This is a genomic window from Lentzea sp. NEAU-D7, from assembly GCF_026242055.1.
Lineage (GTDB): Bacteria > Actinomycetota > Actinomycetes > Mycobacteriales > Pseudonocardiaceae > Lentzea.
This window is the reverse complement of the sequence record NZ_JAPJDL010000010.1, coordinates 223,659-276,972: the sequence shown is the minus strand read 5'-3', so window position 1 is coordinate 276,972 and position 53,314 is coordinate 223,659. Positions and strand designations below refer to the sequence as shown.

The following is a 53,314-nucleotide window of genomic DNA, read 5'->3' as shown; positions in this document are numbered from 1 at the left end:
GTCCGGCATGCCCAGCGACAGCCCCGCCTCGCGCTGGCCGGGATCGACCGCGGAGACGCCCGCCCGGAAGATCACCGCGTAGGACGCCGCGTGCGACAGGGCGAGCGGCACCACGAGCTTCCAGAACAGCGGCAGGTTCACGCCGAACGACGGCAGCACGAACAGCATCACGTACACGAGCAGCAGCACCGGAACCGTGCGCATGACCTCGGCGTAGGCGCGGGTGAACCGGTTGGGCCGCAACGCGAGCAGCAACCCACCCGCCATCGCCAGCACCCCCGTCGCGCACGCCGCCACCACGGTCGACCACAGGCCCCCGAGCAGATAACGCCACACGGGCCAGGTCAGGTACGGCCTCCACCGAACCGGCTCCAGCTGCCCGCCGGCCGCGAACTGCCGCAACCCCAGCGCGACGAGCCCGAGGAGCACCAGCCCCGACACCACGGAGACCCAGAAGACCCGGCGGCGGAACCGGGGGCCGGGAGCGTCGAACATCAGGGCAGCCGCCGTTCCAGCGCACGTGCCCCGAACCCGATTCCGGCCGCCATCACCAGATAACAGAGTCCGACGCCGGTGAACACCAGCAACGGCTGCGCGAACTCCAGGTTGATCCGTTGCGCCGCACGGGTCATGTCCACTACTCCGACCACACCAGCGAGAGCCGTGGCCATCGTCAACGCGATCGCGATGTTCGCCAGCGGCTGCACGACGTTCTTCAGGGCCTGCGGCAGGATCACGTGCCGCAACGACTGCCGGACCGACAGCCCCAGCGCCCGCGCGGCCTCCCCCTGCCCGGACGCCACCGCGTTCACGCCCGACCGCAGCGCCTCCGCCACGAAGGCCGCCTCGTAGAGCGCGATCGCCGTGAAGGCCGTCCAGAACAGCGGCATCTTCACGCCTGCCTCCGGCAGCCCGAACACGAACAGCACCAGCCAGGCGAGCAGCGGGACGTTCCGCCACACCTCCACGTAGACCGCGCCCGCCGCGCGCAACAGCGGTACCGGCACGATCCTCATGACGGCCACCAGCAGCCCGGCGAGCAGGGCGCCGCCGAACGACAGCAGCGTCAGGGCGACGGTGTTCAGGAAGCCTTCGAGGACCAGGCTCATGAGGCGATCGCGGGTGGCGCCGGCGCGTCGCCGGTGACCACGGTGCCGATCGTCTGCTTCCAGACCTCCTGCCACAGCCCCGACTTGCCGAGCTCGCGCAGCCAGTCGTTCACGAACGCCGTGAACTCGGCGTCCCCGTGCCTGATGCCGATGCCGTACGGGTCCTCGGTGAACGGCTCGCCGACGAGCTGCAGCTCGCTGTCCTTGGACGCGTCGGCGACCAGGATCGCCTGGTCCTGCACGTAGGCCTCGCCGCGGCCCTGCTTCAACGCCGTCAGGCACTCGGGGTCGGAGCCGAACTCGACGATCTTCGCCGTGGGCGCCGCGTCCTGGACGGCCTTCACTCCGGGCGTGTTCGCACCGACGATGACGGTCCTGCCGGCCAGGTCAGCGGGTGCGGAGATGCCGGACGTGCCCTTGCGCACCGCGATCGACTGGCCCGACTGGTAGTACGGCCCGGCGAACGACACGCGCTCCTTGCGCGCGGGCGTGATCGTGTAGGTCTGGATGATCACGTCGACCGTGCCGTTGGCCAGCAGCGGTTCGCGCGTCTCCGACGTCGCGGAGAGCAGCTCCGCCGAGGGCTTGCCGAGGATGTGGTGGGCCAGCAGCTTGCCCAGGTAGGCGTCGAAGCCGGTGAGCTCGCCGCTGATCGGGTCGAGCTGGGACAGCAGCGGGGCGTCCTGGGAGCCGCCGATCAGCAGCTCGCCGCGCTTCCTGATGCGGTCGACGGCCGAGCCGGGCGTCACCTGACCTGCGTAGACGGGCGCTTTGGCGAGCAGGGCGTCGATCTTGCCGCCGCCTGGGACCGCCTCCGAACCGCCGGAGCACCCGGCCACGAAGAGCAACAGAGCGGCTACGAACAGTCTCCCCATGCGGCGAAACTACTGAGCGCGATGAATCGGGCACAAGATACGACAAAGCCGCTTGTCCGATAGTGGACAGGCGGCTTGTCTAGATCAGATGTGCTGATCAGTCAGACTCAGACGGCGCGAACGCCCTGGGCCTGCGGGCCCTTCTGGCCCTGACCGATCTCGAACTCGACCCGCTGGTTCTCCTCGAGAGCCTTGTAGCCGTTCATCTGGATCTCGGAGTAGTGGACGAACACGTCGGCGCCACCGTTGTCAGGGGAGATGAAGCCGAAGCCCTTCTCCGCGTTGAACCACTTGACGGTGCCCTGTACTGCCATCTTGCTACTTCTCCTCTAACAGGTGCCGGATCGCGCTCGCGACCACCGGGTCAAGTCACGGCGGCGTCTTCTCCGGAACCTGGAGAACCCGCTCACTCGCAACCTCGTTCCGCGAGCGGGGTGATCCACGAACACGAAACGTACGACCGCAGACAGTCAACCACGGCTCCCCGCCCTCAGTCGAGCCATCGATTTCGCTGCTATCGTGAGATGCCAAATGAGTTCGCGGAGGTGCTCGTGTCGGAGCAGACGGCGATGTCGATCAAGGTCACCGTCGCACCCCAGATCTCCGGCGGACTCGCCGCACTGGCCGAAAAACTCCTCCGCGCCGAGGCCACCCGGAAGGACCGGGGCAAGGGCCGCAAGACCTCCAACAAGCTGGTCGGCGAGATCCACGGCACTGTGCTCCAGATCGGCACCGTGAAGAACATGAACATGCCCGACGGCCGGTAACCTGGAGGGTCGTTGACCCAGGGGGCCGTGGCTTGACCGGCAGCGAACGACTGCTCTTCTTCTTCATCGGTTTGGTGACCACATTCGTGTTCATCCGCATCAGCGTGCGCATGATCAGGGCGAAGGTCCGCTGGTGGCCGGGGAACATCGTGCACGGCGACACGCACGTGCATCACGTCGTGTTCGGCACCGTGCTGCTGCTCCTGTCCAGCGTGGCGGGCCTCGTCATCCCCGACGACCTGCACGGCGCCCGGCTGGCGGCGGCGGCCGGTCTCGGGGTGGGCGCGGCGCTGGTGCTGGACGAGTTCGCGCTGATTCTGCACCTCAGAGACGTGTACTGGACGAAGGCGGGCCGGCTGTCCGTGGACGCGGTGTTCCTCGCCGTCGGTCTCACCGGGACGTTCCTGCTCGGCGCGCGGCCGTTCGGCTACGACGAGGTGCTGCAGCTCAACCCGGAGACGACGCCGGCGTCCACGTTCACGCTCCGGCTGATCATCATCTCCGTGAACCTGTGCTTCGCGATCGTGGCGCTGCTCAAGGGCAAGATCTGGACCGGCCTGCTCGGCCTGCTCGTGCCGGTGGTGCCCGCCGTGGGCGCCGTGCGGCTCGCACGGCCCGGCTCACCGTGGGCGCGCTGGCGCTACCTGGAGGGCTCGCGCAAGCTGACCCGCGCGTACCGCCGGGAGGCCAGGATCCGGCAACCGATCATCAAGGCGAAGATCGCCGTGCAGGAGTTCATCTCGGGGCGTCACGACCTGCCTGATCAAGACAGGCCGTGACGGGGCTCTAACCTCCGAGGATGTCCTGCTGGGCGCAGGTCTGGGCGAGCGCGCCGGCGCACAGCTCCGCCGGCTTGACGATGCCCTCCGTGACCAGCGTCCGGACGGTGTCCTTCTTGATCAGCGTGGCGCCGAGCAGCACCGACTTGATGTCGCGCCGCGCGACGGGGTCCCGCAGGTTGCCGGTGGCGAGGTCGTCGGCACCCTCCAGGTCTCCGCGGGCGATGGCGATCGCCAGCCTGGCGGCCGCCTCGGCCTCGTCACGCACCGGCTTGTAGACGGTGATGCACTGGTCGCCCGCGAGCACGGCCCGAAGACCGTCCACAGTGGCGTCCTGGCCGGTGACCGGGACCCTCAGGTTCTTCTTCTTGAGCACGGCGATGACCGCGCCGGCCAGGCCGTCGTTGGCCGCGACCACGCCGTCGACCTTGCCGCCGTTCTCGTTCAGGATCTGCTCGAACAGCTGCCCGCCGAGGTCGTTGTTCCAGTCGGCGACCGGTTGCGACTTCACGAGCTTGAGCGCGCCGCTGTCGTACTTCGAGGACAGCCGCGACTTCTGACCCTGGGCGAAGAGCGTCGCGTTGTGGTCGGTCGGAGCACCCTGGATCTCGATGATCTGGGCACCCGGCTTGTCGCCGAGGCAGCTCAGCAAGCCGTCGCCCTGCAACTGGCCGACGTTCACGCTGTCGAAACCGACGTGGTACTCCGCCTGGCCGCCGAGCGTCACGCGGTCGTAGTCGATGACCGGGATGCCCGCCGCCTTCGCCTTCTTCTGCACCGCGAGGCCGCCCGCCGCCGACAAGGGCGTGATCATCATGACCTTCACCTTGCGGCGGATCATCTCGTCGGCGATCTGCGCGAACTTCGCCTCGTCGCCCTCGGCGTTCTCCATGAACGGCTCGATGTCCGCATAGTTGAACGCCTGAGTGAGCAGAGGGCGATCCTGCTCTTCCCAACGCGTGGATGTCGTTCGGTCGGGAAGGATTACCCCGACGATTGGTTTGGGACCACGCGTAGGCAGCGTCGGAGACCCCTGACCTGCGTCACCACAGGCTGAGAGGAGAAAGAGCAGGCACGCCGACGATGCCATTACCCGTCTTCGCATAATCGCGAAGTCCATCCCTTGAATCTTGTTAAGTCAAGATTTCTTCTCATAACATCACGCTCCGCTTCCGATCGGCTACAGTTCGATTCCGTACGAAAGGCGCTGATGCGCGGCGAATTTTCGTGTCAGTGTGTCCAACTTGGGCGGCAATCGGGGGCCGCACCATGTTGTTGGATCCAGCCCTGACCGGGTGTGAGGAGACAGCTAGGTGAGAACGCGCAGAACCGTGATGGCGGTGGCGGCAACGGTGTCGCTGATCGCCGCGGGCACTTCGGCGGCGGGGGCCGCTCCGGCCACCACAGGGCCGACCACGGAGTACACCGTCCTTCTGGAAGAACCCGGTAACCGCGACTTCGCGATCGACGCCGTGGAAGCGGCGGGCGGCGAGGTCGTGCGGAGCAACGACGCCGTCGGCCTGCTGACGGTCAAGGCGCCCGCGAACGGCTTCGCGGAGAAGGTTTCCGCTTCGAGCGCGATCGTCGGTGCCGCTCGGACCAAGCCGATCGGGCACGCGCCCGCGGCGAAGGCCGAGAAGGTCAAGCGGGACAACGTCGAGAAGGAGAACAAGACCGAGAAGCCGAACAAGGCGCCCGCGCAGTCGGGCTCGACGGCCGGCATGGACCCGCTCGACGGGGACCTGTGGGGCCTGAACCTCGTTCGCTCCAACATCGCGCGGGCCAAGCAGGCCGGCGACAAGCGCGTGTACGTCGGTGTTCTCGACACCGGTGTGGACGGTTCCCACCCGGACATCGCGCCGAACTTCAACAACGAGCTCTCGCGCAACTTCACCGTCGACATCCCGAACGACTCCGACGGTGGCCTGTTCGACGGCCCGTGTGAGTTCCGCGGTTGCGTCGACCCGGCGAACTGGGACGACGGCGGCCACGGCACGCACGTCGCCGGCACCATCGGCGCCGCTGCCAACGGCTTCGGCATCTCCGGTGTCGCACCGGGCGTGTCGCTCGTCAACATCCGCGGCGGCCAGGACGCGGGCTCGTTCTTCCTGCAGCCCGTCGTCGACGCCATCACCTACGGCGCCGACATCGGCCTGGACGTCATCAACATGTCGTTCTACGTCGACCCCTGGTACATGAACTGCGCCAACGACCCCACGGCCTCGGCCGAGGAGCAGCTGGAGCAGCGCACGATCATCGCGACCGTGCAGCGCGCGCTGAACTACGCGCACCGCAAGGGCGTCACGCTGATCGGTGCCGGTGGCAACAACCACGAGGACCTCGGCAAGCCGCGCCAGGACACCGTGAGCCCGAACTACCCGCCGGGCCACAACCGCACGCGTCCGGTCGACAACGCGACGTGCCTCAACCTCCCGACCGAGGGCAACCACGTCATCTCGGTGTCGTCGCTCGGCCCGTCGACGAACAAGGCCGACTACTCGAACTACGGCGTCGAGCAGACCGCGGTCTCGGCCCCCGGTGGCTACTTCCGCGACTACTTCGGCACGCCGTGGTACCGCACCAACGAGAACATGATCCTGTCGACCTACCCGCGCAACGTCGCTCTCGCCGAGGGCAACATCGACGAGGCCGGCAACATCACCGACATCGGTCTGGGCGCGGGCGTGAAGAAGGCCGTGCAGGGCGACAAGGTGGGCTACTACCAGTACCTGCAGGGCACCTCGATGGCCGCCCCGCACGCCGCTGGTGTCGCCGCGCTGATCGTCAGCCAGTACGGCAAGAAGGACAAGAAGAACGCCGGCCTGACCCTCGACCCCGACAAGGTCGAGAAGGTGCTCTACAAGACCGCGACGCAGCGCGCCTGCCCGAACCCGCGCACCGTGTCGTACGTCAACGTGGGCCGCACGCCGGAGTTCGACGCCACCTGTGAGGGTGACGCGAAGTTCAACGGCTTCTACGGTCACGGCATCGTGGACGCGTACGGCGCGGTCACCCGTGGTGGCCAGTTCCTGTAAGTCCTTGTAACGCGACAAAAGGCCCCTGGTGTCTTGCCGGGGGCCTTTTGCGTGCGACGAAAGTGGACTCTCCGCCCAACCTTCGTCTGAACGTTGCGGACCGCCTTGACCGTGCCGTAGCGGCATGGTTTCAACTGGGTCCTGTCAGCAACCGGGGAGGAGGACGTCGTGGCGTGGAGCACCAGTCAGCTGGCCGATCTCGCCGGCACGACGTTGCGCACGATCCGGCACTACCACGACGTGGGCCTGCTCGCCGAGCCGGAACGCCGCGCCAACGGCTACAAGAGCTACGGCGTGCCCCATCTCGTGCGGGTGCTGAGGATCAAGCGCCTCACCGATCTCGGGTTGTCGCTGACGCAGATCGCGGAGCTCGGCGACGGGGACGAACATCCCGGTGAGGCGCTGCGCGCCCTCGACGCCGAGCTGGGCACGACGATCGAGCGCCTGCAACGGATCAGGGCCGAGCTGGCACTGGTCCTGAGCCAGGAGACGCCGACCGACCTGCCGCCGGACGTCGCGGCGATGATCGAGAACGCGGACCTGTCTCCGCAGGACCGCGCGTTCACCGTCGTGCTGGCCCAGCTGCTCTCGCCGGAGACGCTGGCCAAGTACGCCGGGACGCTCGATGGCTACTCGCGGCATCCGGCGGTGGTCGCGTTCGACACCCTGCCGGAGGACGCGGACGAGGAGACCCGGCAGCGGGTGGCGGACGCCATGCGCGAGATGCCGTACATGGCTCAGATCCGCGCCGCGTTCCCGGATCCGGCCGGTCTGTGGAGCGACGCCCCGCGAGGCGTGGAGCACGCGCGGCGGACGGTCGTGAAGGTCCTGGTCGAGCTCTACAACAAGGCGCAGCTGGACGTTCTCGTCCGCATGGGCGCCTGATTCTCATTGGTCTGACGTGCCGAGGGGGCACGTCGTCGGGGAGGTATTTGCTAATGCGAAAAACGATGTCGCTGGCCGCGGTGGTGACCGCGGCGGCAGCGCTGGTGATCACACCGGGGGTGTCGTCGGCGGCGCCGGTCACGGAGATCAAGTGGGCGGCGTGCCCGTCCGACGTGGCCATGCCCGGTCTCGAGTGCGGGACCCTGCAGGTGCCGCTCGACTACCGCAAGCCGCAGGGCCGCAAGACCGAGGTGATGATCTCGCGGCTGGCCAGCAAGAACCCGGAGAAGCGCAAGGGGATCCTGCTGACCAACCCCGGCGGGCCGAGCGAGGGCCTGACTTTCCCGTTCTTGTTGAAGACGCTGGGACTGCCGCAGAGCGTGCAGGACGCATACGACGTCATCGGCATGGACCCGCGTGGCATCGGTTACAGCTCACCGTCCACGTGCGACATGACCGAGGAGCAGATGGCGGACGGCAGCGTGCCGCCGTACGCCAACAACTCCGCCGACGTGCGCCAGCGCGCCGACGAGGTGAAGAAGATCGCCGAGCAGTGCCTCAGGTCGTCCACGGCCGACGAACTGCCGTACAACACGACCCAGAACATCGCGCGTGACCTGGACACGGTCCGTGCGGCGCTGGGCGAGAAGAAGGCGTCGTTCCTCGGGTACTCCTACGGTTCGTACCTGGGTTCGGTGTACGCCACGCTGTTCCCGAAGACGTCCGACCGCGTCGTGATCGACAGCAACCTGCCGAAGACCGGCTGGGACGTCGAGGGCGGCAGGCTGATGGGCCGCGGCGTCGAGGACACGTTCCCCGACTTCGCGAAGTGGGCCGCGGCGCACCCGGAGTACGGCCTGGGCACGACGCCGCAGCAGGTGCGCGCCAAGTTCTTCGACCTCGCCGCACGCCTCGACCAGAAGCCCTCGGTGGAGGGCTACGACGGCAAGCTGTTCCGGTTCGGCACCTTCACGGCGCTCTACGCCACCGGTGACGCGGCCTTCTCGCAGCTCGCGGCCTCCTGGAAGGCCTTCGACACCGGCCAGCCGCAGCCGCCGCAGGAGTACCCGGAGGTCCCGCGCGTCCAGGCCCTCCTGGCGGGACGCCTGCACGTGATCTGCGGTGACTCCGCCTGGCCGTCGTCGGTCGGCACGTACGAGCGCAACGTGGCGATCGACCGCGTCCGCCACCCGATGTTCGGCGCGGCCGCCGCGAACATCCAGCCGTGCGCGTTCTGGCCGAAGCCGGTGGAGAAGCAGGTCCTGCCGTCCGACCGGGGCCCGCGCAACGTGCTGCTGGTGCAGAACGAACGCGACCCCGCGACACCGCTGGCCGGTGCCCTGTCGACGCGTCGCGCGTTCGGTGACAGGGCCGCGATCCTGACCGTCGACCAGGGCGGCCACGGCACGTACGTGGTCGGCAAGAACAAGTGCGCCAACGACAAGGTCACCGAGTACCTGCTCGGCGGCCAGCGTCCGAACGACACGAAGTGCGCGGCTGAGACCAGCTGACGACCGGCAGGGGCCGGCTCGCGTCCCGCGGGCCGGCCCTTCGCAAATTCGTAAACACTCTTGCCGATGAAGGTCCGGACCCCTTACCGTTGCCGCACCGCCGCCCGGGACACCCCGGGAGGAACGCGTGAAGATCTCAGGCCGCATCGCGGCCGCGGTTCTCACCTGCGTCGCGCTCGCCACCGCGACGACGGGAACCGCTCAGGCAGCCGACCTGAACGACCCGCGCATGAAGGACATCGCGATGCAGATCGTGTCCAGCGCGGAGAACTCGTCCACGAACTGGCGCGCCCAGTTCGGCTACATCGAGGACATCGACGACGGCCGCGGCTACACCGCCGGCATCATCGGCTTCTGCAGCGGCACGGGAGACATGCTCGACCTCGTCGAGCTGTACAAGCAGCGCAAACCCGGCAACGTGCTGGAGAAGTACCTCCCCGCGCTGCGCAGGGTGAACGGCACCGACTCGCACGCCGGACTGGATCCCAACTACACCAAGGACTGGAAGACAGCGGCCAAGGACTCCGTCTTCAAGGCTGCGCAGGAGTCCGAGCGCGACCGCGTGTACTTCAACCCGGCCCTGCGCCAGGCCAAGGCCGACGGCGTGCGCGCCCTGGGCCAGTTCGCCTACTACGACGCGATCGTCATGCACGGCGACGGCTGGGGCAGCCTGGACTTCTCCGGCATCCGCAAACGCGCGCTGGCCAAGGCGAAGCCCCCGTCGCAGGGCGGCAACGAGACCACGTGGCTCAACGCCTTCATGGACGCCCGCGTGTGGACCATGAAGCAGGAGCCCGCGCACGAGGACACGACCCGCGTGGACACCGCGCAGCGCGTGTGGCTCAAGGCGGGCAACCTCGACCTGAACACACCGCTGAGGTGGAAGGTCTACGGCCAGAGCTTCGAGATCAAGTAGGCCGGAACGGCGTCTGCGAGTACCGCAGCGGTACTCGCAGACCCCACCCCGGCTAGAGCTGGGTCCAGTCCAGCACCGGCGCCGCGAAGTCGCGGATCGAGGCCAGCAGCCCGAGCCGCGCGGCCTTCACCTTCTCGTCCTCGGCCATCACGAGCACCTCGTCGAAGAACGTGTTGATCGGCCCGGTCAGCCCTTCCGCTGCGGCGAAGAACGCCGCAAGCCCCACGACGTCCCGCGGCACGCCGTCGAACGCCTTGTGCAGCGCCACCTCGGCGGGTTCCGACAGCACCGAGGCGTCGTAGGAGCCCTCGACGGTGGCGGGCACGATCCGCCGCACCCGCTGCAGGGCCGCGGCCAGCGCGTCGAACGACTCGTCGCCCGCCAGCGACTCCAGCTGGGCCAGCGTCTCGTCGGCCAGCACCGGCGAGTCGGCCAGCGGGAGCACCGCCTGCACGAAGCGGTGCTCGTGGCCTGCGTCGAGCAGCGCCTGCTCGTACCGGCGCACCGCGAACTCGCGCGCGGTCTCCAGAGCCTCCGCGGAGACCTCAAGACCTTCGGACGCGAGGGAGAGCGCCACCGGCAGCGTGATCGCCCGCAGGTCCGGGAACGCCCGCAGCACGGTCACCGCGCCGAGAGCCGCGCGGCGCAGGCCGAACGGGTCGGACGAACCGGTCGGCTGCGCGCCGATGCCGAACAGGCCCGCCAGCAGGTCGAAGCGGTCCGCCAGCGACAGCAGCGCACCCGGCACCGACGACGGCAGCGCGTCGCCCGCCGAGCGCGGGAGCTCCATCTCCCACAGCGCCTGGGCGACCTCGGGCGTCTCCCCCGCCCGCACCGCGTACTCACGCGCCATCACACCGGCCAGCGACGACAGCTCGATCACCATCTGCGAGCCGAGGTCGAACTTGGCCAGCGCGCCCGCGCGGTCCAGCGTCTCGCGGTCGACGTCCACGACGCCGGCGAACCGACCGGCCAGCGCGGCGATCCGCGAGGCGCGGTCGGCCATCGAGCCGAGCTTGTCCGCGAACGTCAGCTTCGCGAGACCGGACTTCATCTCGTCCAGCGGCGTCTTGAGGTCCGCGCGCCAGAAGAACGCCGCGTCCTCGTACCGCGCGCGCAGCACGGCCTCGTTGCCCGCCCGCACCAGGTCCGCGTCCACGGCACCGTTCGCCACGGCCACGAAGTGCGGCAGCAGGGTGCCGTCGGCCGACCGCACCGGCAGGTAGCGCTGGTGCTTGCGCATCACGGTGGTGAGGATCTGCCCGGGCAGCTCCAGGTACCGCTCCTCGAACGAACCGAGGATCGGCGTCGGCCACTCGACGAGGTTCGTCACCTCGTCCAGCAGGCCGTCGACCTCGACGACACCGCCGACCGACGCCGCCAGCTCCTGCGCCGCGGCGACGATCGAGGCGGCCCGCGCCGACGAGTCGGCCTCGATGCCGTGCGACCGCAGGAACTCCAGGTAACCGTCCGCCGTGGACACCTCGACGACCGGAGTGCCGGCCGTCCGGTGCACGCGCGTCGACGTGCCCGAGACCAGCGACGACACCGCGACCGGCACCGGGGTCTCGCCCAGCAGCGCGAGCAGCCAGCGGATCGGCCTGGTGAACGACAGCTTCGGGTCGTTCCACTTCATGTTCTTCTCGGCACGCAGGTCCGACACGACCTCGGCCAGCAGCCCGCTCAGCACCTCGACGGCGCCGCGGCCGGCATCGGACTTGGTCAGCGCCACGAACTCGACGCCGTTCTCGACCACGCGCCCCAGCGCCGCCACGTCGACGCCCTGGCCGCGTGCGAAGCCCTGCACGGCCTTGGTCGGGTTGCCCTCGCCGTCGAAGGCGGCGGAGACACGGGGACCGCGCACGGTGCGTTCCGCGTCCGGCTCGCGCGGCGACACCGCGGGCACCAGCACGACGATCCGGCGCGGCGTGCCGTGCACGGTCACCTCGCCGCAGGACAGCCGCGTCGCCGCCAGCTTCGAGGTCACCGCGGCGCGCACCGCGTCGACGGTCCTGCTCACCTCGTGCGGCGGCAGTTCCTCGGTGCCGATCTCGAACAGCAGCGTCGCCGGCGCGACGACGTCCGCGAAGGACGACGGCTTCTCGGCGACGGCCGGGAGCTCCGCCACGCCGAGCGGGTGCCCGAGCTCGGCCCGGCGCTCGGCCCACAGGGCGGCGACCTCGCGCGCCAGTCCGCGCATCCGGCCGAACGCGCGGGCGCGCTCGGTCGTGGAGATCGAGCCGCGCGCGTCGAGCACGTTGAAGATGTGCGAGCACTTCAGCACGAAGCTGTGCGCCGGAACGGGCAGGCGGGCGTCGAGCATGCGCCGGGCCTCGGCCGCGAACTCCTCGAAGAGGCGCTTGTTCGCCTCCACGTCCGCGTCGTCGAGGTAGTACCGCGACATCTCGTACTCGGCCTGGCCGAACGCCTCGCCGTAGGAGATGCCGGGCGCGTAGGCGATCTTCTTGAAGTGGTCGACGCCCTGCAGCGCCATCATGATCCGCTCGATGCCGTAGGTGATCTCCACCGACACCGGGTCCAGCGTCATGCCGCCGGCCTGCTGGAAGTACGTGAACTGGGTGATCTCCAGGCCGTCGAGCCAGACCTCCCAGCCGAGGCCCCAGGCGCCCAGGGCGGGCGAGGCCCAGTTGTCCTCGACGAACCGGACGTCGTGCCCGCGCACGTCGATGCCCAGCGCCTCCAGCGAACCGAGGTAGAGCTCCTGCGGGTCGCCCGGGTCGGGCTTGAGGATCACCTGGAACTGGGTGTGCGTCTGCAGCCGGTTCGGGTTCTCGCCGTAGCGGGCGTCGTCGGGCCGCACGGACGGCTCCACGTAGGCGACGCGCCACGGCTCGGGACCCAGCACCCGCAGCACGGTGGCCGGGTTCAGCGTTCCCGCCCCGACCTCGGTGTTGAACGGCTGCACCACGATGCAGCCTCGGTCGGTCCAGTACTTGGTCAGCGCGAGCAGCGCGTCCTGCATCGTCAACACGGCGACGAGTCTACGAACCCGCCAAAACCGCTGGTCAGGGGGCCTTGATCGGGTGGTCTCCGCCACTGTGCCACCCTGTGCACAACCGAGTGGCGGCCCCGCACGTCTACTTGGTGTACCCGAATGCGCTGAGAGGAGTGGGTGTGGACAACCGGCCGCCGCGGCCGGGAGACCCGAACGGGAATCCCAGGCGACCTTCCGCCACCCCGCGTCCCCAGACGGGTCAGCCCCGCCGCCCGCAGGTGCCGCCGCGCGCCGCCGAGCCGCCGCGCAGGCAGCCCGGAGGAGGCGAACCCCCACGTCGGGAGCCTCCGAAGCGCGTCGAGCCGCCCCGCCGGGAGCCTCCGAAGCGCGTCGAACCGCCCCGCCGCGAGTCAGCGGGCCGCGCCGAACCGCCCCGCCGCGCGACCCCGAGCCGGGAGCCCGCGCGCGCCTCGTCGTCCGCCCCGCGCCCGCGTTCGATCGCCGACCGCCCCACGGTCCGCACCACGCCCGCGAAGGCGAAGGCCGACGCACCCGCTCCCCGGCCGAGGCCCAGGCCCGCACCGGTCCGCGTGCCGAGCAGGACCGAGCGCGGCGCGTCCACCGGCGCCAAGATCTTCATCAGCATGGTGTCCGCGACGATCCTGCTGGTCACCGGCATCGCGTGGCAGAACCTGACCGCGCTGACGGACGGTCTGACCAAGCAGGACCTGAACCTGGCCGACGCGGGCGAGAAGCCCGCCGACGGCGCGATCGACATCCTGCTGGTCGGCATGGACAGCCGCACCGACTCCAAGGGCAACCCGCTGCCGCAGAACATCCTCAACGAACTGCAGGCGGGCGGCACCGACGACGGCGGCTTCAACACCGACACGCTGATCCTGCTGCACATCCCGAACGACAGCGGCAAGGCCTACGCCGTGTCGTTCCCGCGCGACTCCTACGTGAAGATCGCGGGCGGCTTCGGTCGACACAAGATCAACTCCGCCTACGGCTTCGCCAAGAACCAGGCCGCCGAGAAGCTCAAGAACAGCGGCAAGCCCGCGCCCGAGGTCGAGATGGAGTCGCGCAAGGCGGGCGCGAAGAACCTCATCGAGACCGTCCAGACCCTGACCGGCACGACCATCGACCACTACGCCGAGGTCAACCTGGTCGGCTTCTACGACATCACCAAGGCCGTCGGCGGCATCGACGTCTGCCTCAACAACAAGGTGCGCGACAGCTTCTCCGGCGCGAACTTCCCCGCGGGCCCGCAGACCATCGAGGGCAAGAACGCGCTCGCGTTCGTCCGCCAGCGCCACGGCCTGCCGCTGGGCGACCTCGACCGCGTCGTGCGCCAGCAGGTCTTCATGGCGGGTCTCGCCAAGAAGATGCTGTCCGCGGGCGTGCTCACCGACAGCACCAAGCGCAACGACATGATCAAGGCCGTCAGCGGCGCGATCGTGCTCGACGAAGGCTGGGACATCACCAAGTTCGCCCTGCAGATGAAGGACATGACGGGCGGCAACATGACGTTCCAGACGATCCCGACGGGCAACCCCGACCTGCAGACCCCGGAGGACGGCTCCGCGGTCGAGGTGATCGAGTCCGAGGTGCGGGCGTTCGTCAAGAGCCTCGGCAAGGCGCCGGCGTCGTCGAACCCGGCGGACCCGAAGTTCGACAAGGCCTCGGTGACCGTGGACGTCCGCAACGCCTCCGGTCAGCCCGGCCTCGCGGGCGAGGTGCTCCAGTCGCTCGTCGCGAAGGGCTTCACGGGCGGCCAGACGGGCAACGCCGAGGCCATGGCCAAGTCGGTCGTCCGCTACGGCAAGAACGGCGAGGCGGGCGCGGACGCCGTGCAGGAGGCCCTCGGCGGGCTGAAGGTCGAGCAGGACGTCAACGTGCCGGCCGGCGCCGTCCGCGTCTTCCTCGGATCGGACTACTCGGGTCCCGGCGCGCGGGGTTTCGCCGGTTCCGGAGTACTCGCCCTGGACGGTGCGCGCCAGCAACCGGCTGACCCAGCCGCCCCTCAACCCATCTCCGCGGACGGCGTGCGCTGCGTGAACTGATACTCAGAGTAGAGATGTATAGCCCGTTCGGGGGATTCTCCCAGCAAGTTGCGTAAGCGGCGAAGCACTGGCGCCTTCCATCACCGTGAGACCCGCTCACGGGGTGGAGGACCAGGGTGCAAACTGCGAACGGCCAAATCGACACAGTCGCGTACCAGCGCGTGCTCGGTGATGAGATCCGCAGCCTTCGCAAGCAGCGCGGATGGACCCGCAAGGAGCTGAACAAGCGGCTGCAGACCGAGATCTCGCTGCAGACGCTGGCGACCTACGAGCTCGGCACCCGGCAGTGCTCCGTCGTGCGTCTCGTGGAGATTTGTCACGCCCTCGACGTCCCGGCGCACGAGGTCCTCGCCCGCGTGCACGAACGCTTCTTCGGCGACACCCCCGCCGGACATCTGACGTTGAGCCTCACCGCCATCGCCTCGACCGACAACCCGCGGGTGCTGCCACTCAAACGGTGGGCGGCCGGACGGCTGCACGCGCTGCCGCCAGGTGCCTCACCCGACGTTCATCTGGACCTGCCCGCGCTCGAGAACATGGCGCAGCTGTGCCAGCTCCCGACCGTCGAACTCATCCGCATCCTGCGAGCCCTGAGCCGCTAGTTGTACCGAACCTCGTTCACACCAACGCTGGCGGCCGTCCGAAAGGGCCGCACAGCTTCGCCGGTAGCATCGCCGGGGTGAACGATTCCCCCGCCCGCCTCCCCCTGCGCACCGCAGCCGCCGTGAAGCTGGGCAACCTGAGCTCCACGCTGTCCCAGAAGATGGGTCTCGGCGCCGGCGGCATGATCGGCGGCCGGGTTGCGCTGAAGCTCGACCCGCAGGCGCTCAACCGCCTCACCCAGGGCCGCAGGGTCGCCGTCGTGACGGGCACCAACGGCAAGACCACCAGCACGATGATGCTGGCGCGGGCCGTGGGCGCGCTCGGCGAGGTCGCCACGAACCACAGCGGCGCGAACATGCCCGACGGCCACGTCACGGCGCTCTCGAAGCAGCCGGACGCGCCGTACGCCGTGCTGGAGTGCGACGAGGCCTACTTCCCGGCCGTCGCGGGCGCAAGCAACCCGTCCGTCGCGGTCATCCTGAACCTCTCGCGCGACCAGCTCGACCGGGTCGGCGAGGTCCGCACCATCGAGCGGTCGCTGCGCGACGCCGTCAACAAGCTGCAGAACTGCACGATCGTCGCCAACTGCGACGACGTGATGGTGACGAGCGCGGCCTGGAACGCGCCGAAGGTCGTCTGGGTCGCCACCGGCACCGGCTGGCACCACGACTCGGCGAGCTGCCCGCGCTGCGGCAACCCGATCCGCTGGCAGGGCGAGCACTGGCACTGCACGGGCTGCGACCTCGCGCGCCCGCACCCGAACTGGATCACCGCCGACGAGGCGATGATCACGCCGGAGCACCAGAAGCTCGAGCTGCGCCTCACGCTGCCGGGCAAGTTCAACCAGGCCAACGCCGTCATGGCGTCCGCCGCCGCCCACGCGATGGGCGTCCCCGCCGACGAGGCCGTGCGCCGTCTGCGCGGCGTCTCCAACGTGAGCGGCCGCTACCGCACGATCCAGCGGGGTGGCCGCAGCGCGCGCCTGTTGCTCAGCAAGAACCCGGCGGGCTGGAGCGAGACCCTCACGGTCGTCAAGGAGGCCAACCACCCGGCCGTCCTGGTGATCAACGCCCAGGAGGCCGACGGCCGCGACCTGAGCTGGCTGTGGGACGTCCCGTTCGAGCGCCTCCAGGGCCGCACGGTGATCGCGTCCGGCGAACGGGCGACCGATCTCGCCGTCCGCCTGACCTACGCCGAGGTCCAGCACACGATCGTGCCCGACCCGCTGAAGGCCATCGACCAGATGCCGCAGGGGGCGGTCGAGGTCATCGCCAACTACACCGCGTTCCGCGACTTGAATGCCAGGGCTGCCGCTGATGAGTGAGTCGACAATCCAGATCGCGCTCGTGCTGCCGGATCTCCTCGGCACGTACGGCGACTTCGGCAACGCCGTGGTCCTCGAGAAGCGCATGACGTGGCGCGGTATCAAAGCCGAGATCGTGCCGATCAACTACGGCCAGCCGGTGCCGGACTCGTGCGACATCTACGTCGTCGGCGGAGGTGAGGACACCGCGCAGACCCTGGCGGTCAAGCACCTGCGCGAGCACCCCGGCCTGCAGCGCGCCGTCACCAAGAACGCCGTGGTGCTGGGCGTCTGCGCCGGCATCCAGATCTTCGGCGAGAGCTTCACCCGCGCCGACAACGTCACGCACCCCGGCATGGGCCTGATCGACTCGACCTCGCACGCCGGCGGCAGCCGCGCGATCGGCGAGGTCATCGCCGAGCCCGCGGGCGGCCTCTTCGAGGGCGTGCTGACCGGGTTCGAGAACCACCAGGGCCGCACCGTGCTCGGCCCGGCCGCCCGTCCGCTGGCGCACGTCAAGGTCGGCACCGGCAACGACGGCAGCGTCGAGGGCGCCGTCCAGGGGCGGATCCTCTGCACCTACCTGCACGGCCCGGTGCTGCCGCGCAACCCGCAGATCGCGGACCTGCTGATCGAGTGGGCGACGGGCGTGAAGCCCGCGCCGCTGGACCTGCCCGCCGTCAGCGCTATGCGGGCTGAGCGGGTGAAGGCAGCGAGCTGACCGGCACCAGCCGGTCCGCGACACCCGGCCAGATCACGGCCATCACGTAGTCGGTGGCGAGCGCGGGCCCCACAGAGGGCCTGCGCTCCATCCACACCGCGAGGCGTTCCGTCGCGCCGACGACGATCTCGGCGAACGCCTCCGCCTCCAGCGGGTCGATCTCCGGCGTGAACGACGCCAGCACGGCCCCGATCATGTCCGTCTGCTGCTGCCGGATGCCTTCGACCTCTTCCTGCGCCGACGGCACGGCCACGGCCGCCTCCTGCCGCAGCAACGCCCACGACCTGCGGTGCTCGTCGATGAACTCGAAGAACGCCAGCAGCCCGAGCCTCAGGAACTCCTCCGGGCTCGCGGCACCCGCGATCGCGGCAGCCGTCTTCTCCCGCAGCTCTGTGCGCGCACGGTGGATGCAGCCGATGAGCAGGCCTTCCTTCGAGCCGAAGTACTCGTAGAGCATCGGCTTCGAGACGCCCACGCGTTCGGCGATCTCGTCCATGGAGGTGGCCAGATAACCCTGTTCGGCGAAGATCTCCTCAGCGACGGCGAGCATCTGGGCCATGCGCTGGGCCTTGGGCATGCGGCGCCGTGGAGCAGTCACAATTGGAGTCTACCGCTCGTAACTTACTCGGGGTAACCTACTGCGAAGTAGCTACCGCGAGCGGAGGGACTTCCCCATGCACCGAGAGACGAAAGTGCTCGTCATCGGCACCGGCTTCTCCGGCCTCGGCATGGCCATCGAGCTGAAGCGCCGCGGTGAGCACGACTTCGTGGTGCTGGAGAAGGCGGCCGACCTCGGCGGCACCTGGCGGGACAACTCCTACCCGGGCTGCGCGTGTGACGTGCCGTCGCACATGTACTCGTTCTCGTTCGAGATGAACCCGAAGTGGTCGCGGATGTTCGCGCGGCAGGGCGAGATCTTCGACTACCTGCAGCGCGTCGCCGAGAAGTACCGGCTGCGGCCGCACATCCGGTTCAACACCAAGGTCTCCGGCGCGCAGTGGGACGACGAGGCCAAGCGCTGGAACGTCACGACCGAACAGGGCGACACCTACACGGCACAGGCACTGGTCGCGGGCGTCGGCGCGCTGCACATCCCGAACGTCCCGGAGCTGCCGGGCATCGAGAACTTCAGCGGCAAGGCGTTCCACTCGGCGCAGTGGGACCACGACCACGACCTGACGGGCAAGCGCGTCGCCGTCATCGGCACGGGCGCGTCCGCGATCCAGTTCGTGCCGAAGATCGCCGGCCAGGTCGCGTCGATGAAGATCTTCCAGCGCACGCCGCCGTGGATCATGCCGAAGGCCGACCGCGAGATCAACGGCTGGGAGCAGAAGCTCTTCCGCGCCTTGCCCTTCACGCAACGGGCCTACCGCAACTTCGTGTACTGGACCCGCGAGTCGTCGGCGCTGGGCTTCGCGGTCAACCCGAAGATCATGCAGTTCGCGCAGGGCATCGCGTTGCGGCACATGAAGAAGCAGGTGCCGGACCCGGCGTTGCGCAGGAAGCTGAAGCCCGACTACACCATGGGCTGCAAGCGCGTGCTGATCTCCAACGACTTCTACCCCGCGCTGGGCAACCCGAACGTCGACCTGGTGACGGACAAGGTCTCCGAGGTCCGGGAGAAGTCCATCGTGGACAGTGCGGGCGTCGAGCACGAGGTCGACGTCATCATCTACGGCACCGGGTTCCACGTCGTCGACTCGTTCGACTACCTGGACATCCAGGGCAAGGGCGGCGTCGACCTCGCGAAGCAGTGGCGCCAGGAGGGCATCGAGACCTACTACGGCATCACGGTCTCGGGCTTCCCCAACCTGTTCTTCCTGCTGGGCCCCAACACCGGACTCGGGCACAACTCGGTCGTGTTCATGATCGAGTCCCAGATCCGGTACATCTCGCAGTGCCTCCAGCTCCTCGACAAACACCGCGCAGCGGAGCTGGACGTGCGGGTGGAGGCCCAGCAGGAGTTCAACGCGGAGCTCCAGAAGAAGCTCACCAAGGGCGTGTGGACCCAGGGCGGCTGCAAGAGCTGGTACCTCGACGCGCAGGGCGTGAACCGCACCGTGTGGCCGGGGTTCACCTGGCGGTACTGGATGCGGACCAAGCGCGTGCGCGCCGAGGACTACGTGCTCACTGCCAAATGATTCACGGCTGCACGATGACCTTCAGGGCGGTCCGCTCGTCCATCGCCTGGTAGCCCAGCGCGACGTCGTCGAGCGGGACCGTCCGGTCGAAGACGGGCCCGGGGTCGATCCGCCCGGCGAGCACGTCGGCCAGCAGCTCCGGCAGGTACGCCCGCACGGGGGCGACACCGCCGCCGATGGCGATGTTGCGGCCGAACAGCTTGCCCAGCGGCAGCCCCGGCATCTCGTGCGGCACGCCGACGTAGCCGATCCGGCCGCCGTCGCGGACGATGCCCATCGCGGTCTCCCACGACTGCTCGGTGCCGACGCACTCCAGCACCGCGGAGGCGCCGAGCCCGCCGGTCATCTCCTTGATCCGCTCGATCGCGGCCTCACCGCGTTCGGCGACCTGGTCGGTGGCGCCGAAGAGCCTCGCGATCTTGGCCCGGTCCTCGTGGCGGCCCATGGCGATGATCCGCTCGGCGCCGAGCCGCTTGGCCGCGAGCACGCCGCACAGCCCGACAGCGCCGTCGCCGACGACCGCGACCGTGCTGCCGGGGCCGACACCCGCGCCCACGGCGGCGTGGTGTCCGGTGCCCATGACGTCGCTCAGGCTCAGGAACGCGGGCAGCAGCGACGCCGGCGCGTCCGCGGGGACCCGGACCAGCGTGCCGTCGGCCTGCGGCACGCGCACGGCCTCGCCCTGGCCGCCGTCGCTGCCCTTGCTGCCCCAGAAGCCGCCGCTGCGGCAGGACGTCTGCAGGCCGGCCTGGCAGTACGCGCACGTGCCGTCGCTCCACACGAACGGCGCGATGACGCGGTCGCCGACGTTGACGGTGCGGACCTCGCTGCCGACCTCCTCGACGATGCCGAGGAACTCGTGCCCGATCCGCTGCCCGTCCGCGCGCTTGGCCACGCCCCGGTACGCCCACAGGTCGCTACCGCAGATGCACGCGAGCTCGACCCGGACGACGACGTCGGTGGCCTCCTGGACGGCCGCGTCCGGCACCTCCTCGACTCGGATGTCTCGGGTGCCGTAGATCGTCGTAGCCCGCACCGGGCGCCTCCTCTGCCTCGTTGCCCAACCGTTGCATCGTGCTCCTGTCCCGGTGTTCCCGCCGAATCGGGACGCTGTGGAATTGCTTACTCGTGCCTAGTATCGGTCGGTGATCACTGCCGAAGGCCTCGTACGGGCGCGCGGAATCCGTTACGCGACAGCCGACCGCTTCGCCGCGCCGTCCCCCGTCGCCTGGGACGGGGTGGTCGACGACTCGCGGCGCGGCCCCGCCTGCCCGCAGCCCCCGTCGGCGCTCGCGTCGGTGGTCGGCAGCTCGGTGGAGGGTCTCGCGTTCGACGAGCACTGCCAGGTGCTCTCGGTGACCGCTCCGGCCGGGGCGTCCGGGCTGCCGGTGATGGTCTGGTTCCACGGCGGGGCGTACGTGACCGGCAGCGGCGAGTCCACGAAGTACGAGGCCGGGCTGCTGGCCTCGGAAGGCGTCGTGGTGGTCAACGTCAGCTACCGCCTCGGCGTCTTCGGCTACCTGCGCGACAACCTCGGCCTGCTCGACCAGCTCGTGGCGCTGCGGTGGGTGCGGGACAACGTCGCGGTGTTCGGCGGCGACCCCGCGAACGTCACGGTCTTCGGGCAGTCCGCGGGCGGCGACTCGGTGTACGCGCTGATGCTCACCGACACGGAGGGCCTGTTCCACCGCGCGATCATGCAGAGCGCGCCGATGGGCACCCGCAGTCCCGAACGCGCCGAGATGACGGCGGCCTTGCGTGCGGAGATCTCCGTCGACGCCACCACCTCGGTGGAGGACGTGCTGGCGGCGCAGGTCGCGGCCGTCGCCGCCGTCGGTCCCCGGTTCGTGCCGTCGGGCGGCATGCCGTTCGCACCGGAGGTCGGCGCCGATCTCACCGCGGCCGCGTCGCGCGTGGAACTGCTCGTCGGGCACACGGCCGACGACGGCAGCCCGTACGTGCCGGACTCGCGGTACTGGGAGGCCGTGACCGAGCTGATCTTCGCCGGTGGTGCGCGTGAGCTGGTGCGGGACTGGACGGCGGCGGGCGGCCGGGTCGCCACCTACCTGTTCGGGTGGGCCCCGGACGGTGCCCCGCTGGGCTCGTGCCACTGCATGGAACTGCCGTTCCTGTTCGACCCGGAGGGCTGGCTCGGTGCGGGCATGCTCGCCGGGCAGGAACCGGATCCCGTGCTGGCCAAGACGCTGCGGGGCGTCTGGACGGCGTTCGCGCGAAACGGGCTGGACGCGTTGCCGTCCCGGTCACTTGAATTCGGCGGATGACCGACCGCGAACGTTTGCGCACCACCTTCGGCGAGGACGCGGCCCGGTACCACCGGGCACGTCCCACCTATCCCCCGGAGCTGTTCGAACGCCTGTCCGGCCCGCGCATCCTGGAGATAGGTCCCGGAACGGGCCAGGCGACGCTGCCGCTGACGGCGCTGGGCGAGGTGACGGCGGTCGAGCTGAGCCCTGATCTGGCGGCCGTCGCCCGTGCCCACGCCCCCACCGCCCGCGTGGTCGTGGCGGACTTCGACGTGTGGCCGCTGCCGGATCCGTTCGACCTGGTGGTGTCGGCGACGGCGTTCCACTGGCTCGACCCCGCCACCCGGATGGCCCGCTGTGCCGCCGCTCTGCGTCCTGGCGGCTCGCTGGCCGTGATCTCGACGCACCACGTCGCGGGCGGGACCGAGCAGTTCTTCGCGGACGTGCAGGAGTGCTACGAGCGCTGGGACCCCACGACACCGCCGGGCCTGCGGCAGTCGCCCGCCTCGGCGATCCCCCGCGAGTTCGACGACAGCGCGTTCTTCGGCGAGCCCGAGTTCCACCGGTACGAGTGGGAGCAGGCCTACGACACCGAGGCGTACGCGGACCTGCTCCTCACCTACTCGAACCACATCGTGCTGCCGGACCGCGACGCGTTGCTCGCGGACATCCGCCGGCTGATCGACACGCGCTACGACGGCCGGATCGTGAAGCGCTACCTGACCCAGCTCGCGCTCGCGGTCAGGGTTTCCGGACCCGGCCGGCCATGAGCACCGCCGCGCCACCGCCCCCCACGAGCACGAGCCCGGCCAGGCCGAGCGGCAGGACGTCGAAGCCGGTGAACGCCAGGTCCTCCGCGGTCTCGCGAGCCGGAGCCGCCTGAGGTGCCGGCGGGGCTCCGCCCTGCTGGACCGCCGGTGGAGCCTCGGTCGTGGTCGCCGGGGTCGTGACCGGGGTGGTGGTCACCGGAGGCGTTTCCGCTGGTGCGCAGCCCGTGTGGGCAGGGTTGCCGCGGCCCACGCCGTGGTTCGAGTCGCACTCGTAGCCGGAGTTGGCGTCCGAGCCGCCCGGCTGCTGACCCGGCGGGTTCTTGTTGTCGGCCTTGCCGACGCAGCCGGCGCACGGTTTGCCGTTCGCCTCGCCCGTGCCGTTCCCGTTCTGCGACGGCGAGCCGTCCCGGGTCGAGTCGTACGGGCCGGACACGTTCGCGCCGTTGCCGCTGAAGTCCGCGTTCGACGGCGGTTGCGGCACGGAGGTGTCCTGCACCGACTGTCCCGGCGGGACGTTCGGGTTGTTCGTGATCCCGCTGCCCTTGCCGTTGCCGGGGTCGGCGAGCGCCAGACCCGGCGCCAGCGCCAGCGCGGCGGCCACCGCGAGGGCGGGGAGTAGACGCGTTGCCTTCATGCCCGAGATATCAGACGGCCTGTGACCCGCGTTACACCAGGTCACAGGCCGTCCTCATCGGACTACGCACCGGTGGTGCCGTCACCGGCGGGCGGGTTGGGGGGCGGTCCCTTCCTTCGAGACGCGGTAGATCACCGTGTCGTGCGACGGGACCGAGGCCGAGATCGCGCCGGACGTGGTGCTCACCGACTTGGTCCACAGGTCCTTCAGCACCGCCGGACCGGTCATGCCGATCTCCTCCAGCGACGTCGAGACGGTCTGCGTGGCCGCGGACTTGTTGAACAGCGCCACGGCCTTGTCGCCGTTGGCCAGCGGCTTCACGATCACGTCGACACCGGACGTGCCGGTGGTGCGGATCCGCTTGCCCTGCACGCCCAGCCGGTCCTGGTCGACCGCGATGACGTCCTTGTTCTCCAGGATCGCGAACGTGTCGGCGGAGGCCTTGCGCAGGTCGGAGCCGATCAGCAGCGGTGCGGCCATGATCGCCCACAGCGAGAAGTGGCTGCGGTACTGCACGGCGTTCATCTTGCCGTTGCCGACCTCGAGCATGTCCGGGTCGTTCCAGTGGCCGGGCCCGGCGTAGGAGTCCAGCACCACGTTCTCCTCGTAGATCTCCATCGTGCGCGCCCAGGTGTCGACGATGTCGCCGGTGGTGCGCCAGAGGTGGCCGGTGTCGGAGGCCCACTCCCACGGCTTGCTCTGGCCCCATTCGCACAACGAGAACACGATCGGACGGCCTGTCTTCTTCAGCGCGTCGCGCATCGTGCGGTAGCGCTGCTTCGCGTCGACGCCCTGGTTGTTGCAGTTGTCGTACTTCAGGTAGTCGACGCCCCAGGACGCGAACTGCTGCGCGTCGGACTCCTCGTGCCCCAGACCACCGGGGAAGCCGTTCTCCTTCTCGCAGGTCGCGGTTCCGGCCGAGGTGTAGATGCCGAACTTGAGGCCCTTGGAGTGCACGTAGTCCGCGACGGCCTTGATGCCGTTGGGGAACCGGGTGCGGTGCGGGACGAGCTTGCCGTCGGCGTCGCGGGTCTTCTCGGCCCAGCAGTCGTCGATGTTGACGTACTCGTAGCCCGCGTCCTTCAGGCCCTTCGACACGAAGATGTCGGCGATGCCCTTGACCATCGCCTCGGTGAACTCGGGGCCGCAGGCGGTGGAGTTCCAGTTGTTGAAGCCCATCGGCGGGGTCAGCGCGAGGCCGTCCGGCAACGCCCTGGCAGCGGGGGCGACCAGGACCGCACCGGCCACTGTGGACAGCACGGTCAGCGCGACGGCCAGCCTGACCCGTCCCGGTGCTCGTCCGGGTCGGCCGCGATCTTCAGTTTTCCGACAGGAAGTCCGCGGATCTCGGACCGGAAACTCCTCCCGGATGCGTTTCGACGTGCCATCGCGGACCGGGACATCCGATGAATTGATTTCTTCGCTGGACGTTGCCCCTGGTCGACCCGTGGGCACCGCAGCCGTGAGCTTCCCGAAAAGGCGTGTCGTTCCGAAGGACATCGTCCACTCCTCCCGCGCGCATGACCGACCAACCTCAACACGATGCAACAACCGGGTGCTGCTCGCCCTGCGAGTGGGCCAGGACGCCTAGGATGTGCCGCCAAAGGGGCGGGGAGGACACGCATCAGCCGTGCCCTGGTACGAGGAGGTGGCATGGCTGTGTCGACAGCGGCGATCAACGAGGGCAGGGTGCCTCAGCGGGGCCGTCCTCGCGACGCCAGCAGGGACGACGCTTTACGACAGGCGGCGCTCGAGGTGATGGCCGAGGTGGGGTACCGGGCCCTCACGATGGACGCGGTGGCGGCCCGCGCGCGAGCGGGCAAGGCGACGATCTACCGGCGGTGGGAGTCGAAGCTCGATCTCGTGATCGACACGTGCACCCAGCTCGCCACGCAGAACCTCGCGGCGCCGGACACCGGCTCGCTGGCCGGGGACCTGCGCGAGTTCCTCTCGTCGTTCGCCGCGTTCCTCTCGGGACCGATCGGCAAGGCGGCTCAGGCACTCGTGGGCGAACTGCCGCACGAGCCCGAACTGGCGGCGGCGTTCCGGGAGACGTTCCTGATCTCGCAGCGCGACGTGCTGCGCGGCATCCTGGACCGGGCCGCCGAACGGGGCGAGCTCAAGGCCGACGCACCGCGCGGCATGGCGGTCGAGATCGCGGGCGCCGCCCTGATCTACCGGCTCATGCTGACCGGGGACCCGCTCGACGAGCCGTTCGTGGAGAAGGTCGTCGAGCAGGTGCTCCTGCCGTTGGTGCGGGTTTCCTAGCGGAAGAGCTTGCGGACCAGCGCGAAGCCGACCACGGCGCCGACCGCGATCAGGGTGTACTTGACCTTGGGCTGGCTCAGCACGTCGAGCACGGACGACTTGCCCTGCTCGACGAGCTTCTGCGGGTTGGCGCGCTCGCTGAGCTCGTCCAGGGTGGCGGCCAGCGCGGTGCGAGCCTGCTCGATCTCGCGCTGGATGGTGTCGGGATCGCGAGCCACATGTCCTCCTAGCAGCGGTTCTGCCCGCAACCGTAGTGGACGGCCAGGAGGGCGGCTTCGCGCGACCCGCGAGAGCGTGTACATGGAGGGCCTATAGGCTTCCACCCGAGGGGTCGTAGCCCAATTGGCAGAGGCACTGGGTTTAGGTCCCAGCCAGTGGGGGTTCGAGTCCCCCCGACCTCACCACCCTCCTGGGCCAGGTGTGCTCGCGCAGCACGTTCGCCCAGGTCAAACCGCGTGGCGCCGCGGCTCTTCAGTGGTTCGCCGCAGGGGCCTGCCCGCGGCGGACCACCTCCGGATCAGCCCCTGGGGCACCGCGCGCCTGCCCCGCGAACTGCTCCGCGAGCCGTTCCCTGCCGAAGAGCCGGACCGACTCGAACTGCTCGAACCGACCGGCCCCGCTGAACGTGAGCAGCGACTTGGCCACGAGCGCGGACAGCAGCACCAGCACCCGGTCCGAGGGCAGGTCGCAGGCCTGGACCGCGACGTCGAGCCCGAAGCCGCCTGGCCGCTGCGAGATGCACCGGAACACGTGCTGCTCGTCGGCGCTCAGGCGGTCGTAGCTCCACCCGATCGCGGCGCGCAGGCTCTGGTGGCGTTCCGCGGCGGTGCGGTTGCCCCGGTTGAGCAGTTCCAGCCGGTCGTCGAGCCGCGCCAGGACCTCCCTGACGGGCAACAGGGTCACGAGCCTGGCCGCGAGCTCGATCGCCAGCGGGAGGCGGTCCAGGCGCGCGCACAGGGCGGCCAGCGCGTCCCTGTCGCCGAGCCGCAGGCCCACCTGGTTCGCGCGGGCGCGGTCGGCGAACAGCTCCACCGCGTCCGCGAGCGACAACGGCCGCACCGCGAAGAGCACCTCCCCCGGCACCCGCAGCGGTTCGCGGCTGGTCGCGATGACCGCGAGGCCGGGGCAGCCGAGCAGCAACGGCTCCAGCAGCGCGGAGCACTCCGCCGCGACGCGTTCGCAGTTGTCCAGCACGAGCAGCGTCTCGCGGCCCGCCAGCGCCCGCACCAGCGTGCTCAGCACGGGTTCGCCGACCGGCTCGCCGAGCGCGGCCGCACAGGCACGGCCCACGTCGTTCGCCGGGGCGAGGTCGACCCACGTCGCCCGGCTTCCGGTGAACTCCTTGGCCAGCCTGCTCTTCCCGACGCCCGCCGGTCCGACGAGCGTGAGCACGCGAGCGCCGGCGAACGCGTCGAGCCCGGCCAGTTCGGCGTCGCGGCCGACGAAGCTGTCCAGGGCCGTGACGGGTTCGTGGACACGCCGCCGGTACGCCCGCTGCCGGCACGCGTTCGAGCAGTACCGGGCGTGTCTGCGCCGGGAAGTGGCGGTCGAGGTGCCGCAGAACGCACACGTTCCCACCTGGTCAGCCATCGAACCCGATCGTAGTCAAACGACCAGAGGCCGGAAAGGCCTTTCCGGGACGATGTGGACCAATGGCACATCTCGCGAGACGCCGCCGTTCCGCTTTGCCGCTCCCGGTCACCGCCGAATCCTCTGTGGATGACCTCGCGTGGTCCGCGCTCGGCGTGAGGACTCTCACGCTGAGCGTCCCGGACGGCGGTGATGGCACGCCGAACGACCACAGTTCCTGGTCAGGCACAAGGATTCGGCGCCCCCTAGGGGGTTTCCCCCAGGCCGGAGCTGGGGTTCACCCCACCCCGATCTTGCGGTTCACCCCAATGTCCCCGCACCACGCCGTCCGTAGCTTGGACGTCATGAACTTGGTCGACTGGGTCACCGACCTGATGCACACGGCCGGCGCACCCGGAGCGGCTTTGGCGATCGCGCTGGAGAACCTGTTCCCGCCGCTGCCGAGCGAGGTCTTCCTGCCCCTGGCCGGCTTCACCGCGGCCCAGGGCAAGATGTCGCTGCTCGACGCCATCCTCTGGACCACGCTCGGCTCGGTCGCCGGCGCGCTGCTGCTGTACTGGATCGGCGCCGCGCTGGGCCGTGACCGGGTCCGCCGCATCGCCTCCCGCATGCCCCTGGTCCGGGTGTCCGATGTGGACAGGACGGAGGCCTGGTTCCTGCGCAACGGCTACCGCGCGGTCTTCTTCGGCCGCATGATCCCGGTGTTCCGCAGCCTGATCTCGATCCCGGCCGGCGTCGAGCGCATGCGGCTGGCACCGTTCGTCGCCTACACCGCGGCGGGCAGCCTGCTGTGGAACACGGCGCTGATCCTCGCGGGGTACCTGCTGGGCGACAACTGGCACCTCGTCGAGCAATACGTGGGCATCGGCTCGAAGGTGGTTTTAGGCCTGGCGGTCGTGGCCGTCCTGGTCTTCGTGGTGACCCGCCTGTCGAAGAGGCGGGCCAGGTCACGCGTCTGAGCACCCGTGCCCGGCTAGTTCGCGACCTTGAGGCCGTCCAGGTAGCCCGTCAGCTCGCGAACGGCGCTGCGCCCGGCCCGGTTCGCCCCGATCGTGCTGGCCGAGGGCCCGTACCCGACGAGGTGGATGCGCGGGTCGGACACCACGCGGGTGCCGTCCACCTGGATCCCGCCGCCGGGGGCACGCAGGTGCAACGGCGCGAGGTGCTCCAGGTCGTGCCGGAAGCCGGTGGCCCACAGGATGACGTCGGCGTCGAAGCGTTCGCCGGACGCCCACTCGACGCCGGTGGGCGTGACCCGCTCGAACATCGGCTTGCGGTCCAGCACCCCGGAGGCGATGGCGGCGCGCGTCTGGTCGGTCAGCGCCAGCCCGGTGACGCTGACGACGCTGCGCGGGATCAGGCCGGCCCGGACGCGTTCCTCGACCATGCCGACCACCCAGCGGCCGTAGTCCTCGGTGAACGGCCCCTCCCGCCACACCGGTTCGTGCCGGGTGACCCAGCGGGTCTCCGCGGCAACCGGGGCGAGTTCCATCAGCAGCTGCGTGGCCGACGCGCCGCCGCCCACGACCACGACGCGCTTGCCCGCGAAGTCGGCGGGGCCCTGGTAGTCGGTGGTGTGCAACTGGCGGCCCTGGAACGTCTCCTGGCCCGGGTAGTGCGGCCAGAACGGGCGGCGCCACCTGCCGGTCGCGTTGATCAGGCCGCGGGTGGTCCAGACGCCGCCGGTGGTCTCGACCTTGAGCAGCGAGCCGTCGTCCACCACCCGCGTGACGTTCACCGGGCGCACGACGGGCAGGTCGAAGAGCTGTTCGTAGCGGGCGAAGTAGGACGGGATGGCCTCGTTGGCGGCCTCGTCGGGAGAGGGCTGCTCGAACGGCATGCCGGGCAGCTCGTGGATGCCGTGCACGGTCCGCATGCGCAGGCTCGGCCAGCGGTGCAGCCAGGCGCCGCCGGGAGCGTCGTTCGCGTCCAGCACCACGTGGCCCACCCCGCGGCGCCGCAGGAAGTACGAGGCGGACAGGCCCGCCTGTCCCGCTCCGATCACCACCACATCCGTCACATCTCGGTCAACGGGAGGAGGAGGCCGAGTCTTCTCGCCCTGTGATCCATGAAACATCCGGCACAACGTCCGGGTGACCGCTAGCTTCCGGGAGCGTGCACCTACTCATGACGATGGCCTTGCTCGCGGCACCCGTGTCCACGGCGGCGCCCGTTCCCGCGCCGACCGCCTCCTACGCGGTCTACGACCGGATCACGCACCAGGTGACCGGCCGGGACGTGCACAAACCGATCAGATCCGCCTCGCTGGTGAAGATCCTGATCGCGATCGAACAGCTGGAGACGCGGGGCGACGACCCGCGCATCGAACCCATGCTGCGGGTCAGCGACGACTACGCGGCGAGCGAGCTGTGGGTGGAGAACGGGTGGGAGCAGGTCGTCGTGCGCACGGCCGAGCGGCTCAAGCTCGACGACACGCGGCCCCCGGAGAAGCGGGGCATGTGGGGCTACACGGCCGTGAGCGCCTCGGACGTCGTGAAGATCTACCGGTACGTGCTGGAGGAAGCGAAGCCCAAGGTGCGGCACACGATCATGGGGCACCTGCAGCGGGCCGAGAAGTGCGCGTCGGACGGGTTCGACCAGTCGTTCGGACTGCCGTCCGCCACGTGGAAGCCCGCGTTCAAGCAGGGCTGGTCGGGGTTCGGCGACCCGACGAGGCCGTGCGTCGACAGGCCGCGCCCGCGCGTGCAGTGGGACCTCGACACGAAGTCGCCGGCCCTGCACACGTCCGGGACGTGCTGGTTCAGCATCGTCGCGGTGCTGACGCTGCACCCGGAGGGCACCACGTACGAGAAAGCCGCGAAACGAGTTACCCGGCTCACGGAAGAAGTCACGAAGTATCGGTGTTGATCGATGCATGAGCCGTCTCACTGAGATCCCGCTGTCCGTTCTCGACCTCGCTCCCATCACGTCGGGGTCGGACGCGACGACCGCGCTGCGGAACTCGCGGGAGCTCGCTCAGCAGGCCGAACGCCTCGGCTACCACCGCTACTGGTTCGCCGAGCACCACAACATGCCGGGCATCGCCTCGTCTGCGCCCGCCGTGCTGATCGGGCACATCGCGGACGCCACCGAGACGATCCGCGTCGGGTCGGGCGGCGTCATGCTGCCCAACCACGCACCGCTGGTGGTCGCCGAGCAGTTCGGCATGCTCGAGGCGCTGCACCCCGGCCGCATCGACCTCGGCATCGGCCGCGCGCCCGGCACCGACCAGAAGACGGCGCGGGCGTTGCGGCGCACCGAGGCAGGTCTCTCCGCGGAGAACTTCCCGCAGGAGCTGACCGAGCTGATCAAGTACTTCGAGGGCACCGCCGAGCTCAACGCCGTGCCCGCCGCCGGCAACAAGCCGCCGATCTGGCTGCTCGGCTCGTCCGGCTACAGCGCGCAGGCGGCGGGGATGCTGGGCCTGCCGTTCGCGTTCGCCCACCACTTCAGCGCGCAGAACACGCTGCCCGCGCTGGAGCTGTACCGGCGGCACTTCCGCCCGTCCGAGGTGCTCGACGAGCCCTACGCGATGGTGTGCGCCTCGGTCGTCGTCGCCGACACCGACGAGCACGCCCGCTACATCGCGGGTCCGGGAGCGCTCTCCTTCGTGCGGCTGCGGCAGGGCCGCCCGGCCCCGCTGGCCACGCCGCAGGAGGCCGCGGACTACCCGTACACCGAGATCGACCAGTTGGTGATCGAGGACCGCATGTCCAGCCAGATCATCGGGTCCCCCTCAACGGTCCGCTCCGGGCTGGACGAGTTGATGGAGTCGACGGCGGCCGACGAGCTCATGGTGACGACCATCGTGCACGGGCACGATGACCGTCTGCGTTCGTTCGAACTCCTCAGCGAGGTGGCCGAACGGACGCCGTCACTGGGCTGTTCAGCCGCACATACGTGAGTCGGCCAGGCGTGACCTTCACGTTTTGTACGACAGACACTGGTCTGAACGGGTGATAAACGGCTCCGCTTGTAGCGCGTGGCACACAGTGGGCGATGATCGGTGTGAGCGCGCACGCCCCCCGACGCGCTCCCTAGCGTGACCCGCGGCCTCGGCCGCACGGACGGCGTGGGGCCGGCGCACTCTGTGGCGCCGCCCACGCCGCCCATCACGAGTCGGCCACGTCCCGGCACCAGGTCCGCTTCAGAGGCCTCTTTCGTTCGCACTTCCCTCTTCGGCACCGTCACAGTTGACGTGAGTCGTTCACACCCACCGCCGGGGTGGGAAAGGGGAGTTCGTGAAGTTCGCCAAATCGGCCGCGGGCCTGTGCCTGGTGCTGGCCGTGGCGGGATGTGCGGGCCCCGGTGTCGCCGTCACCCCCGACGAGAACCTGACGGTCGAGCAGCGAGCCGAGACGCCGAGCGCGTCCGGTGCCGCCGGGTACGGCACGCAGCGCGTGTGGGCCTCGGGCCTGTCCGTCGTGGTCTCCGCCCCCCGCTCCCTCTCACCGTCCGAGACGGCGATCCCGAAGGCCAGGCGCACCGCCGTCTTCACGATCACCGTCTACAACGGCTCCAAGGCCCCCTACCTGCCCTCCCAGCTCTCCGTGCGCGCGACGGCGGACGGTGAGCCCGCCGCCGAGCTCGTCGACTCCGTGCAGGGCCTCAACGGCCTCGCCGCCGCCGTGGCCGAGCTCCCGCCGGGCCGTGACACGCAGCTCCAGCTGGCGTTCGCGGTACCCGAGGCGCCGGTGCGCATGCAGCTGACCATCCAGCCGGGTGGGCAGGGCCAGGACGCACCCACCGTCTTCGAGGGCCAGGCCTAGTCTCTGGGGCATGACCAGTCGTCTCGAACCTGGTGACACCGCGCCCGCGTTCACGCTGCCCGACAGCGAGGGCAAGCCGGTGTCCCTGTCCGACTACCTCGGCAAGTCCGTGGTCGTGTACTTCTACCCGGCCGCGAGCACCCCGGGCTGCACCAAGCAGGCCTGCGACTTCCGCGACAACCTCGGCGCCCTCGCCGGCTCCGGCTACGAGGTCGTCGGCATCTCGCCCGACAAGCAGGAGAAGCTCGCGAAGTTCCGCGACGCCGAGGGCCTGACGTTCCCGCTCCTCGGCGACCCGGACAAGAAGGTCCTGACCGAGTGGGGCGCCTTCGGCGAGAAGCAGAACTACGGCCGCACCGTCCAGGGCGTCATCCGCTCGACGTTCCTCGTCGGCCCCGACGGCAAGATCGTCAAGGCCATGTACAACGTCCGCGCGACCGGCCACGTCGCCAAGCTCCTGCGCGAACTCCCCGCCTGATCCCCCACCGCACGTGAGGCCGTCGTCGCTTCAGACTGCGACGGCGGCCCTTTTCAGGTATGGTCGAACGGAGGGCGTGCAACAAAGCCGCCCCTGTTCCGGTGAGGGTGATACACCGTGTGTCGTTTGACGGCACCTAACGGCCCCGACATCCCGTCTGATTTCATCTTGCGAGTCCACTTCCCCACGCGCGGCGGCTGACCAGGGCTTTTCGCCCATCCGTCAACCGTTGTCTTCAACACGCACGCCTAGCGCTGCGTGCATTTCGTGCTGGGAAAATTCAATGCTCAAGTGGATGTTGCTCGCCCTCGCCGTGGGTGCGGAGGTTTTCGCGACCCTGTGCCTCAAATACTCCGACGGCTTCACCAAACCGTGGCCCACGGCGGGCCTCGGCGCGGGTTTCCTGACCGCGCTCTACCTCGAATCGCTCGTGATCAGAATGGGCGTGCCGGTGGCCATCACCTACGCGATCTGGGCAGGCGCCGGCATCGCCCTGGTGGCGATCACGAGCCGGGTCCTGTTCGCGGACCCGCTGAACCTCGCCATGCTCGCGGGCATGGCTTTGATCGCCGCGGGCGTCTGCGTCGTGTCGGTGGCCTCACACGCGCAGGCCGCCACGGTGTGACCCGCGGCTAGACCAGCTTGCGCAGGTACGGGACGAGGAGCTTCAGGGCGCGGCCCCGGTGGGACTCCGCGTCCTTCTCCTCGGCCGTCATCTCGGCTGAGGTGATCTCGTACCCCTCGGGCACGAAGATCGGGTCGTAGCCGAAGCCGTTGGTGCCACGACGGGCGCGCAGCAACGTGCCGCGCCACTCGCCTCGCACGACGACCTCCTCGCCGCCGGGCACCACGAGGGCGACCACCGAGATGAAGGCCGCGCCGCGGCGCTCGTCCGGCACGTCGCCGAGCTGGCCCAGCAGCAGGTCCAGGTTGGCGTCGTCGTCGCCGTGGCGGCCCGACCAGCGGGCGGACAGCACGCCGGGCATGCCGTTCAGCTCGTCCACGGCGAGGCCGGAGTCGTCCGCGACGGAGGCCAGGCCGGTGGCGGCAGCGGCGTCGCGGGCCTTGGCCAGGGCGTTGCCCTCGAAGTCCGGCGCGGTCTCCGGGGCCTCCGGGAACTCGGGCACGTCCGACAGGGACAGCACCTCGATGCCGGCCAGCGACTCCGACACCACGATGCGCTGGAGCTCGCGGAGCTTCTTCGCGTTGCGGGAGGCCAGGAGGAGCTTCATCGCTTGCTCGCCTTGGGCTCCGGCAGGACGCCGGGGTACGGCTGGGCGAGAGCGGCGGCCTGGAGGCGGTTCAGCTCGGCGCAGCCGCGCAGGGCGATGTCGAGCATGCGGTCCAAAGTGGACCGGGCGAACGTCGCGCCCTCGCCGGTGCCCTGGACCTCGATCAGCGTGCCCGCGTCGGTGGCGACGACGTTCATGTCGACCTCCGCGCGCGAGTCCTCCTCGTACGGCAGGTCGAGGCGCACGCGGCCGTCGACGACGCCGACCGACACCGCGGACACCGCGCACGACAGCGGGGACGGGTCGGCCAGGCGGCCCGCCGCGCCCAGGTACGTCACCGCGTCGGCCAGCGCGACGTACGCGCCGGTGATCGCGGCCGTGCGGGTGCCGCCGTCGGCCTGGATGACGTCGCAGTCGATGACGATGGTGTTCTCGCCCAGCGCCGCCAGGTCGATGCAGGCACGCAGGGAACGGCCGATGAGGCGCGAGATCTCGTGCGTGCGGCCGCCGATGCGGCCCTTCACGGACTCGCGGTCGCTGCGGCTGTGCGTGGCCGACGGGAGCATCGCGTACTCGGCGGTCACCCAGCCGAGGCCGGAGCCCTGGCGCCAGCGGGGGACACCTTCGGTGACACTCGCGGCGCACAGCACGCGGGTGTTCCCGAACTCGATCAGGACCGAGCCCGCGGGCCAGGTCTGATATCTACGCGTGATCCGGATGTCACGCAACACGTCGTCGTTTCGGCCATCGCTTCGCACCACGGCGCTTACCCTAATGAACCCTGCGGAGCGCCATGGCGTAGGGAGAGACATGCTGACGATCGACGGTATTCCGCTCCACCCCTTGCTGGTGCACGCGGTGGTCGTGCTGTTGCCCCTCGCGGCGCTCAGTTCGGTCGCGATCGCGCTGGTCCCGGCCTGGCGGCGCCGGTACGCGTGGCCCGTTCTGGGGGTCACGCTGGCAGGTGTCGCGGCGGTCCCGATGGCCAAGCAGGCCGGTGAGGACCTGCAGACGGCACTGCAGAACAACGGCGTGCAGAACCCCGCCATCCAGACGCACGCCGACCTCGGCACGACGCTGCTGCCCATCGCGCTCGGGTTCGGCGTCGCGGTGATCGCGCTGCTGGTCGCGGGCCGGCTCGCCGATCGCGAACGGCAGGCGGAGGCACCCACCACGAAGACGTGGCGGGTGCTCTCAGTCGTGGTGTCCGTGCTGGTCGTGCTGCTCGCGATCGGGACGACGGTGCAGACCGTGCGCGCCGGTCACAGCGGTTCGGAAGCCGTCTGGAGCGGCGTCGGGAGCTGAAGCGGCGCCGTCGCCGACTGCTTCAACGTCCGCGTGACCGTGCAGAACTGCTCCACGGCGCGCCGGACGACGATCTCCAGCGCCTCCGGGTCGTCCACCGCGGACAGGTCGTACGAGAGCGTCACCGGGATGGAGATCACCTCGTTGCCGCTCTCCGACTGGACCGCGTCCGCCTCCGCTGTCAGCTGATCACCGCCGGTTCTGCGCAGGATCAACGTCTCCGACGTCACGACCGCGCACCCGGCGGCCGCCGCGACCAGCAGCTCGACCGGGCTGAACGAGCCCTCCTGGCCCTTGCGGCCGATCCGCACCGACGCACCGCGCCCGTTGGAAGCGACGAACTCGTGCTCGCCGACGCGCTCCAGGTTGATCATGTCCGCTCCCCCACCTCGTACCGGCCGCCCTGCACGACCAGCTCACAAGGCCCGCCGAACGCCGACCGGGCCTCCTCCAGCACGTCCTCACGCGACGTCCACGGCGGCACGTGCGTGACCAGCAGCCGCCCGGCCCCCGCCCGCGCGGCCAGCTCACCCGCCTCGCGTCCGGACAGGTGCAGATCCGGCTGCCGGTCCGGCGCGTGCGTCCAGCTCGCCTCGCTCAGCAGCACGTCGGCGCCGGACGCCAGCGAGTCCAGCGCGGCACAGGGCCCGCTGTCCCCGGTGTACGCCAGGGTCACCCCGCCGTAGGAGATCCGGAACCCGTAGGCCTCGCAAGGATGTGCGACCACGGCGGAGTCCACGGTGAACGGTCCTATCTCCACCCGCGACCCCAGGCCGTGGAAGGAGAAGACGTCGCTCAGGTCCAGCGACGACCGCTCGGCCTCGTTCGGCGCGTAGGCGGCGGCGAAGCGCGAGTGCGCGTCGGCGGGCGCGTGGACGGGCAGCGTCCCGGACGGCGGAACGGGGTGGTACTTCCTCGCCACGTACAGGGAGGACACGTCGATGCAGTGGTCCGGGTGCAGGTGCGAGAGCACCAGCGCGTCCATCGAGAACAGCGGCCGCTCCTCCTGGAACCGCGACAGCGCCCCGTTGCCGAACTCCAGCGCCAGCGTGAACCCTTCGGCCTCCAGCAGGTAGCCCGACGCCGCGGCACCGGGGCCGGGGATGCTGCCGGAGCAGCCGAGGACGGTCAGCAGCACATCAGCCCCACTGTTCGAAGGTCGGCAGGAAGCGGGCCGCGAGCTTCGCGAACCGCTCGGGCGGCCCGGTGCACGTCACCCGGTGCAGCGCGGGCCCGGAGCCGGCGAACTCGTCGCGCTCGGTCAGCAGCCGCACGACGTCCTTCACCGTCTCCTCGGCGCTCGACACCAGCGTCACGTGCTGGCCCATGACGATCTGGATCACGCCCGTCAGCAACGGGTAGTGCGTGCAGCCCAGCACGACCGTGTCGACCTCGGCGCGCTGCAACGGTTCCAGGTAGGCCTGCGCCAGCCCGAGCACCTGCCGGCCGGAGGTGATGCCGCGCTCGACGAAGTCGACGAACCGCGGGCACGCCGCCGCCGTCACCGTCACGTCGCGCGCGGCCTGGAACGAGTCCTGGTAGGCGTGCGAGTTGATCGTGCCGACCGTCGCGATCACGCCGACGCGGCCGCTGCGGGTCGTCGTCACCGCGCGCCGCACCGCCGGGAGGATCACCTCAACCACCGGCACGTCGTAGCGCTCACGGGCGTCGCGGAAGCAGGCGGCGGACGCGGTGTTGCACGCGATCACCAGCATCTTCGCGCCCTCGTCCACGAGCCTGTCGCAGATCTCCAGGGCGTGCTTGCGCGCCTGCGCGATCGGCAGCGGCCCGTAGGGACCGTGTGCCGTGTCGCCGATGTAGTGGATCGACTCGCCCGGCAGCTGGTCCATGATCGCGCGGGCGACGGTGAGGCCGCCGACGCCCGAGTCCATGATCCCGATCGTCACGCCGTGAATGTAGCGGGTGTTGTAGTGCGCCGGTTGTCGCGAGAAACACCCCACGCGGCCAGGACGCCGCCGATCGCGCCGAACAGGTGGCCTTCCCACGACACGCCTGGCTGGCCGGGCAGCACGCCCCACAGCGCGGCGCCGTACAGCATGAACACGCCGACGGCGATCACCAGCTGCAGCCACGAGCGCGCGAAGATCCCGCGCACCAGCAGGAACGCGAGGAAGCCGAACACCAGCCCGGACGCGCCGATGTGGCTGCCGGGACTGCCGAGCACCCACACGCCCAGCGCGGACGACAACCAGATGACGGCGGTGACCTGGAAGAACTGCTTGAGCCCTCCCGAGTTCGCGAGGAACCCCAGCAGCAGCAACGGAACCGCGTTGCCGGTGAGGTGGCTCCAGTCGCCGTGGATCAACGGCATCCACAGCAGGTTGTCCCACTCGCTGAAGTCGCGCGGCCGCACGCCGTCGTCCTCCAGCGAGCCGCCGGTCGCCACGTCGAAGGCCTCGACGACGTAGAGGAAGCCGACGAACCCGGCCACGACCAGCAGCGACAGCACTGGGTGCGGCGGTATTACCCGTTTCGCGAGCGCGGTGCGGTCCACGTGTCCAGAGTACGTGCCAACTAAGGTGGTTGGGTGTCGATCGAAGTAGCGGTACGCGCATCCGCCCAGCTAGGTGAGGGCCCGACGTGGGACCACAGCAGCTCCACGTTGCTGTGGGTGGACATCCTCGCCTCGGAGGTGCACCGGTACGCACCCGCGCGGGACGACGACGCGGTGCTCGTGGTGCCCCAGCACGTGGGCGCCGCCAAGCCCCGCGCGCAGGGCGGCATCGTCTGCAACCTGCGCGACGGCATCGCGCTGGTCGACCGCGACGGCACCAAGAGCTGGCTCGTCTACTGGGCTCGCGACGGCGTGCGCGGCAACGACGCGGGCATCGACCCGTCGGGCCGCCTGTGGGCCGGCACGATGCGCTACGACCAGGCCGCCGACGAGGGCTGGCTCGCCAGGATCACCGGTGACGGCTCCGCGAAGGTCATGGTGGACAAGGTGAACACGAGCAACGGCGTCGGCTGGAGCCCCGACGGCGAGCTCATGTACTACATCGACACGCCGACCCGCCGCATCGACGTCCTCGACTTCGACAACGCGGCAGGCACCGTCGCGAACCGCCGCCCGCTCACCCACGTCGGCAACACCGACGGCTGGCCGGACGGGCTCACCGTCGACGCCGACGGGTGCGTGTGGGTCGCGCTGTGGGGTGGCCGCGCCGTGCGGCGCTACACACCGGCCGGTGAGCTCGACCGCGAGATCGAGGTGCCGGTCGACAACCCGACCGCGTGCTGCTTCGGCGGGGCCGACTTCACCGACCTCTACGTGACGTCCGCCCGCGTGGGGCTGTCCGACGAGGCGCTGGTGGAGCGGCAGCTCAACGGCTCGGTGCTGGTGCTGCCCGGCGTCGGCCAGGGCGTGCCGGGCGTCGCGTTCAACGGCTGAGGCGCGCTGCCGCAGGGGTCCCCCCGAGCTGGGAACCCCTGCGTCACAACTTACTCGGCACCACCGACAAGATCGGCGGGATCGCTCACGCCCAGAGGTGGCCGTCGAGCTTCGCGGCCGCCTCGTCCAGAGTTCCGGCGTAGGCGCCGGTGGACAGGTACTTCCACCCCGCGTCGCAGACGATGAACACGATGTCCGCGGACTTCCCCGCCACCTGGACCTTCTGCGCCACGGCCAGCGCGGCGTGCAGGATCGCCCCCGTCGAGATGCCGGCGAAGATGCCCTCGGTCTCCAGCAGCTGCCGGGTGCGGCGCAACGCGTCGTAGGACCCGACCGAGTACCGCCCGGTCAGCACCGACTCGTCGTACAACTCCGGCACGAAGCCCTCGTCGAGGTTGCGCAGGCCGTAGACCAGCTCGCCGTACCGCGGTTCGGCGGCGATGATCTGCACGTCCGGCTTGGCCTCGCGCAGGTACCGCCCGACGCCGACGAGCGTGCCCGTCGTGCCGAGACCGGCGACGAAGTGCGTGATCTCGGGGAGGTCCTTCAGGATCTCCGGGCCCGTGCCGCGGAAGTGCGCCTCCGCGTTCGCCGGGTTCCCGTACTGGTAGAGCATGACCCAGTCCGGGTTCTGCTTGGCGATCTCCTTCGCCGTGGCGACGGCCTGGTTCGACCCGCCGGCGGCAGGCGAGAACACGATGCGCGCGCCGTACGCCTGCAGCAGCTGCCTGCGCTCGGACGAGGTGTTCTCGGGCATCACGCACACCAGGCCGTAGCCCTTGAGCTTCGCGGCCATGGCGAGCGAGATGCCGGTGTTGCCGGACGTCGGCTCGAGGATCGTCGCACCGGGACGCAGCACGCCGTCCCGCTCCGCCGCCTCGATCATGGCCAGCGCGGGCCGGTCCTTGATCGAGCCGGTCGGGTTGCGGTCCTCGAGCTTCGCCCACAGGCGCACGTCCTCGGACGGCGACAGGCGCGGCAGGCCCACCAGCGGCGTCCCGCCGAGCGCGTCCAGGAGCGAGTCGTAACGGGCCATGGGAGAGATCAGCCGCCCGCGACGGCCGGGAGGATGGTGACGTTGTCGCCGTCCTTCACCTCGGCCGCGAGGCCGCCGGAGAAGCGCACGTCCTCGTCGTTGACGTAGACGTTGACGAACCGGTGCAGCGTGCCCTCCTTGACCAGGCGGGCCTTGAGGCCGCCGTGGTTGTTCTCCAGGTCGTCGATGACCTCGGCGAGCGTCGTACCGGCAGCGGACACCGACTTCTCGCCCCCGGTGTGGGTGCGCAGGATGGTCGGGATCGACACGGTGACTGCCATGGTGGTTCTACCTCCGGGAAACGGGTGCAACTCAGGATTCGACGATCTTGACCGGTTCCTCGGTCACGACACCGTCGACGATGCGGTACGACCGCAGCTCGTGCTCGATCGGGTCGCGCGTGGAGACCAGCACGTAGTGCGCCTCCGGCTCGCCGGCGAACGAGATGTCGGTGCGGGACGGGTACGCCTCCGTCGCGGTGTGCGAGTGGTAGATGACCACCGGCACCTCGTCGTTCGCGTCCATCTCGCGCCACACCTTGAGCTGCTCGGCCGCGTCGAACCGGTAGAACGTGGGCGACCGCTCCGCGTTCTCCATCTCGATGAAGCGCTCAGGGCTGTCGGACCCGTACGGCCCGGCGATCACCCCGCACGCCTCGTCGGGATGGTCGCGGCGCGCGTGGGCCACCATCGCGTCCACCAGGTCACGGCGAATCACCAGCACGCGTCCAATCCTACGGGCTGACGAGGGTTGTCTCGGTATGCGAGATACCCGCGCTCCGCTGGTTGTTTTAGCTCTGGCTTATATTAGCCAGAGCTACTACAGTCACCGCCGTGCACGCGTTCGACGTACTCGCAGACCCGGTGCGCCGGCGGATCCTGGAGCTGCTCGCGAGTGGCGAGCGGGCGGCGGGAGACGTCGGCGAGGTGGTCCAGGCCGAGTTCGGGATCACCCAGTCCGCCGTGTCGCAGCACCTGAAGGTGCTGCGCTCCTCCGGGTTCGTCGAGGTCAGGCCCGAGGGCACGCGACGGCTCTACGCCGTGGCGCCCGACCCGTTGCGGGAGGTCGACGCGTGGCTGGACCACTTCCGGCGGTTCTGGGAACCGCATCTCGACGCGCTGGCGACCGAACTGGCACGCGGCAAGCGCGAACGCAGGCTGGAGGCAGAAGATGACTGATCGCGCCTACGAGGACGGCAAGCTCGTCATCCGGCGGCACTACAAGGCGGAGCGCGAGGACGTCTGGGACGCCATCACCGCGCCGGAACGCCTGGTCAGGTGGTTCCTGCCGATCAGCGGTGACCTCCGCCCAGGCGGCCGCTACCAGCTCGAGGGCAACGCGGGCGGCGAGGTCGTCCGCTGCGACAGGCCCAGCGAGATCGGCCTCACCTGGGAGATGGGCGGCGGCGTGACCGAGGTCGTCGTGAGGCTCGACCCGGACGGCGACTCGACGGTGCTCACGCTGTCGCACTCCCCCGTGCCCGGCGAGCTCATCCCGAACGCGTCACCGACGATGTGGGGCCTCGGCGCCGGCTGGGAGATGGGCTTGCACGCGCTGGAGGACTTCCTCGCGGGAAACCTGCCGGAAGGCGCCGCGAAGGACTGGATCGCGACCGCGTCGCCGGAGGACCTGATGGCCGCGGGAGTGCGGGCGCAGCAGATCAGCGACGCGTGGACGGAGGTGCTCGGATGAGGTTCACCAAGGAGGTCGTGCTCAACAGGCCGATCGAGGCGGTGCGGGTGATCACGTCCGACCCGGCCCACCTGCACGGGTGGCAGCCGGACCTGGTCAGCATCACCCAGCACAGCGAGACACCGGGCGCGCCCGGTTCCACGGCGACGCTGAGGTACCGCAAGTTCACGCTGGAGGAGACGGTGCTGTCCGCGACCGCCGACGAGCGGATCTCCCAGTACCGGACGACCGGGATGGTGCACACGATCACCAACCGCTACTCGGCGATCGACGACCAGCACACGCTCCTCGTGTGCGACAACGAGTTCGAACTGTCCGGGCTGCTGAAGCTCGGCCGCAGGGTGCTCGAGAAGTCGCTGCGCGAACAGGTCGAGCGCAACGTCGACAACTTCAAGGCGTTCATCGACGCCGGCTGAGCACCACCACGAGGTAGAGGGCCAGCAACGCCACCCCGCGCCGCCGTTGTCCCTGGTCGAGCCCGCGCCACGCGGCCAGTTCGGCCCAGGCGGCGAGCGGCGTGACGGCGACACCCACCTTCATCAGCACTTTTCCCAGCCCCGGTGGCACCAGGAACGCCGCGGCGAACAGCCCCGCGGGCGCGACCACCGCCAGCTCCCTGCCGGGAATCTCCCGCGCCGCGCCGGGCGGTGCGAGCTCGGACACGACACCTGCTGCCTGATCGATGACATCGGCCATGCCGGGTGGTTACCCAACTCAGAGGTCGCGGAACGCCGACACGCCGTTCACCGAAGTCGCCTCGCGCACACCGGACACCACGGCCTCAGCGAACATCTCGGCCGCCGCCGTGCACAGCGCGTCCAGCGCGAACGCACGCGGCCCCGCGAGCGGCACGGCCCCCGTGGCCAGCGCGAACACCGTGTCGCCGTCGAACATCGAGTGCGCGGGCCGCACGGCGCGGGCCAGGCCGTCCTGCGCGGCCATCGCGAGCCGCTGGCACTCCGCCTTGGACAGGTCCGCGTCCACCGCGACCACGCCGATCGTGGTGTTGAGGCCTTCGGGCTTGCGTTCGGGCAGTGCCACCGCCGACGTTCCGAGCGAGGGCAGCCACGGCAGGCCGGACGCGCGGTCGACGACCTCGCCGGCCGCGTTCACCACGGCCAGCGCGCCGACCTGGTGCGCGCCGACCGTCGCCGAGGCGACGCCGACACCACCCTTGAGCGACCCGACCCGCGCACCGGCACCCGCGCCGACGCAGCCCAGTGCGAACTCGGAGGTGGCCGCCTCGCAGGCCGCGTAGCCGAACGCGGCGTCGGGCCGGTTGCCCCACTCCGACATCGGCAGGTCGAAGATCACCGCGCCGGGCACGATCGGCACGACGTGGTGCGGCTGGGCGCCCACCTGGAAGCCGATGGAGCGTTCGGAGAGCCACCGCATGACGCCGTCCGCGGCCGCGAGCCCGTAGGCCGAGCCACCGGAGAGGCAGATCGCGTGCACCTGCTGGACCAGGTTCGCCGGGTCCAGCAGGTCGGTCTCGCGGGTGCCGGGAGCGCCACCGCGGCCGTCCACGGCCCCGACCGCGCCGCCCGGGACCAGCACGACGGTCGTGCCGGTCGCCCAGCCGGGTTCGAGGCGGTGGTGGTGGCCGACGAGGACGCCGGGAATCACGGCATCATCGCTTCGACCAGCGTGTCCTGCACCCAGGTGAGCCAGTGGTAGACGCCGAGGTGCGGCGATCTCGGGTCCTCCGGCGGCAGCTCGTCCGGCATGTCCTCGGTGACGTCCAGCGCTGTCCCCAGGGCCAGACGCACGTCGTTGAGCGACGACATCCAGGCCTCGGCTTCCGCGATGGTCAGCCGGAGCTCACCGCCGTCGGGTGAGCAGGTGCGCAGCACGGTCTCGGCCGCGCCTGTCTTGTGGTCCAGAAGCTCCGGCTCGTGCAACGAGCGCAGCGCCGCCGCCGAGTTGACCTCGTCCGGGTCGGGCGCGTCGTCGTCGAGGCGGTGGAAGTCGGGCAGCAGCCTGCCCAGGATGGGGTCGTCGGGAGCCTCCGACGAACCGGTCCTGATGCCGGTCAGCTCCGCGAGCTCGTCCTGGGGCGCCTCCTCGGCGCGGGCCAGCAGCATGTCCTGGATCTGGCTGACCAGACCGCGCACGACCGCGGCCTCCTGCCGATCCAGCCTGCCGACGACGACGTCGCCGTCGCGGATCCACCTCTTCACGAGGCCCGCTGCATGGTCGCCCAGAGCCCTGCCGCGTGGAGTTTCGCCACGTCGGCCTCCACCTTGTCCTTGGTCCCCGATGTCACGATCGCCTTGCCCTTGTGGTGCACGTCGAGCATCAGCTTGGTCGCATGGTCCCTGCTGAACCCGAACAGCTTCTGGAACACGTACGTCACGTAGGACATGAGGTTTACCGGGTCGTTCCAGACCACGGTCTGCCAGGGTCGGTCCTCGGCGGCGACTTCCTCGCCGACGGCCTCCGGCTGCGTCCGTTCCTGTTCGACGGGCGTGGTCATACCGCCAATGGTGTCATGTTCGCCGCAGTGACGGAGACCGCGTGCGGGTAAACCGGATGCGACCTTAGGGTTGGTGACCATGAACTCGACGGCGTTGCTCACCGACCATTACGAGCTCACCATGCTCGCGGCCGCGCTGCGTGACGGCACTGGTGACCGTCCGTGCGTGTTCGAGCTGTTCGCGCGCCGGCTCCCGAACGAACGGCGCTACGGCGTGGTCGCCGGCACGAACCGGCTGCTCGACGCGATCGCGGACTTCCGGTTCGGCGAGGAGGAGATCGAGCAGCTGCGCCGCAACGCCGTGGTCGACGATTCCACCTTGGAATGGCTCGCGAACTACCGGTTCAGCGGCGACGTCGACGGCTACCCCGAGGGCGAGCTGTACTTCCCCGGTTCGCCGGTGCTGACGGTGCGCGCGTCGTTCGCCGAGGGCGTCGTGCTGGAGACGCTCGCGCTCTCGATCCTCAACCACGACAGCGCCATCGCGTCCGCCGCCGCCCGCATGGTGACCGCGGCGAACGGCCGCAGGATGATTGAGATGGGCTCGCGCCGCACGCACGAGGAGGCCGCCGTGGCATGTGCCCGCGCGTCGTACCTGGCGGGCTTCACCGCGACGTCCAACCTGGAGGCCGGGCGCCGGCACGGCATCCCGACGGCCGGTACGTGCGCGCACGCGTTCACGTTGCTGCACGACTCCGAGGAGCAGGCGTTCCGCAGCCAGGTCGAGGCGCTGGGCGCCGGGACGACGTTGCTGGTCGACACCTACGACATCACCGAGGGCATCAAGACCGCGGTCGCCGTCGCCGGGCCCGATCTCGGCGCGATCCGGATCGACTCGGGCGACCTGGGCGTGCTGGCCCGCCAGGCCCGCGACCAGCTCGACTCGCTGGGCGCCCGCAGCACCCGCATCGTCGTCTCCGGTGACCTCGACGAGTACTCGATCGCCGCCCTGCGCGCCGAGCCCGTGGACGCGTACGGCGTCGGCACCTCGGTCGTGGTCGGATCCGGCGCGCCGACCGCGGGCATGGTCTACAAGCTGGTCGAGGTCGACGGCAGGCACGTCGAGAAGCGCAGCACGTCCAAGCAGTCGCGCGGTGGCTGGAAGAAGGCGCTGCGCAGGCACAAGGACACGGGCACGGCGCTGGAGGAGGTCGTGTTCCAGGCGTCCTCCGAGCCCGAGCTCGGCCCGCACGACCGGCTGGTGCAGATCCCGCTGATGCGAGCGGGCAAGGTCACCGACGAGGTGCCCACCCTGGAGCAGAGCCGCGAACACCTGCGTGCGGCTCTGGTGAGCGTGCCGTGGGAGGGCCTCAAGCTCTCGCGCGGCGAGCCCGCGATCCCGACGATCTACGTGGAGAACTGACATGACCAAGGCACTGATCGTCGTCGACGTGCAGAACGACTTCTGCGAGGGCGGTTCACTGGCCGTCGCCGGTGGTGCGGCGGTGGCCGCGGCCATCTCGCAGCACATCGCGACCTCGTCGTACGACCACGTCGTGGCGACGCGGGACTACCACGTCGACCCCGGCGCCCACTTCTCCCTGACGCCGGACTTCATCGACTCGTGGCCGGTGCACTGCGTCGCGGGCTCGCCCGGGGCGTCGTTCCACCCGGAACTGGACGTGTCGGGGATCGAGCAGGTCTTCTCGAAGGGCCGTTTCGCCGCCGCCTACTCGGGTTTCGAGGCGGAGAACGACCTCGCGGGCTGGCTGACGGACAGGGGCGTCACCGAGGTGGACGTCGTGGGCATCGCGACCGACCACTGCGTCCGCGCCACCGCCCTCGACGCCCACCGCAACGGCTTCCGCACGAGGGTGCTCGTCGACCTGACGGCGGCGGTCGCCGCGACGACCCGCGACGCCGCCGTTGAGGAGCTGCTCGCCGCGGGTGTCGCGGTCGCCTAGGGCGTCGGCGAACAGGCGACCGTGCCGAGGGTGATGCTGCCGGTGTAGCCGGACGACGGCTCGAACGTGATCTTCAGCAGGGTCATGCTGAGGCTGCCGTCGTTCGGCACCGGGAACACGGTGTCGGTGAACTTGGCCTTGGCGAGCACGGTGCCGTTGCTCGCCTTGACGTCGTGCACGTGGCCGGGCGGGATCTGCGCCGGCAGCCCGGGCCAGCCGGACATGCCCTTGAGCTGCCAGCCCGCCGACGTGCCCTTCTCGTCGGCGTTGCAGGTGACCGACCACTCGGCGATCTTGAGCCGCGGCCCCTTGTTCCCGCCGGACAGCCCCGCGAGGGCGGACAGGTCGAAGGCCACGCCCTTCGCCGCGGACTTGGTCCTGGTCAGGAACTGGTCCGGGTTCACCACCTCGGTCGTGCAGGTGGAACTGGTCTCGCCGATCGTGAGCCCGGTCCGGCTCACCGCCGGGCTGGAGCCGGTGACGGTGCCCGCCGCGTCCGGGTTCACGTCGCACACCGCGAGCGGCGCCACCGTGAACGTCTGGCCCGCCTTCGCGAAGTCCGCGGATCCCGCCGACGCGGTGCCGGGCGGGTTGGCCGCGAGTGCGGTGCCCGCGGTCGCGAACATCAACGCGACCACAGCGCCGGCGATCGAACTCTTGCGCATTTTTCGCATTGCCTTTGTTCCCACCACCCGATAATGGTTGTGATGGGCGGCGCTGATGAATGCCCTGCCCTTCATGCCACCCGTTCGTGTAGGCAATTACCTGGTTGAGTGACACGCGTCTTCGTCAGCGGACGCCCACGAGCGTGGCGTACGGCTCTCGGCGCGGCAGGGCCGTCGGCAGGCCCGCCAGCCTCTCCAGCGCGGAGCACACGCGCACGGCGGCACGCCCGTCTCCGAACGGGTTGCGCCCCAGGGGAAGCCGCAGCCGGGAGCCGAGCACCCAGCCCGCCTCGGCCAGGATGCGGGTGGTGTCGGTGCCGACGAGCCAGGCGCACCCGGCGTCGACGGCGAGCATGCGTTCGGTGGTCTCGCGCAGCACCAGGACGGGCACGCCGAACGTCGGTGCCTCCTCCTGGAGGCCACCGGAGTCGGTCAGCACGAGGGACGCCCGCTTCAGCACGCGCACCACGTCGGGGTAGTCCAGCGGGTCGGTGATGACGACGCGTTCGTGGCCGCCCAGCAGCGACACGACCTGTTCGCGCACACCGGGGTTCGGGTGCGCGGGGATCAGCACGTGCAGGTCGGGGTGCCGGTCGGCGATGGAGCGCACGGCGTTGAGCACGCGCATCAGCGGGCGGCCCCACGACTCGCGGCGGTGCACGGTGACGAGCATGAGCCGGCCACCGGTGGCGTCCAGGGTGCGTTCCAGGGCGACGAGGTCCGGGCTGGAGGCGGGCAGGTTCGCGGACGCGACGCGCTGCACGGCGTCCACGACGGTGTTGCCCGTGACGACGATGTGGCTGTCCGGCAACGACTCGGAGTTCAGCGCGTTCGCTGCGTCGTCGGTCGGCGCGAGGTGCAGCGAGGTGATGCGGGAGATCATCTGCCGGTTCCCCTCCTCGGGGAACGGGCCGTACAGGTCACCGGTCCGCAGACCGGCTTCGAGGTGCGCCACGGGGATGCCGCGCCAGAACGAGGCGAGTCCCGCGGCCAGGGTCGTGGTGGTGTCCCCCTGCACGAGGGTGACCGCCGGGTCGCGCTCCTCCAGCAGGGCGTCGAACTCGGGCAGCAGCCGGGAGACCAGCTCGGCCTGCGTCCCGGTGGTGCGGGGCACGTCCAGCCGCACGTCCGGCACCAGGTCGAACGCCGCGAGCGCCTGCTCGACCATGCCGGAGTGCTGTCCGCTGTGGACGATCGTGGGGCGCAGGCCGGGGTGGCCCTTCAGGGCGATGGCGACCGGGGCGATCTTCAGTGCTTCCGGCCGCGTGCCGGCCACCAGCAGAACCTCTTTGCTCACCGTATGTCCTCTTCTCGGGGGAGGGCGGGAAGGTCCGTCCGGGAGCGGGGGCAACCCCGGACGGACCACGTCAGCCGGCTCGATCCGGTCTGGTCTGGGCGGGGACCGCGCGCCGCCTCCTCCGCGCCGAGTGCACGAGGAACGCACCCGCGGCGAGGAGGACGATTCCCGCGGCGATCCACCACGTCACGTCCGCGCCGGTGACCGCGAGGGCACCCACGCCCGTGCCGACGCCAATGCCGGTACCGGGGACCTTGTACATCCGCGCTCCTCGATCAGGCCTGCCCAGAGGACAAGACGGGTAGCGACGCGCGACGGCGCAGCGCCACGAAGGCGACCGGAGCGGAGACGACACCGAGCAGGCCGAGGCCGATCCACAGGCCCGCCCCCGACGCCATCGGGATGGGCAGGCCGGCGGGGCCGCACGTGGCGGACGAGATGATCACGTCGCCGGTGCCGATGGAGCCGAGCACGCCCTGCAGCAGCTTGATGTGGATCGCGTTCACGGTGAGGCTGCCGTCGTTGTTCCCGACCTGCTCGTTGAAGATCACCTCGGCGATCTTGACGCCCGCGAGCTGCACGTCGAGCTTGGTGTTGGCAGCCGGGTCGGCGTTGACCTGGCCGAGTTTGCCGAGGTTCACGCCCGCGAGCTTGGCCTTGCCGGCGAGACCCTTCTGGGTCGCCGTGCACTCCGCCTCCACCAGTTCGGCGGAGATCTTGCCGGTGACCTTGGAGAGCAGGTCGACCCGGACGTCCGCGGTGCTCGCCCGCGAGTACACGCCGCCGGAGTTCTCGTCCCGCGACGCGGAGGCGTTGATGACACCGGTCTTCAGAATCCCGGTGAGGTCGACGCCGGCGAACGTGTTCTGGGTCGGACCGTTCGCGTTCGCCGCGGCGAAAGGCTCCGCGTTGACCGCGGGGCTGCCGAGCAGCGTCACGTTGAGCTTCGCACCGTAGGCCGAGGCGTCCCCCGGAGCGGCGGAAGCGGGCGCGGCACCGACCAGGAGTGCGGCAATCGCGATGACTCCAGCCAGTCCCGTCATTCGGACACGCATGAAACTCCTTCCCTTGATTCCTCCGGCCCCAGGGCGCGTTGATACCGATGTGGTTTCACGCTTTCCGGGGGCAATTACCGGCATCGGCTTTCTTTCGAGGGAACTGAGGGTTACTCCCCGTATCGGGCGACGGGACCACTCGACTCGCCCAATCGGCGCCACCCATCGTGGCTTTTTTGATCAATTTCCGGTTACGGCGTCACCCGATCCGGGGGTGAGGGATGACGTTGCGTTGACCGATGGAACGTCAAGTAGCCCGTCTGGGCGCTCCCTCATCGGTTGAAAGGATCTTCGGGTGACGCTTGCCCTGCGCCGCACCGCATTCCCGAGCCGGGTGACGGTGGTCGCCCTGCTGGCCGTAGCAGCGGGACTCGTGTTCGCACATCGCCTGTACCGCACGGCGGAGATCTCGCTGTCCGGCGCGGTCCTGAGCGCCATCAGCTCCTACGGCGTGGACGTGGTCGCCGACCGCCAGACCGTCTACTTCGGACTGGGCTCGGACACCCCGCTGGGCCTGCGGATGACGCCGGAGTGCACGTCCGCGTTCCTGGTGCTGCCGCTCATCGTCGTCGGCGCCGTGATGATCGCGTTGCGCCCGCGCATCCAGAGCCGCGTGCTGGTCGCGCTGGGGGTCGCCGCGCTCGCGGTCGTCGTCGTGAACCAGTTCCGCGTGCTGACGCTGGTGGGCCTCGTGCACTGGCTCGGTGTGGACACCGGGTACTACTGGGGTCACACCCTGCTCGGATCGATGGTGAGCGTGTTCGGTGGCGCGGCGGCGTTGGTCGCGTTCGTCTGGCTGGCCACGCGGAAGTGAGCCTCGACCTCGTCCTCGGGTTCACGCAGGCGCTCGCCCTGACGATGAGCGTCGCCTTCGTGACGTACGTGTTCGTGATCGTGGTCCCGTACCTGCGGCGCCAACCGGCCCCGGTCGGTGAGCCGGGTTCGCTGGAGTGGCACTTCTTCGTGCCGTGCCGCGACGAGGAGGCCGTCATCGGCGACACGATCCGGTACCTGCGCGGGACTTTCCCCATCGCGCACGTGTGGGTCATCGACGACGACTCGGACGACCGGACCGCCGGGGTCGTGCGGACGCTGAAGCGCAACGGGGGCGTGCGGGACCCGCAGATCCACCTCGTGCAACGCCAGCGCCCGTACGCCCGCACCGGCAAGGGCAACGCGCTGAACGACGCCTACCGCACGTTGAAGATGTGGATGGGGCGCCGCGCGGACGCCGATCGCGCGATCGTCGTGGTGGTCGACGCGGACGGGCGGCCGGCGCCCAACTGCCTCGAAGTCTGTGCGGCGCAACACCTCTTCGGCAACCCGCGGATCGGCGCCGTGCAGGTGGACGTGCGGATGATCAACGCGGGCCAGCGGCAGCCGGGGGTGTCGCGGTGGCGCAGGGCGTTCGGCGCCGGGCTCGTGCGGATGCAGGACCTGGAGTTCCGCACGGCCATCGCGGCGATCCAGATGTCCCGCGGCGCCACCGGCACGATCTCCATGGGCGGCAACGGCCAGTTCACCCGTCTGTCCGCTTTGGACTCCATCGCCGGGCCGACCGGGAGCCCGTGGCGCGGGTCGTTGCTGGAGGACTTCGAGCTCGGCGTGCACCTGCTGACGGCGGGCTGGCACACGGGTTTCTCGTTGGACACGCACGTGAACCAGGAGGCGCTGTACTCGTTGCGGCGGTTCCTGGCGCAACGCACGAGGTGGGGCCAGGGCACCATGCAGTGCATGCGCTACCTGCGGCGCATCTGGGACTCCGACCACCTGACCACGCTGGGCGCGGCCGAGATGATGTACTACCTCGCGCAACCGTGGATGCAGTTGCTGGGCACGCTGATCTACCCGATTCCGATGGCGATGATGGCGTACCGGTTCGCGGTGTCACCAGGTGAGGTCGTGACGTGGTTCCTCGACGGCGCCTGGATCCTGTTCACCGTGTACGGCGCGTTCGGATTGCTGCCGTTCGTGCTGTGGGGACCGGTGTACCGCGCGCGCTGTGAACCCGTCGGCTTCTGGAAGTCCGTTGCGTACGGGTTCGGCTACGCGCTGTACATCTACACCTTCTACATCACGTCGTGGCGCGCGTTGATCCGATTGGTGCGAGGCAACAACGGTTGGACCAAAACGCGGCGCAACCAGGAGCGGGTGGCGGGCAAGGTGGCCCTGGACGTCTGATCCACGTGTGTGACCGGTCACTTTGTGGAGATCGGACAAAGACGTTCTCGAGCCTGCGTGGTTAACCTCGGTTCACTCGATTCCGTCTGGGAGGGAACCGTGACTCTCGCACTCGCGCCCCGTCGCACCGTGCTCGCCGACTTCGTGCCGGGCGCCCTTGCCCGCGACCTCGCGCTCGTCGTCGCCGGTGCCGCTCTCACCGGCCTCGCCGCTCAGGTGGCGCTGCCGATTCCGGGCAGCCCGGTTCCGCTGACGGGCCAGACGTTCGCCGCCCTGCTCGTCGGCGCTTCGCTCGGCTGGCAGCGCGGAGCGACCTCGATGCTGCTCTACCTGATCGCCGGAGTCGCGGGCGTGCCGTGGTTCCAGGGCGGTTCGTCCGGGGTGCCGGTGTCGCTCGGCTACGTCGTCGGCTTCGTGTTCGCCGGTGCTCTCGTGGGCTACCTGGCCGGCCGCGGCGGCGACCGCACGCCGTTGCGGACCCTGGGGACGATGGCGCTGGGCAACCTGGCGATCTACTCGGTCGGCGTGCCGTGGCTGATGGCGATGACCGGGATGTCGCTCGGCAAGGCCCTGGCCGTGGGCGTGCTGCCGTTCCTGGTCGGTGACGCGCTGAAGATCGCGCTCGCCGCGGGCGTGCTGCCGGGAGCCTGGGCACTCGTGCGCCGTCGGTAACTTGGACCGGGTGGTGACACCTGGGGAATATCTGTCGTTCTTGGATGCGCGCCTGCCCGGTCTGGTGGCAGGCGCGCATGTTTACGGGTCACGAGTGCTCGGCGACGTCGTGCACGACTCCGATCTCGACATCGTGATCGAGCTTTCCGCGCCCGCTGACGTGCCCGCCTTCGAGGGGGCCGACGTCGCGGTCGTGCTCGCCGGTTCGCTGGAGAAGCCGGTGTTCGACGTGACGCCGTTGTCCGGCGAGATCACTCCCGTGCTGTGGCAACAGCTGCGGACCGTCGGTCAGACCGTGCGCGGCACACGGCCCACGTGTCCGGGCAGTGCCGCTGACGTCGAGGCCTACTGCCGCGACAACCTCGTCAGCTACTGGAAGCTGGACTTCGACCGCCTCCGAGGGGTGCTGCCGTCCCTGGATCCGGCGGCGACGATTCCGCGCGACTCGCTGCTGTGGGCGGGCCTCGGCCCGGCCCGGCTGTGGCACACGATCCGGACCGGCGAGATCGTCAGCAAGTCGCGTGCCGGCGAACTGGCCGCCGCCCGCTGGCCGGACCTGCCGATCCTGGACCTCGTGGCGTCCCGGCGGGGCTCGGACGTGCCGCTGACCGTCGCGCACGCCGCGGCCTCGCTCGAACTGTTCGACCGGATCACGGCCGACGTAACGACGTGAGGCCCGCGGCCGAGAAATCCGCGTGACGACGCATACCGCCGAAGAGCTGGGCTGTCTGGTCGGCGGCCCGCCCCGCGCGGCCGAGGTGGCCCTGGCCCGCCTGATCCAGGCCGGCCTGGTCCGGGTCTCGCGCGAGGGCGTGCTGAGCGCCGTCCACGTGCCCGGCCGGGGCCCGTCCACCCCGCTGGAGGCGCAGATCCTGACCGGCCTGCGCTACGGCCGCCACCTGAACGACGTCGTCCACGGCGCGTTCAGCTCGGCCGAGGCGGACGGCCTGCGGACCCACCTGGTCAACCGTGGCCTGCTGCGCCGCCGGCGCTCCCTGCGCCCCCGCCTGCACCCGTGGCTGTTCCTGCTGATGCCCGTGCTCGTCGTGACGGGGTTCGTCTGCCTGGCGTGGCCGGAACTGCCGCAGGAACTCCTGCCGCAGCTGAGCCCGTTCCCGTTCTGGTACTTCTTCGTGGCCGGAGGGCTCGCGTTCGTCCTCGGCTCGGTGCTGGCCGTGCGCGACCCGGGCCGGTTGCGCACCAGGGCCGGCTACGTCCTGATGAAACGAGCCCAGCGCAGGGTGAACGCGCACGACCCGGTCGGCGCGGTCGCCGTGCACGGGCTCCGCGGCAGGATCGGCGGACTCGCGATCGCGGGGATGTTCGGCCTCAGCGCCGTGATGGTCGGGACGCTGCCCGGCCGAGACTCGTCGACCAGCAGCAGCTGCGGCGGTGGCTGTTCGTCGAGCTCGTGCGGCAGCGGCGGTGGTGACGGCGGAAGCGGCTGCGGTGGTGGGTGCGGCGGCGGTGGCGACTGAGTGGGTAACGGCGCGGACTTCGGGGCCGACAGGCCGGCCATGACCAAGTGGGACGAGCACGGTCTTCTCGACAAGGTGAGTGACGCACTGCGCCAGGCGAGCCCGCTGTACCTGAGCGCCTACCAGCTCGCGATCAAGCTGGAACGTGCGCACCCCGGTCTCGCCGAGCGACTCGGCAAGCCGCTCGGCGGCGCGGGCGTCGGAGTGCACAACAGCCTGACCGAGTACCTGGCCGCACAGCTGGCCGGCCGCATCGACCGGGAGGGCGCGGCGTTTCCCGTCGAGCGAGCACACCTCTCCAGCGAGGGAGTGCGTGAGATCCGCTTCACCGGCCCAGGCGGGACCGATCTGGTCAGCAGTCTGACCGGCAGCGGCTACCACCTCTCCCTCTTCCGGTGGCGTGCACCGGTCAGCAACTCCTGAGCGGGACTGTCGGACCCTCCGGGTACGGTCTGTCCCGTGCCTGAAGTTC

The 53,314-nt window shown here is 70.0% G+C and carries 65 protein-coding genes and 1 tRNA gene (2 of these 66 only partly in view); 35 read left to right on the top strand and 31 right to left on the bottom strand.

Going from position 1 to position 53,314, the window contains the following annotated elements; all coding sequences use genetic code 11:
• From ORI60_RS22395 to ORI60_RS22380, 4 genes are all read right to left on the bottom strand, one after another.
• Positions 1–495 carry the 5' portion of an amino acid ABC transporter permease gene (locus tag ORI60_RS22395; RefSeq protein WP_266038007.1) on the bottom strand. The gene continues 273 nt to the left of window position 1, outside the view, so the window shows 495 of its 768 coding nt (coding positions 1–495); the start codon lies at positions 493–495; its stop codon lies beyond the left edge, outside the window.
• The gene (locus ORI60_RS22390) at positions 495–1,109 is read right to left on the bottom strand and encodes an amino acid ABC transporter permease (protein ID WP_266038009.1); all 615 of its coding nucleotides are present in this window, start codon (positions 1,107–1,109) and stop codon (positions 495–497) included. Before ORI60_RS22390 ends, ORI60_RS22395 begins: the two co-directional genes overlap by 1 nt.
• On the bottom strand, positions 1,106–1,984 hold the full coding sequence (locus ORI60_RS22385) for a glutamate ABC transporter substrate-binding protein (RefSeq protein ID WP_266038010.1): 879 nt from the start codon (positions 1,982–1,984) through the stop codon (positions 1,106–1,108). The genes ORI60_RS22390 and ORI60_RS22385 overlap by 4 nt, the downstream gene beginning before the upstream one ends.
• 107 nt (positions 1,985–2,091) lie before the next feature.
• Entirely contained in the window at positions 2,092–2,298 is a 207-nt protein-coding gene (locus ORI60_RS22380) for a cold-shock protein (RefSeq protein ID WP_030468404.1), read from the bottom strand.
• A 210-nt stretch (positions 2,299–2,508) separates the two neighbouring features.
• On the opposite strand from ORI60_RS22380, the gene ORI60_RS22375 reads away from it, so the two are divergent.
• On the top strand, positions 2,509–2,751 hold the full coding sequence (locus ORI60_RS22375) for a hypothetical protein (protein WP_266038012.1): 243 nt from the start codon (positions 2,509–2,511) through the stop codon (positions 2,749–2,751).
• A 74-nt stretch (positions 2,752–2,825) separates the two neighbouring features.
• Complete coding sequence (locus ORI60_RS22370) at positions 2,826–3,530, top strand: hypothetical protein (protein ID WP_266038014.1); 705 nt, start codon at positions 2,826–2,828, stop codon at positions 3,528–3,530.
• Positions 3,531–3,537: 7 nt separating this feature from the next.
• On the opposite strand, the gene ORI60_RS22365 is transcribed toward ORI60_RS22370, so the two are convergent.
• Positions 3,538–4,620 carry a sugar ABC transporter substrate-binding protein gene (locus tag ORI60_RS22365; RefSeq protein ID WP_266039787.1) on the bottom strand — a complete coding sequence of 361 codons (1,083 nt, stop codon included), beginning with the start codon at positions 4,618–4,620 and terminating at the stop codon, positions 3,538–3,540.
• Positions 4,621–4,864: 244 nt separating this feature from the next.
• Between ORI60_RS22365 and ORI60_RS22360 the strand changes: the two genes are divergently transcribed.
• From ORI60_RS22360 to ORI60_RS22345, 4 genes are all read left to right on the top strand, one after another.
• Positions 4,865–6,565 (top strand): S8 family serine peptidase, encoded by a 1,701-nt coding sequence (locus ORI60_RS22360; protein WP_266038035.1) that lies wholly within the window; start codon positions 4,865–4,867, stop codon positions 6,563–6,565.
• Between the two features lie 168 nt (positions 6,566–6,733).
• Positions 6,734–7,450: a MerR family transcriptional regulator gene (locus ORI60_RS22355; RefSeq protein ID WP_266038015.1), complete on the top strand. Its 717-nt coding sequence runs from the start codon at positions 6,734–6,736 to the stop codon at positions 7,448–7,450.
• A 53-nt stretch (positions 7,451–7,503) separates the two neighbouring features.
• The gene (locus ORI60_RS22350) at positions 7,504–8,961 is read left to right on the top strand and encodes an alpha/beta hydrolase (protein ID WP_266038016.1); all 1,458 of its coding nucleotides are present in this window, start codon (positions 7,504–7,506) and stop codon (positions 8,959–8,961) included.
• Between the two features lie 127 nt (positions 8,962–9,088).
• Positions 9,089–9,877 (top strand): chitosanase, encoded by a 789-nt coding sequence (locus tag ORI60_RS22345; RefSeq protein WP_323055915.1) that lies wholly within the window; start codon positions 9,089–9,091, stop codon positions 9,875–9,877.
• A gap of 52 nt (positions 9,878–9,929) precedes the next feature.
• Here ORI60_RS22345 and ORI60_RS22340 read toward each other — a convergent pair whose 3' ends face one another.
• Together ORI60_RS22340 and ORI60_RS22335 are read right to left on the bottom strand one after the other, a co-directional pair.
• On the bottom strand, positions 9,930–12,860 hold the full coding sequence (locus ORI60_RS22340; RefSeq protein ID WP_266039802.1) for a glycine--tRNA ligase: 2,931 nt from the start codon (positions 12,858–12,860) through the stop codon (positions 9,930–9,932).
• 232 nt (positions 12,861–13,092) lie between these two features.
• Entirely contained in the window at positions 13,093–13,473 is a 381-nt protein-coding gene (locus tag ORI60_RS22335) for a hypothetical protein (protein WP_266039786.1), read from the bottom strand.
• 4 nt (positions 13,474–13,477) lie between these two features.
• Between ORI60_RS22335 and ORI60_RS22330 the strand changes: the two genes are divergently transcribed.
• The 4 genes from ORI60_RS22330 to ORI60_RS22315 all read left to right on the top strand — a co-directional run bounded on the left by ORI60_RS22330 (position 13,478) and on the right by ORI60_RS22315 (position 17,526).
• The gene (locus ORI60_RS22330) at positions 13,478–14,899 is read left to right on the top strand and encodes an LCP family protein (protein ID WP_266039785.1); all 1,422 of its coding nucleotides are present in this window, start codon (positions 13,478–13,480) and stop codon (positions 14,897–14,899) included.
• Positions 14,900–15,015: 116 nt separating this feature from the next.
• Positions 15,016–15,501: a helix-turn-helix domain-containing protein gene (locus ORI60_RS22325; protein ID WP_266039784.1), complete on the top strand. Its 486-nt coding sequence runs from the start codon at positions 15,016–15,018 to the stop codon at positions 15,499–15,501.
• A 77-nt stretch (positions 15,502–15,578) separates the two neighbouring features.
• Positions 15,579–16,826, top strand: coding sequence for a MurT ligase domain-containing protein (locus ORI60_RS22320; RefSeq protein ID WP_266039782.1), 1,248 nt, complete (start codon positions 15,579–15,581; stop codon positions 16,824–16,826).
• The gene (locus ORI60_RS22315; RefSeq protein WP_266039781.1) at positions 16,819–17,526 is read left to right on the top strand and encodes a type 1 glutamine amidotransferase; all 708 of its coding nucleotides are present in this window, start codon (positions 16,819–16,821) and stop codon (positions 17,524–17,526) included. Before ORI60_RS22320 ends, ORI60_RS22315 begins: the two co-directional genes overlap by 8 nt.
• Here the strand turns inward: ORI60_RS22315 and ORI60_RS22310 are convergent.
• A complete protein-coding gene (locus tag ORI60_RS22310) occupies positions 17,492–18,085 on the bottom strand; it encodes a TetR/AcrR family transcriptional regulator (RefSeq protein WP_363842708.1) in 594 nt (197 codons plus the stop codon). The two genes, ORI60_RS22315 and ORI60_RS22310, sit on opposite strands and share 35 nt — an antisense overlap.
• A gap of 115 nt (positions 18,086–18,200) precedes the next feature.
• On the opposite strand from ORI60_RS22310, the gene ORI60_RS22305 reads away from it, so the two are divergent.
• Complete coding sequence (locus ORI60_RS22305; RefSeq protein WP_266039780.1) at positions 18,201–19,667, top strand: flavin-containing monooxygenase; 1,467 nt, start codon at positions 18,201–18,203, stop codon at positions 19,665–19,667.
• Between the two features lies 1 nt (position 19,668).
• Here ORI60_RS22305 and ORI60_RS22300 read toward each other — a convergent pair whose 3' ends face one another.
• On the bottom strand, positions 19,669–20,703 hold the full coding sequence (locus tag ORI60_RS22300; protein ID WP_266039779.1) for a zinc-dependent alcohol dehydrogenase family protein: 1,035 nt from the start codon (positions 20,701–20,703) through the stop codon (positions 19,669–19,671).
• Positions 20,704–20,812: 109 nt separating this feature from the next.
• Here ORI60_RS22300 and ORI60_RS22295 point away from each other — a divergent pair, with 109 nt between their 5' ends.
• Both ORI60_RS22295 and ORI60_RS22290 read left to right on the top strand, forming a co-directional pair.
• Positions 20,813–21,949 (top strand): carboxylesterase family protein, encoded by a 1,137-nt coding sequence (locus ORI60_RS22295; RefSeq protein ID WP_266039777.1) that lies wholly within the window; start codon positions 20,813–20,815, stop codon positions 21,947–21,949.
• Positions 21,946–22,701 carry a class I SAM-dependent methyltransferase gene (locus tag ORI60_RS22290; protein ID WP_266039775.1) on the top strand — a complete coding sequence of 252 codons (756 nt, stop codon included), beginning with the start codon at positions 21,946–21,948 and terminating at the stop codon, positions 22,699–22,701. The genes ORI60_RS22295 and ORI60_RS22290 overlap by 4 nt, the downstream gene beginning before the upstream one ends.
• On the opposite strand, the gene ORI60_RS22285 is transcribed toward ORI60_RS22290, so the two are convergent.
• Together ORI60_RS22285 and ORI60_RS22280 are read right to left on the bottom strand one after the other, a co-directional pair.
• Positions 22,673–23,335 (bottom strand): hypothetical protein, encoded by a 663-nt coding sequence (locus ORI60_RS22285; RefSeq protein WP_266039773.1) that lies wholly within the window; start codon positions 23,333–23,335, stop codon positions 22,673–22,675. The two genes, ORI60_RS22290 and ORI60_RS22285, sit on opposite strands and share 29 nt — an antisense overlap.
• 81 nt (positions 23,336–23,416) lie before the next feature.
• Positions 23,417–24,595: a glycoside hydrolase family 27 protein gene (locus ORI60_RS22280; RefSeq protein WP_266039771.1), complete on the bottom strand. Its 1,179-nt coding sequence runs from the start codon at positions 24,593–24,595 to the stop codon at positions 23,417–23,419.
• A gap of 393 nt (positions 24,596–24,988) precedes the next feature.
• Here ORI60_RS22280 and ORI60_RS22275 point away from each other — a divergent pair, with 393 nt between their 5' ends.
• Entirely contained in the window at positions 24,989–25,603 is a 615-nt protein-coding gene (locus ORI60_RS22275) for a TetR/AcrR family transcriptional regulator (protein ID WP_266039769.1), read from the top strand.
• Here the strand turns inward: ORI60_RS22275 and ORI60_RS22270 are convergent.
• Complete coding sequence (locus ORI60_RS22270) at positions 25,600–25,821, bottom strand: DUF3618 domain-containing protein (protein ID WP_030469566.1); 222 nt, start codon at positions 25,819–25,821, stop codon at positions 25,600–25,602. The two genes, ORI60_RS22275 and ORI60_RS22270, sit on opposite strands and share 4 nt — an antisense overlap.
• Positions 25,822–25,930: 109 nt before the next feature.
• On the opposite strand from ORI60_RS22270, the gene ORI60_RS22265 reads away from it, so the two are divergent.
• A tRNA-Leu gene (locus ORI60_RS22265) sits at positions 25,931–26,007 on the top strand.
• Positions 26,008–26,074: 67 nt separating this feature from the next.
• Here ORI60_RS22265 and ORI60_RS22260 read toward each other — a convergent pair.
• Positions 26,075–27,193 carry an ATP-binding protein gene (locus ORI60_RS22260; protein ID WP_266039764.1) on the bottom strand — a complete coding sequence of 373 codons (1,119 nt, stop codon included), beginning with the start codon at positions 27,191–27,193 and terminating at the stop codon, positions 26,075–26,077.
• A gap of 344 nt (positions 27,194–27,537) precedes the next feature.
• On the opposite strand from ORI60_RS22260, the gene ORI60_RS22255 reads away from it, so the two are divergent.
• Positions 27,538–28,152 (top strand): DedA family protein, encoded by a 615-nt coding sequence (locus ORI60_RS22255; protein WP_266039762.1) that lies wholly within the window; start codon positions 27,538–27,540, stop codon positions 28,150–28,152.
• Positions 28,153–28,166: 14 nt separating this feature from the next.
• Here ORI60_RS22255 and ORI60_RS22250 read toward each other — a convergent pair whose 3' ends face one another.
• Positions 28,167–29,270: an NAD(P)-binding domain-containing protein gene (locus tag ORI60_RS22250; protein ID WP_266039760.1), complete on the bottom strand. Its 1,104-nt coding sequence runs from the start codon at positions 29,268–29,270 to the stop codon at positions 28,167–28,169.
• Between the two features lie 38 nt (positions 29,271–29,308).
• Between ORI60_RS22250 and ORI60_RS22245 the strand changes: the two genes are divergently transcribed.
• The 5 genes from ORI60_RS22245 (at position 29,309) to ORI60_RS22225 (ending at position 33,065) form a co-directional block, all read left to right on the top strand.
• The gene (locus tag ORI60_RS22245; RefSeq protein WP_266039758.1) at positions 29,309–30,061 is read left to right on the top strand and encodes a hypothetical protein; all 753 of its coding nucleotides are present in this window, start codon (positions 29,309–29,311) and stop codon (positions 30,059–30,061) included.
• A gap of 7 nt (positions 30,062–30,068) precedes the next feature.
• Complete coding sequence (locus ORI60_RS22240) at positions 30,069–31,097, top strand: LLM class flavin-dependent oxidoreductase (RefSeq protein WP_266039756.1); 1,029 nt, start codon at positions 30,069–30,071, stop codon at positions 31,095–31,097.
• 337 nt (positions 31,098–31,434) lie between these two features.
• A complete protein-coding gene (locus ORI60_RS22235) occupies positions 31,435–31,962 on the top strand; it encodes a hypothetical protein (RefSeq protein WP_266039755.1) in 528 nt (175 codons plus the stop codon).
• Between the two features lie 10 nt (positions 31,963–31,972).
• Positions 31,973–32,440 carry a thioredoxin-dependent thiol peroxidase gene (gene bcp, locus ORI60_RS22230; protein ID WP_266039754.1) on the top strand — a complete coding sequence of 156 codons (468 nt, stop codon included), beginning with the start codon at positions 31,973–31,975 and terminating at the stop codon, positions 32,438–32,440.
• Positions 32,441–32,723: 283 nt separating this feature from the next.
• Positions 32,724–33,065 carry a DMT family transporter gene (locus ORI60_RS22225; RefSeq protein WP_266039752.1) on the top strand — a complete coding sequence of 114 codons (342 nt, stop codon included), beginning with the start codon at positions 32,724–32,726 and terminating at the stop codon, positions 33,063–33,065.
• 7 nt (positions 33,066–33,072) lie between these two features.
• Here ORI60_RS22225 and rdgB read toward each other — a convergent pair whose 3' ends face one another.
• Together rdgB and rph are read right to left on the bottom strand one after the other, a co-directional pair.
• Positions 33,073–33,672 (bottom strand): RdgB/HAM1 family non-canonical purine NTP pyrophosphatase, encoded by a 600-nt coding sequence (gene rdgB, locus ORI60_RS22220; RefSeq protein WP_266039750.1) that lies wholly within the window; start codon positions 33,670–33,672, stop codon positions 33,073–33,075.
• The gene (gene rph / locus ORI60_RS22215; RefSeq protein ID WP_266039748.1) at positions 33,669–34,433 is read right to left on the bottom strand and encodes a ribonuclease PH; all 765 of its coding nucleotides are present in this window, start codon (positions 34,431–34,433) and stop codon (positions 33,669–33,671) included. Before rph ends, rdgB begins: the two co-directional genes overlap by 4 nt.
• A 49-nt stretch (positions 34,434–34,482) precedes the next feature.
• Between rph and ORI60_RS22210 the strand changes: the two genes are divergently transcribed.
• Complete coding sequence (locus ORI60_RS22210) at positions 34,483–34,977, top strand: DUF2231 domain-containing protein (RefSeq protein ID WP_266039746.1); 495 nt, start codon at positions 34,483–34,485, stop codon at positions 34,975–34,977.
• Here ORI60_RS22210 and ORI60_RS22205 read toward each other — a convergent pair.
• From ORI60_RS22205 to ORI60_RS22190, 4 genes are read right to left on the bottom strand one after another with little or no spacing between them, the layout of a single operon-like run.
• Entirely contained in the window at positions 34,935–35,351 is a 417-nt protein-coding gene (locus tag ORI60_RS22205) for an OsmC family protein (RefSeq protein WP_266039744.1), read from the bottom strand. The genes ORI60_RS22210 and ORI60_RS22205 overlap by 43 nt on opposite strands.
• On the bottom strand, positions 35,348–36,115 hold the full coding sequence (locus ORI60_RS22200) for an MBL fold metallo-hydrolase (protein WP_266039742.1): 768 nt from the start codon (positions 36,113–36,115) through the stop codon (positions 35,348–35,350). Before ORI60_RS22200 ends, ORI60_RS22205 begins: the two co-directional genes overlap by 4 nt.
• Position 36,116: 1 nt before the next feature.
• Positions 36,117–36,869, bottom strand: coding sequence for a glutamate racemase (gene murI, locus ORI60_RS22195; protein WP_266039799.1), 753 nt, complete (start codon positions 36,867–36,869; stop codon positions 36,117–36,119).
• 11 nt (positions 36,870–36,880) lie between these two features.
• Positions 36,881–37,492, bottom strand: coding sequence for a rhomboid family intramembrane serine protease (locus ORI60_RS22190; protein WP_266039740.1), 612 nt, complete (start codon positions 37,490–37,492; stop codon positions 36,881–36,883).
• A 33-nt stretch (positions 37,493–37,525) separates the two neighbouring features.
• Here ORI60_RS22190 and ORI60_RS22185 point away from each other — a divergent pair, with 33 nt between their 5' ends.
• Entirely contained in the window at positions 37,526–38,386 is an 861-nt protein-coding gene (locus ORI60_RS22185) for an SMP-30/gluconolactonase/LRE family protein (protein WP_266039738.1), read from the top strand.
• 85 nt (positions 38,387–38,471) lie between these two features.
• On the opposite strand, the gene ORI60_RS22180 is transcribed toward ORI60_RS22185, so the two are convergent.
• The 3 genes from ORI60_RS22180 to ORI60_RS22170 are packed head-to-tail and all read right to left on the bottom strand — an operon-like array spanning position 38,472 to position 40,145.
• Complete coding sequence (locus ORI60_RS22180; protein WP_266039737.1) at positions 38,472–39,422, bottom strand: PLP-dependent cysteine synthase family protein; 951 nt, start codon at positions 39,420–39,422, stop codon at positions 38,472–38,474.
• Between the two features lie 8 nt (positions 39,423–39,430).
• Positions 39,431–39,703 carry a MoaD/ThiS family protein gene (locus ORI60_RS22175; RefSeq protein WP_030479225.1) on the bottom strand — a complete coding sequence of 91 codons (273 nt, stop codon included), beginning with the start codon at positions 39,701–39,703 and terminating at the stop codon, positions 39,431–39,433.
• Positions 39,704–39,734: 31 nt separating this feature from the next.
• On the bottom strand, positions 39,735–40,145 hold the full coding sequence (locus ORI60_RS22170; protein ID WP_323055929.1) for a M67 family metallopeptidase: 411 nt from the start codon (positions 40,143–40,145) through the stop codon (positions 39,735–39,737).
• 110 nt (positions 40,146–40,255) lie between these two features.
• Here ORI60_RS22170 and ORI60_RS22165 point away from each other — a divergent pair, with 110 nt between their 5' ends.
• Genes ORI60_RS22165 through ORI60_RS22155 form a run of 3 tightly spaced genes read left to right on the top strand, consistent with a single transcriptional unit; the run spans position 40,256 to position 41,530 of the window.
• On the top strand, positions 40,256–40,600 hold the full coding sequence (locus ORI60_RS22165) for an ArsR/SmtB family transcription factor (RefSeq protein ID WP_266039736.1): 345 nt from the start codon (positions 40,256–40,258) through the stop codon (positions 40,598–40,600).
• On the top strand, positions 40,593–41,114 hold the full coding sequence (locus ORI60_RS22160; RefSeq protein ID WP_266039735.1) for an SRPBCC family protein: 522 nt from the start codon (positions 40,593–40,595) through the stop codon (positions 41,112–41,114). The genes ORI60_RS22165 and ORI60_RS22160 overlap by 8 nt, the downstream gene beginning before the upstream one ends.
• Complete coding sequence (locus ORI60_RS22155; RefSeq protein WP_266039733.1) at positions 41,111–41,530, top strand: SRPBCC family protein; 420 nt, start codon at positions 41,111–41,113, stop codon at positions 41,528–41,530. Before ORI60_RS22160 ends, ORI60_RS22155 begins: the two co-directional genes overlap by 4 nt.
• Here the strand turns inward: ORI60_RS22155 and ORI60_RS22150 are convergent.
• Genes ORI60_RS22150 through clpS form a run of 4 tightly spaced genes read right to left on the bottom strand, consistent with a single transcriptional unit; the run spans position 41,514 to position 43,590 of the window.
• Positions 41,514–41,810, bottom strand: a complete 297-nt coding sequence (locus ORI60_RS22150; protein WP_266039731.1) for a hypothetical protein — start codon at positions 41,808–41,810, stop codon at positions 41,514–41,516. The genes ORI60_RS22155 and ORI60_RS22150 overlap by 17 nt on opposite strands.
• An 18-nt stretch (positions 41,811–41,828) precedes the next feature.
• The gene (locus ORI60_RS22145) at positions 41,829–42,740 is read right to left on the bottom strand and encodes a P1 family peptidase (protein WP_266039730.1); all 912 of its coding nucleotides are present in this window, start codon (positions 42,738–42,740) and stop codon (positions 41,829–41,831) included.
• Complete coding sequence (locus ORI60_RS22140; RefSeq protein WP_266039729.1) at positions 42,737–43,294, bottom strand: DUF2017 domain-containing protein; 558 nt, start codon at positions 43,292–43,294, stop codon at positions 42,737–42,739. Before ORI60_RS22140 ends, ORI60_RS22145 begins: the two co-directional genes overlap by 4 nt.
• Positions 43,291–43,590 carry an ATP-dependent Clp protease adapter ClpS gene (gene clpS, locus ORI60_RS22135; RefSeq protein WP_030479230.1) on the bottom strand — a complete coding sequence of 100 codons (300 nt, stop codon included), beginning with the start codon at positions 43,588–43,590 and terminating at the stop codon, positions 43,291–43,293. Before clpS ends, ORI60_RS22140 begins: the two co-directional genes overlap by 4 nt.
• Before the next feature lie 79 nt (positions 43,591–43,669).
• Between clpS and ORI60_RS22130 the strand changes: the two genes are divergently transcribed.
• Positions 43,670–44,953 carry a nicotinate phosphoribosyltransferase gene (locus ORI60_RS22130; RefSeq protein ID WP_266039795.1) on the top strand — a complete coding sequence of 428 codons (1,284 nt, stop codon included), beginning with the start codon at positions 43,670–43,672 and terminating at the stop codon, positions 44,951–44,953.
• 1 nt (position 44,954) lies between these two features.
• Positions 44,955–45,494, top strand: coding sequence for an isochorismatase family protein (locus ORI60_RS22125; protein ID WP_266039723.1), 540 nt, complete (start codon positions 44,955–44,957; stop codon positions 45,492–45,494).
• On the opposite strand, the gene ORI60_RS22120 is transcribed toward ORI60_RS22125, so the two are convergent.
• From ORI60_RS22120 to ORI60_RS22105, 4 genes are all read right to left on the bottom strand, one after another.
• Positions 45,491–46,159: a hypothetical protein gene (locus tag ORI60_RS22120; protein ID WP_266039722.1), complete on the bottom strand. Its 669-nt coding sequence runs from the start codon at positions 46,157–46,159 to the stop codon at positions 45,491–45,493. The genes ORI60_RS22125 and ORI60_RS22120 overlap by 4 nt on opposite strands.
• Before the next feature lie 124 nt (positions 46,160–46,283).
• Positions 46,284–47,456 carry a non-hydrolyzing UDP-N-acetylglucosamine 2-epimerase gene (gene wecB / locus ORI60_RS22115; RefSeq protein ID WP_266039721.1) on the bottom strand — a complete coding sequence of 391 codons (1,173 nt, stop codon included), beginning with the start codon at positions 47,454–47,456 and terminating at the stop codon, positions 46,284–46,286.
• A gap of 70 nt (positions 47,457–47,526) precedes the next feature.
• Complete coding sequence (locus tag ORI60_RS22110) at positions 47,527–47,718, bottom strand: LPXTG cell wall anchor domain-containing protein (RefSeq protein ID WP_266039719.1); 192 nt, start codon at positions 47,716–47,718, stop codon at positions 47,527–47,529.
• Between the two features lie 13 nt (positions 47,719–47,731).
• Positions 47,732–48,511, bottom strand: coding sequence for a choice-of-anchor P family protein (locus ORI60_RS22105; RefSeq protein ID WP_266039717.1), 780 nt, complete (start codon positions 48,509–48,511; stop codon positions 47,732–47,734).
• A 295-nt stretch (positions 48,512–48,806) separates the two neighbouring features.
• Between ORI60_RS22105 and xrtP the strand changes: the two genes are divergently transcribed.
• The 7 genes from xrtP to ORI60_RS22070 form a co-directional block, all read left to right on the top strand.
• On the top strand, positions 48,807–49,325 hold the full coding sequence (gene xrtP, locus ORI60_RS22100; protein WP_266039716.1) for an exosortase P: 519 nt from the start codon (positions 48,807–48,809) through the stop codon (positions 49,323–49,325).
• Positions 49,326–49,369: 44 nt separating this feature from the next.
• Positions 49,370–50,692, top strand: coding sequence for a glycosyltransferase (locus tag ORI60_RS22095; RefSeq protein WP_266039793.1), 1,323 nt, complete (start codon positions 49,370–49,372; stop codon positions 50,690–50,692).
• Between the two features lie 99 nt (positions 50,693–50,791).
• Positions 50,792–51,364 (top strand): biotin transporter BioY, encoded by a 573-nt coding sequence (locus ORI60_RS22090; RefSeq protein WP_266039714.1) that lies wholly within the window; start codon positions 50,792–50,794, stop codon positions 51,362–51,364.
• Positions 51,365–51,374: 10 nt separating this feature from the next.
• A complete protein-coding gene (locus ORI60_RS22085; RefSeq protein WP_266039712.1) occupies positions 51,375–52,037 on the top strand; it encodes a nucleotidyltransferase domain-containing protein in 663 nt (220 codons plus the stop codon).
• A 22-nt stretch (positions 52,038–52,059) separates the two neighbouring features.
• A complete protein-coding gene (locus ORI60_RS22080; protein WP_266039710.1) occupies positions 52,060–52,842 on the top strand; it encodes a TIGR04222 domain-containing membrane protein in 783 nt (260 codons plus the stop codon).
• Positions 52,843–52,881: 39 nt separating this feature from the next.
• Complete coding sequence (locus ORI60_RS22075) at positions 52,882–53,265, top strand: hypothetical protein (protein WP_266039708.1); 384 nt, start codon at positions 52,882–52,884, stop codon at positions 53,263–53,265.
• A gap of 36 nt (positions 53,266–53,301) precedes the next feature.
• On the top strand, positions 53,302–53,314 hold the 5' end (the start) of the coding sequence (locus ORI60_RS22070; RefSeq protein WP_266039706.1) for an ATP-dependent DNA helicase. It continues 1,991 nt past the right edge of the window; only the first 13 of its 2,004 coding nucleotides appear in the window; it begins with the start codon at positions 53,302–53,304; the stop codon falls past the right edge of the window.

What these genes read in the sequence shown, in the direction of transcription:
- ORI60_RS22390 (WP_266038009.1), bottom strand. Translation starts at nt 1,109, where the DNA reads ATGAGCCTGGTCCTCGAAGGCTTCCTGAACACCGTCGCCCTGACGCTG.
- ORI60_RS22385 (WP_266038010.1), bottom strand. Translation starts at nt 1,984, where the DNA reads ATGGGGAGACTGTTCGTAGCCGCTCTGTTGCTCTTCGTGGCCGGGTGC.
- ORI60_RS22380 (WP_030468404.1), bottom strand. Translation starts at nt 2,298, where the DNA reads ATGGCAGTACAGGGCACCGTCAAGTGGTTCAACGCGGAGAAGGGCTTC.
- ORI60_RS22375 (WP_266038012.1), top strand. Translation starts at nt 2,509, where the DNA reads ATGCCAAATGAGTTCGCGGAGGTGCTCGTGTCGGAGCAGACGGCGATG.
- ORI60_RS22365 (WP_266039787.1), bottom strand. Translation starts at nt 4,620, where the DNA reads ATGGCATCGTCGGCGTGCCTGCTCTTTCTCCTCTCAGCCTGTGGTGAC.
- ORI60_RS22360 (WP_266038035.1), top strand. Translation starts at nt 4,865, where the DNA reads ATGGCGGTGGCGGCAACGGTGTCGCTGATCGCCGCGGGCACTTCGGCG.
- ORI60_RS22350 (WP_266038016.1), top strand. Translation starts at nt 7,504, where the DNA reads ATGCGAAAAACGATGTCGCTGGCCGCGGTGGTGACCGCGGCGGCAGCG.
- ORI60_RS22340 (WP_266039802.1), bottom strand. Translation starts at nt 12,860, where the DNA reads ATGCAGGACGCGCTGCTCGCGCTGACCAAGTACTGGACCGACCGAGGC.
- ORI60_RS22335 (WP_266039786.1), bottom strand. Translation starts at nt 13,473, where the DNA reads ATGAAGATCTTGGCGCCGGTGGACGCGCCGCGCTCGGTCCTGCTCGGC.
- ORI60_RS22330 (WP_266039785.1), top strand. Translation starts at nt 13,478, where the DNA reads ATGGTGTCCGCGACGATCCTGCTGGTCACCGGCATCGCGTGGCAGAAC.
- ORI60_RS22315 (WP_266039781.1), top strand. Translation starts at nt 16,819, where the DNA reads ATGAGTGAGTCGACAATCCAGATCGCGCTCGTGCTGCCGGATCTCCTC.
- ORI60_RS22310 (WP_363842708.1), bottom strand. Translation starts at nt 18,085, where the DNA reads ATGGCCCAGATGCTCGCCGTCGCTGAGGAGATCTTCGCCGAACAGGGT.
- ORI60_RS22305 (WP_266039780.1), top strand. Translation starts at nt 18,201, where the DNA reads ATGCACCGAGAGACGAAAGTGCTCGTCATCGGCACCGGCTTCTCCGGC.
- ORI60_RS22290 (WP_266039775.1), top strand. Translation starts at nt 21,946, where the DNA reads ATGACCGACCGCGAACGTTTGCGCACCACCTTCGGCGAGGACGCGGCC.
- ORI60_RS22285 (WP_266039773.1), bottom strand. Translation starts at nt 23,335, where the DNA reads ATGAAGGCAACGCGTCTACTCCCCGCCCTCGCGGTGGCCGCCGCGCTG.
- ORI60_RS22275 (WP_266039769.1), top strand. Translation starts at nt 24,989, where the DNA reads ATGGCTGTGTCGACAGCGGCGATCAACGAGGGCAGGGTGCCTCAGCGG.
- ORI60_RS22260 (WP_266039764.1), bottom strand. Translation starts at nt 27,193, where the DNA reads ATGGCTGACCAGGTGGGAACGTGTGCGTTCTGCGGCACCTCGACCGCC.
- ORI60_RS22255 (WP_266039762.1), top strand. Translation starts at nt 27,538, where the DNA reads ATGAACTTGGTCGACTGGGTCACCGACCTGATGCACACGGCCGGCGCA.
- ORI60_RS22250 (WP_266039760.1), bottom strand. Translation starts at nt 29,270, where the DNA reads ATGTTTCATGGATCACAGGGCGAGAAGACTCGGCCTCCTCCTCCCGTT.
- ORI60_RS22240 (WP_266039756.1), top strand. Translation starts at nt 30,069, where the DNA reads ATGAGCCGTCTCACTGAGATCCCGCTGTCCGTTCTCGACCTCGCTCCC.
- bcp (WP_266039754.1), top strand. Translation starts at nt 31,973, where the DNA reads ATGACCAGTCGTCTCGAACCTGGTGACACCGCGCCCGCGTTCACGCTG.
- ORI60_RS22225 (WP_266039752.1), top strand. Translation starts at nt 32,724, where the DNA reads ATGCTCAAGTGGATGTTGCTCGCCCTCGCCGTGGGTGCGGAGGTTTTC.
- rdgB (WP_266039750.1), bottom strand. Translation starts at nt 33,672, where the DNA reads ATGAAGCTCCTCCTGGCCTCCCGCAACGCGAAGAAGCTCCGCGAGCTC.
- ORI60_RS22210 (WP_266039746.1), top strand. Translation starts at nt 34,483, where the DNA reads ATGCTGACGATCGACGGTATTCCGCTCCACCCCTTGCTGGTGCACGCG.
- ORI60_RS22205 (WP_266039744.1), bottom strand. Translation starts at nt 35,351, where the DNA reads ATGATCAACCTGGAGCGCGTCGGCGAGCACGAGTTCGTCGCTTCCAAC.
- murI (WP_266039799.1), bottom strand. Translation starts at nt 36,869, where the DNA reads ATGGACTCGGGCGTCGGCGGCCTCACCGTCGCCCGCGCGATCATGGAC.
- ORI60_RS22180 (WP_266039737.1), bottom strand. Translation starts at nt 39,422, where the DNA reads ATGGCCCGTTACGACTCGCTCCTGGACGCGCTCGGCGGGACGCCGCTG.
- ORI60_RS22175 (WP_030479225.1), bottom strand. Translation starts at nt 39,703, where the DNA reads ATGGCAGTCACCGTGTCGATCCCGACCATCCTGCGCACCCACACCGGG.
- ORI60_RS22160 (WP_266039735.1), top strand. Translation starts at nt 40,593, where the DNA reads ATGACTGATCGCGCCTACGAGGACGGCAAGCTCGTCATCCGGCGGCAC.
- ORI60_RS22155 (WP_266039733.1), top strand. Translation starts at nt 41,111, where the DNA reads ATGAGGTTCACCAAGGAGGTCGTGCTCAACAGGCCGATCGAGGCGGTG.
- ORI60_RS22150 (WP_266039731.1), bottom strand. Translation starts at nt 41,810, where the DNA reads ATGGCCGATGTCATCGATCAGGCAGCAGGTGTCGTGTCCGAGCTCGCA.
- clpS (WP_030479230.1), bottom strand. Translation starts at nt 43,590, where the DNA reads ATGACCACGCCCGTCGAACAGGAACGGACGCAGCCGGAGGCCGTCGGC.
- ORI60_RS22130 (WP_266039795.1), top strand. Translation starts at nt 43,670, where the DNA reads ATGAACTCGACGGCGTTGCTCACCGACCATTACGAGCTCACCATGCTC.
- ORI60_RS22125 (WP_266039723.1), top strand. Translation starts at nt 44,955, where the DNA reads ATGACCAAGGCACTGATCGTCGTCGACGTGCAGAACGACTTCTGCGAG.
- ORI60_RS22120 (WP_266039722.1), bottom strand. Translation starts at nt 46,159, where the DNA reads ATGCGCAAGAGTTCGATCGCCGGCGCTGTGGTCGCGTTGATGTTCGCG.
- ORI60_RS22110 (WP_266039719.1), bottom strand. Translation starts at nt 47,718, where the DNA reads ATGTACAAGGTCCCCGGTACCGGCATTGGCGTCGGCACGGGCGTGGGT.
- ORI60_RS22105 (WP_266039717.1), bottom strand. Translation starts at nt 48,511, where the DNA reads ATGCGTGTCCGAATGACGGGACTGGCTGGAGTCATCGCGATTGCCGCA.
- ORI60_RS22095 (WP_266039793.1), top strand. Translation starts at nt 49,370, where the DNA reads ATGAGCGTCGCCTTCGTGACGTACGTGTTCGTGATCGTGGTCCCGTAC.
- ORI60_RS22075 (WP_266039708.1), top strand. Translation starts at nt 52,882, where the DNA reads ATGACCAAGTGGGACGAGCACGGTCTTCTCGACAAGGTGAGTGACGCA.